Annotated in this window: 47 protein-coding genes and 1 riboswitch (1 of these 48 cut by a window edge); of the genes, 26 read left to right on the top strand and 21 right to left on the bottom strand. The window is 75.2% G+C overall.

The genetic code is table 11. From position 1 onward, the window contains the following. From O2W20_RS20245 to O2W20_RS20225, 5 genes are all read right to left on the bottom strand, one after another. Positions 1-5428 (bottom strand): DUF4011 domain-containing protein (locus O2W20_RS20245; protein ID WP_269185525.1); only part of this gene is annotated, 5428 nt, incomplete at its 3' end. A 157-nt stretch (positions 5429-5585) separates the two neighbouring features. Continuing rightward, positions 5586-5825, bottom strand: coding sequence for a hypothetical protein (locus O2W20_RS20240; protein WP_269173420.1), 240 nt, complete (start codon positions 5823-5825; stop codon positions 5586-5588). Positions 5826-6009: 184 nt separating this feature from the next. Further along, a complete protein-coding gene (locus O2W20_RS20235) occupies positions 6010-6681 on the bottom strand; it encodes a hypothetical protein (protein ID WP_269173419.1) in 672 nt (223 codons plus the stop codon). Positions 6682-6847: 166 nt separating this feature from the next. Continuing rightward, positions 6848-7675 (bottom strand): PRC and DUF2382 domain-containing protein, encoded by an 828-nt coding sequence (locus O2W20_RS20230; protein WP_269173418.1) that lies wholly within the window; start codon positions 7673-7675, stop codon positions 6848-6850. 131 nt (positions 7676-7806) lie between these two features. Continuing rightward, entirely contained in the window at positions 7807-8613 is an 807-nt protein-coding gene (locus tag O2W20_RS20225; protein ID WP_269173417.1) for a TetR/AcrR family transcriptional regulator, read from the bottom strand. A 194-nt stretch (positions 8614-8807) separates the two neighbouring features. Between O2W20_RS20225 and O2W20_RS20220 the strand changes: the two genes are divergently transcribed. Together O2W20_RS20220 and O2W20_RS20215 are read left to right on the top strand one after the other, a co-directional pair. After that, complete coding sequence (locus O2W20_RS20220; RefSeq protein WP_269173416.1) at positions 8808-9812, top strand: ferritin-like domain-containing protein; 1005 nt, start codon at positions 8808-8810, stop codon at positions 9810-9812. Between the two features lie 150 nt (positions 9813-9962). Continuing rightward, the gene (locus O2W20_RS20215; protein WP_269173415.1) at positions 9963-10421 is read left to right on the top strand and encodes a hypothetical protein; all 459 of its coding nucleotides are present in this window, start codon (positions 9963-9965) and stop codon (positions 10419-10421) included. Positions 10422-10425: 4 nt separating this feature from the next. Here O2W20_RS20215 and O2W20_RS20210 read toward each other — a convergent pair whose 3' ends face one another. Next, the gene (locus O2W20_RS20210) at positions 10426-11403 is read right to left on the bottom strand and encodes a phosphotriesterase family protein (protein ID WP_269173414.1); all 978 of its coding nucleotides are present in this window, start codon (positions 11401-11403) and stop codon (positions 10426-10428) included. A 25-nt stretch (positions 11404-11428) separates the two neighbouring features. Next, on the bottom strand, positions 11429-11800 hold the full coding sequence (locus tag O2W20_RS20205) for a PaaI family thioesterase (RefSeq protein WP_269173413.1): 372 nt from the start codon (positions 11798-11800) through the stop codon (positions 11429-11431). Positions 11801-11896: 96 nt separating this feature from the next. Between O2W20_RS20205 and larA the strand changes: the two genes are divergently transcribed. Then, the gene (larA, locus tag O2W20_RS20200) at positions 11897-13168 is read left to right on the top strand and encodes a nickel-dependent lactate racemase (RefSeq protein WP_269173412.1); all 1272 of its coding nucleotides are present in this window, start codon (positions 11897-11899) and stop codon (positions 13166-13168) included. A gap of 21 nt (positions 13169-13189) precedes the next feature. Here the strand turns inward: larA and O2W20_RS20195 are convergent, their stop codons facing one another. From O2W20_RS20195 to O2W20_RS20185, 3 genes are read right to left on the bottom strand one after another with little or no spacing between them, the layout of a single operon-like run. Beyond that, complete coding sequence (locus O2W20_RS20195) at positions 13190-13477, bottom strand: UBP-type zinc finger domain-containing protein (RefSeq protein ID WP_269173411.1); 288 nt, start codon at positions 13475-13477, stop codon at positions 13190-13192. A 6-nt stretch (positions 13478-13483) separates the two neighbouring features. Beyond that, positions 13484-14920 (bottom strand): ATP-binding protein, encoded by a 1437-nt coding sequence (locus O2W20_RS20190; RefSeq protein ID WP_269173410.1) that lies wholly within the window; start codon positions 14918-14920, stop codon positions 13484-13486. A 1-nt stretch (position 14921) separates the two neighbouring features. Continuing rightward, complete coding sequence (locus tag O2W20_RS20185) at positions 14922-16583, bottom strand: FAD-dependent oxidoreductase (RefSeq protein WP_269173409.1); 1662 nt, start codon at positions 16581-16583, stop codon at positions 14922-14924. A 188-nt stretch (positions 16584-16771) separates the two neighbouring features. Here O2W20_RS20185 and O2W20_RS20180 point away from each other — a divergent pair, with 188 nt between their 5' ends. After that, complete coding sequence (locus O2W20_RS20180) at positions 16772-17464, top strand: maleylpyruvate isomerase family mycothiol-dependent enzyme (RefSeq protein WP_269173408.1); 693 nt, start codon at positions 16772-16774, stop codon at positions 17462-17464. A gap of 37 nt (positions 17465-17501) precedes the next feature. Here the strand turns inward: O2W20_RS20180 and O2W20_RS20175 are convergent, their stop codons facing one another. From O2W20_RS20175 to O2W20_RS20165, 3 genes are all read right to left on the bottom strand, one after another. Then, positions 17502-18755 carry an MFS transporter gene (locus O2W20_RS20175; RefSeq protein WP_269173407.1) on the bottom strand — a complete coding sequence of 418 codons (1254 nt, stop codon included), beginning with the start codon at positions 18753-18755 and terminating at the stop codon, positions 17502-17504. 44 nt (positions 18756-18799) lie between these two features. Next, positions 18800-19810 carry an alcohol dehydrogenase catalytic domain-containing protein gene (locus tag O2W20_RS20170; RefSeq protein WP_269173406.1) on the bottom strand — a complete coding sequence of 337 codons (1011 nt, stop codon included), beginning with the start codon at positions 19808-19810 and terminating at the stop codon, positions 18800-18802. After that, positions 19801-19910: riboswitch (TPP riboswitch) on the bottom strand. It overlaps the preceding gene by 10 nt. 4 nt (positions 19911-19914) lie before the next feature. Next, a complete protein-coding gene (locus O2W20_RS20165; RefSeq protein WP_269160787.1) occupies positions 19915-20139 on the bottom strand; it encodes a hypothetical protein in 225 nt (74 codons plus the stop codon). 172 nt (positions 20140-20311) lie between these two features. On the opposite strand from O2W20_RS20165, the gene O2W20_RS20160 reads away from it, so the two are divergent. The 3 genes from O2W20_RS20160 to O2W20_RS20150 all read left to right on the top strand — a co-directional run bounded on the left by O2W20_RS20160 (position 20312) and on the right by O2W20_RS20150 (position 23503). Further along, positions 20312-21106, top strand: a complete 795-nt coding sequence (locus O2W20_RS20160; RefSeq protein WP_269173405.1) for an SDR family NAD(P)-dependent oxidoreductase — start codon at positions 20312-20314, stop codon at positions 21104-21106. Positions 21107-21185: 79 nt separating this feature from the next. Beyond that, positions 21186-22403, top strand: a complete 1218-nt coding sequence (locus O2W20_RS20155; protein ID WP_269173404.1) for an acetyl-CoA C-acetyltransferase — start codon at positions 21186-21188, stop codon at positions 22401-22403. Positions 22404-22483: 80 nt separating this feature from the next. Beyond that, complete coding sequence (locus O2W20_RS20150; RefSeq protein ID WP_269173403.1) at positions 22484-23503, top strand: iron-siderophore ABC transporter substrate-binding protein; 1020 nt, start codon at positions 22484-22486, stop codon at positions 23501-23503. 54 nt (positions 23504-23557) lie between these two features. On the opposite strand, the gene O2W20_RS20145 is transcribed toward O2W20_RS20150, so the two are convergent. Further along, the gene (locus O2W20_RS20145; protein ID WP_269173402.1) at positions 23558-24571 is read right to left on the bottom strand and encodes a LacI family DNA-binding transcriptional regulator; all 1014 of its coding nucleotides are present in this window, start codon (positions 24569-24571) and stop codon (positions 23558-23560) included. A 391-nt stretch (positions 24572-24962) separates the two neighbouring features. On the opposite strand from O2W20_RS20145, the gene O2W20_RS20140 reads away from it, so the two are divergent. From O2W20_RS20140 to O2W20_RS20090, 12 genes are all read left to right on the top strand, one after another. Next, positions 24963-26729, top strand: a complete 1767-nt coding sequence (locus O2W20_RS20140; RefSeq protein WP_269173401.1) for a PHA/PHB synthase family protein — start codon at positions 24963-24965, stop codon at positions 26727-26729. Beyond that, positions 26726-27547, top strand: coding sequence for a poly(3-hydroxyalkanoate) depolymerase (phaZ, locus tag O2W20_RS20135; RefSeq protein WP_269173400.1), 822 nt, complete (start codon positions 26726-26728; stop codon positions 27545-27547). Before O2W20_RS20140 ends, phaZ begins: the two co-directional genes overlap by 4 nt. A gap of 105 nt (positions 27548-27652) precedes the next feature. Continuing rightward, a complete protein-coding gene (locus O2W20_RS20130) occupies positions 27653-31114 on the top strand; it encodes a TM0106 family RecB-like putative nuclease (protein ID WP_269173399.1) in 3462 nt (1153 codons plus the stop codon). Continuing rightward, positions 31042-31419, top strand: coding sequence for a hypothetical protein (locus O2W20_RS22830; protein ID WP_442928953.1), 378 nt, complete (start codon positions 31042-31044; stop codon positions 31417-31419). The genes O2W20_RS20130 and O2W20_RS22830 overlap by 73 nt, the downstream gene beginning before the upstream one ends. After that, positions 31416-31565: a DUF559 domain-containing protein gene (locus O2W20_RS20125; RefSeq protein ID WP_269173398.1), complete on the top strand. Its 150-nt coding sequence runs from the start codon at positions 31416-31418 to the stop codon at positions 31563-31565. Before O2W20_RS22830 ends, O2W20_RS20125 begins: the two co-directional genes overlap by 4 nt. Positions 31566-31676: 111 nt before the next feature. Further along, entirely contained in the window at positions 31677-32666 is a 990-nt protein-coding gene (locus O2W20_RS20120; RefSeq protein ID WP_269173397.1) for a siderophore-interacting protein, read from the top strand. Between the two features lie 20 nt (positions 32667-32686). Then, complete coding sequence (locus O2W20_RS20115) at positions 32687-32833, top strand: hypothetical protein (RefSeq protein ID WP_036337061.1); 147 nt, start codon at positions 32687-32689, stop codon at positions 32831-32833. Next, positions 32830-33243, top strand: a complete 414-nt coding sequence (locus O2W20_RS20110; RefSeq protein WP_269173396.1) for a hypothetical protein — start codon at positions 32830-32832, stop codon at positions 33241-33243. Before O2W20_RS20115 ends, O2W20_RS20110 begins: the two co-directional genes overlap by 4 nt. Before the next feature lie 132 nt (positions 33244-33375). Beyond that, entirely contained in the window at positions 33376-34578 is a 1203-nt protein-coding gene (locus O2W20_RS20105) for a hypothetical protein (protein WP_269173395.1), read from the top strand. 77 nt (positions 34579-34655) lie between these two features. Continuing rightward, positions 34656-35906, top strand: a complete 1251-nt coding sequence (locus tag O2W20_RS20100) for a sensor histidine kinase (RefSeq protein ID WP_269173394.1) — start codon at positions 34656-34658, stop codon at positions 35904-35906. Beyond that, positions 35903-36550 (top strand): response regulator, encoded by a 648-nt coding sequence (locus O2W20_RS20095; RefSeq protein ID WP_269173393.1) that lies wholly within the window; start codon positions 35903-35905, stop codon positions 36548-36550. The genes O2W20_RS20100 and O2W20_RS20095 overlap by 4 nt, the downstream gene beginning before the upstream one ends. 32 nt (positions 36551-36582) lie before the next feature. Continuing rightward, the gene (locus O2W20_RS20090) at positions 36583-37185 is read left to right on the top strand and encodes a TIGR03086 family metal-binding protein (RefSeq protein WP_269173392.1); all 603 of its coding nucleotides are present in this window, start codon (positions 36583-36585) and stop codon (positions 37183-37185) included. A 4-nt stretch (positions 37186-37189) separates the two neighbouring features. Here the strand turns inward: O2W20_RS20090 and O2W20_RS20085 are convergent, their stop codons facing one another. Next, positions 37190-38149 carry a hypothetical protein gene (locus O2W20_RS20085; protein WP_269173391.1) on the bottom strand — a complete coding sequence of 320 codons (960 nt, stop codon included), beginning with the start codon at positions 38147-38149 and terminating at the stop codon, positions 37190-37192. A 218-nt stretch (positions 38150-38367) separates the two neighbouring features. On the opposite strand from O2W20_RS20085, the gene O2W20_RS20080 reads away from it, so the two are divergent. The 4 genes from O2W20_RS20080 (at position 38368) to eutC (ending at position 43548) form a co-directional block, all read left to right on the top strand. Then, a complete protein-coding gene (locus O2W20_RS20080) occupies positions 38368-39780 on the top strand; it encodes an MFS transporter (protein ID WP_269173390.1) in 1413 nt (470 codons plus the stop codon). Between the two features lie 125 nt (positions 39781-39905). Then, positions 39906-41369: an ethanolamine permease gene (eat, locus tag O2W20_RS20075; protein WP_269173389.1), complete on the top strand. Its 1464-nt coding sequence runs from the start codon at positions 39906-39908 to the stop codon at positions 41367-41369. After that, positions 41366-42778, top strand: coding sequence for an ethanolamine ammonia-lyase subunit EutB (locus tag O2W20_RS20070; protein WP_269173388.1), 1413 nt, complete (start codon positions 41366-41368; stop codon positions 42776-42778). Before eat ends, O2W20_RS20070 begins: the two co-directional genes overlap by 4 nt. Further along, entirely contained in the window at positions 42775-43548 is a 774-nt protein-coding gene (gene eutC, locus O2W20_RS20065) for an ethanolamine ammonia-lyase subunit EutC (protein ID WP_269173387.1), read from the top strand. The genes O2W20_RS20070 and eutC overlap by 4 nt, the downstream gene beginning before the upstream one ends. Positions 43549-43664: 116 nt before the next feature. Here eutC and O2W20_RS20060 read toward each other — a convergent pair whose 3' ends face one another. Then, positions 43665-43934 carry a hypothetical protein gene (locus tag O2W20_RS20060; protein ID WP_269173386.1) on the bottom strand — a complete coding sequence of 90 codons (270 nt, stop codon included), beginning with the start codon at positions 43932-43934 and terminating at the stop codon, positions 43665-43667. Between the two features lie 19 nt (positions 43935-43953). On the opposite strand from O2W20_RS20060, the gene O2W20_RS20055 reads away from it, so the two are divergent. Then, complete coding sequence (locus O2W20_RS20055; RefSeq protein WP_269173385.1) at positions 43954-44628, top strand: hypothetical protein; 675 nt, start codon at positions 43954-43956, stop codon at positions 44626-44628. A 7-nt stretch (positions 44629-44635) separates the two neighbouring features. Here O2W20_RS20055 and O2W20_RS20050 read toward each other — a convergent pair whose 3' ends face one another. From O2W20_RS20050 to O2W20_RS20030, 5 genes are read right to left on the bottom strand one after another with little or no spacing between them, the layout of a single operon-like run. After that, positions 44636-45013 carry a DUF1801 domain-containing protein gene (locus O2W20_RS20050; RefSeq protein ID WP_269173384.1) on the bottom strand — a complete coding sequence of 126 codons (378 nt, stop codon included), beginning with the start codon at positions 45011-45013 and terminating at the stop codon, positions 44636-44638. 30 nt (positions 45014-45043) lie between these two features. After that, the gene (locus O2W20_RS20045) at positions 45044-45784 is read right to left on the bottom strand and encodes a GAF domain-containing protein (protein ID WP_269173383.1); all 741 of its coding nucleotides are present in this window, start codon (positions 45782-45784) and stop codon (positions 45044-45046) included. Between the two features lie 38 nt (positions 45785-45822). Then, the gene (gene cydC / locus O2W20_RS20040; RefSeq protein WP_269173382.1) at positions 45823-49266 is read right to left on the bottom strand and encodes a thiol reductant ABC exporter subunit CydC; all 3444 of its coding nucleotides are present in this window, start codon (positions 49264-49266) and stop codon (positions 45823-45825) included. Continuing rightward, a complete protein-coding gene (gene cydB / locus O2W20_RS20035) occupies positions 49263-50288 on the bottom strand; it encodes a cytochrome d ubiquinol oxidase subunit II (protein WP_269173381.1) in 1026 nt (341 codons plus the stop codon). The genes cydC and cydB overlap by 4 nt, the downstream gene beginning before the upstream one ends. A 30-nt stretch (positions 50289-50318) precedes the next feature. Beyond that, the gene (locus tag O2W20_RS20030; RefSeq protein WP_269173380.1) at positions 50319-51884 is read right to left on the bottom strand and encodes a cytochrome ubiquinol oxidase subunit I; all 1566 of its coding nucleotides are present in this window, start codon (positions 51882-51884) and stop codon (positions 50319-50321) included. A gap of 138 nt (positions 51885-52022) precedes the next feature. Between O2W20_RS20030 and O2W20_RS20025 the strand changes: the two genes are divergently transcribed. Both O2W20_RS20025 and O2W20_RS20020 read left to right on the top strand, forming a co-directional pair. Further along, complete coding sequence (locus O2W20_RS20025) at positions 52023-52400, top strand: BlaI/MecI/CopY family transcriptional regulator (RefSeq protein WP_036337048.1); 378 nt, start codon at positions 52023-52025, stop codon at positions 52398-52400. Positions 52401-52402: 2 nt separating this feature from the next. After that, positions 52403-53252: the 5' portion of a M56 family metallopeptidase gene (locus tag O2W20_RS20020; protein ID WP_269173379.1), read on the top strand. The gene runs 86 nt beyond the window's last position; the window shows 850 of its 936 coding nt (coding positions 1-850); it begins with the start codon at positions 52403-52405; its stop codon lies beyond the right edge, outside the window.

Here is a 53252-nt window from a genome sequence, read left to right as displayed (position 1 = left end):
CGACCACGACGGGCTCGACCACGACGGGCTCGACCACGACGGGCTCGACCACGACGGGCTCGACCACGACGGGCTCGACCACGACGGGCTCGGGCTCGACGACGACGGGCTCGGGCTCGGGCTCGGGCTCGGGCTCGGGCTCGACCTGCTCGGCGACCGGCGCCGGACGGGGCGTGAGCGGGCGGAGCGGGATGACGTCGGCCAGCGGGCCGTCGTAGGGCTCCTCCACCTCCACCGGCGTCGCCGGCTCCGGCTGGGCCACGGCCGGCGCCGGGGAGGCGGCCTCCACCGCCGCCTCCAGTGCGGTGAGCACGGCCTCGCGGTCGGCCAGCCAGGTCGGCAGCCACACCCGCTCCACCGCCGGCCACGTCAGCAGCTCACCCAGCACCTCGACCGGGAGGCCGTCGCGGTCCCCGACCGTGCGGCGCCGGGCCCACTCCGGGCCGTCGAGCAGGACCGCCAGCACCGGGGCGTCCGGCGCCGTCCCGTGGGCGACGGTCAGGTCGATGCGGAAGTCCGACAGCCCGACGTCGGTGCGCACCACCAGGCCGCGGGCGCGCAGCTCGGCGGCCACCTCGTCGCGATGGGTGTCGGGCAGCTCCGCGGCCCGGTCGGGACGGGGGAGGGCGTCGGTGCCCCGGGCGGCCAGGTCGAGGTAGGCCCGCAGGTGCCGGACCCCCACCGACGCGGTCTGCCCGGCGGGCAGCTGCTCGGGGGCGAAGGAGCTGAAGACGACGACCTGTCGGCGGGCGCGGGTGACGGCCACGTTCAGCCGGCGTTCCCCGCCGCTGCGGCTCAGCGGCCCGAGGTCCAGCGGGAGCCGGCCGTGCACGTCCGCGCTGAACCCGAGGGAGAGCAGGACGACGTCCCGCTCGTCGCCCTGCACGTGCTCGACGTCCTTGACGACGAGGGCGTCGCCGGAGTCCAGCGCCTCGACCACCCGCTCGTCCCCGGAGTCGCGCAGCAGCTCCTCGATGAGCGTCCGCTGCGGTGCGTTCAGGGTGACCACCCCGATCGACGGGGCTGCCGGCGCGGCCGGGGAGAAGCGGCGCAGCACCTCGGCGACGACCGCGCGGGCCTCCACCGGGTTCGTGTGCACGCCGGGGCCGAAGCGCAGGAACGTGCCGGCGACCTGCACCAGGGAGATGCCGTGGCCACCCGGAGCGGCGGAGGCCGGGCCGTGCACCGGCGCCGGGAAGGAGGAGAGCCGGTTGCCGTAGTGGTGTGCGTTGCTGAAGGCGATCAGCGACTCGTCCTGGCTGCGGTAGTGCCAGGACAGCCACTGCCGCGGGGCCCCGGCCTGCACGCACGCGGAGAGGATGCTCTGCTCGGCGCGGACCGCGCCGGCGAGCTGACCCTCGTCGTCGATGCCGGCCGGTTCGCCGGGGGACGCCGGCGGCAGCTGCTCGCTGTCCCCGACCACCACCGCCGCCCGGGCCCGCCCGAGCGCACCGACGGCGTCGGCGACCCGGAGCTGGGACGCCTCGTCGAAGACGACCAGGTCGAACTGACCGGCGACCGCGGGGAAGAAGCGCGCCACCGACTCCGGGCTGGCCAGCACGCACGGCAGGACGGCGGTGATCAGGTCGCCGTAGGTCGACAGCAGCCCGCGCACCCCCAGGCCGCGGCCCTGCTCGGCGAGCTCGCGCCGCAGGGCACCGACCTGGCCCTCGGCCGAGGTCGCGTCGAACGACCGGGCCGCCAGCACGCCGGCGGGCACGGCATCGACCAGGTGGGACCGCACGGCCCGGGAGGCCGCGGCGAACCGGGCGACGGTGCGCTCGTGCAGCCCGGCGTCGAACGCGTCCAGCCCGGTGGCCTGGTGCCGCTCGACGGCCGAGGCCTCGGCGAGTCCACGGTCGAAGGCGTGGACCGCGTCGTCGGCGGGCACGGCGCCGTGCAGCAGCTGCAGCCGGGCCTCGGTCAGCCCGGCCAACCGGAGCGGCTCCAGGGTGTCCAGCAGGCTGACCCACCGGCGCAGCGACATCGGGTGCACGTACTCGACGCCCCGCTCGGGTCGGGTCATCGTCCAGCGCAGCACCAGGCCGTCCTCGCCGCTCCAGGCGGCCAGTCGGGCGGAGTCGCTGGAGCAGACGGTCAGCAGCCGACGGAGGGCGTCGCGCAGCGTGGCCACGGTGCGGGCGCCGGCCGCGTCGGCCACCGGGCCGGCGGTGAGGAACCGGCGCACCGCCGCAGGGAAGCCGGTGTCCCCGTCGACGGTGGCGGCGGCGCGGCGCAGCCAGCGCACCTCGGCGTCGAACACCGACCGGCCGGGCTCGGTGAAGGGGTTCCAGCCGGGCGGCACCTGCAGCCCCGGGATGCCGGCGGCCCGGGCGGCCAGGGCCTGGACGGCGGTCTGCAGCCGGCGCAGCGCGGCGGTCAGCTCGGGCAACTCGCCGGGCTTGATCGAGCTCCCCGGGCGCACCACCGGGGTCAGCTGGTCCCGGACGGCGGTGAGCTTGCCGCGCCGGCCCACCCAGTTCGCCGCCGCGGCCTCCTGGGCCTGCACGAACAGGTCGGCCAGCGGCAGGTCGAGGGCGGCCGGGGTGACGGCGTCCAGGCCGGGGTGCGGAGCGGCGACCAGGGCGGCGATCTCGCCGAGCAGCTCGTCGGTGGCCGCGGACCAGCGCGGCGTGCGCACCTCGTCGAGCACGGCCAGGCTGATCCGGGGGCCGCCGAGCAGGTGCACCAGGGCGTCCAGGTCCTCCGGGGTGCCGACGGCGCGCAGCACCGCGGCCAGCGCACCCTCGCCCGGCAGCTCCCGGATCGCCGAGTCGACGGCGACCGCGGCCTGCTGCACCTCGGTGATGTCCAGCTCGATGGTGTCGATGAACGCCCAGGCGTGCCCGGCCGACGGGCGGGCCAGCCCGGCGATGTCGGGCAGCAGCGCCAGCGCCCGGCGCACCTCGGTGACCACCTCGGCGGTGGCCCGGGCCGCGAAGCGGACGGTCACCGGCAGCGGGTCGACGCCGGAGGCGGCGGCCAGCACCGCGGTGCGGGCGGACCAGCAGGACAGCCCTGCCGGGTTGTCGGCGTGCAGCTGCTCCGCGTAGCGCCGCAGGCTGCGCCGCGCCGACCGCAGCTCCTCGGCGTCGGCCGCCAGACCCTCGGCGTCGACGTCGACCGCGTGCTCGAGCGCGGCTCGGATCTGTGCCCGGACGACGGCGGGCCGGCTGCCCTTGTCGTGCAGGTCGAGCGCGAACGGGCCCATCCCGACCGCGTCGAGCCGGCGGGCGATGACGTCGAGCGCGGTGCGCTTCCCGGCGACGACCAGCACGCGCTTGCCCTCGGCGACGGCCCGGGTCACCAGGTTGGTGATGGTCTGGGACTTGCCGGTGCCGGGCGGGCCCTCGAGCACGAACGTCCGTCCGGCGGTCGCCTCGGCGACGGCACGCAGCTGGGCGGCATCGGCCGGCAGCGGGCACTGCGCGGCGAGCTCGTCCAGGTCGATCGGGTCGGCGGGGGCAGGCGCCGGGTCGGCGAAGGCCTCGGTCGGGGAGTGCACCAGGTGGGCGAGGAGCGGGCTGGAGGTGAACTCGGCCCAGTGCTCGTCGAGGTCGCGCCACAGCCGGTGCGCCGCGACCGGCAGGACGGCCAGGTCCGCCGTCGCCTCGACCCGGTGGGGGAGCGCGGCGGCGGCCAGCGCCTCGCCGAGCGCCTGCAGCGTGGTGGCCAGGTCGACGTCCGCGCCGTCCACGGCCGCTGCGTCCAGCCCCGGCACGGTGAGCCCGTGCACCCGGCGGAGCTCCTCCAGCAGACGGGCGTTCGGCACGCTGCTCCCGGTCTCGTCGACCGTCAGCCGGTAGCCGCCGTCCGGGCCGCCCGGGGTGAGCAGGACCGGGACGAGCACCACCGGTGACCGCAGCGGGCGGCCGTCGGCCTCCCAGACCAGGCTGCCCAGGGCCAGGTACAGCGCGTTGGCGCCGGTCTCCTCGACCACCGTCCGCGCCCGGTGGGCGAGGGCGCGCAGCCGGGACGGGTGGTCGGCGCGGGGGACGTCGACGTGCACCGACCGGTGCTCGGTGAGCAGTTGCTGCGGCGAGGAGTCCCGGGTCGCGTGCACCCCGCGCTCGGCGTGCACCCCGGCCGCCCCGCCGCTGGGCAGCAGGGTCAGCGTCGCCCCGCTGGCGACCAGGTCCGCCAGCGCGGTCAGCGCATCGTGCGGCACCGCGAGCGGCAGCCCGGAGCCCTCGGGGAGGTCGACCAGCCGGGTGCGGGTGTTCGGGTCGAGCAGTGCGTCCGTCCACTGCTGCACCCGCGGCGGCGCCCCCGGGGAGTGGTCGGTGGCGGACGCCGCGGGCTCGTCGGGCAGCGACGGCGCCGGGACCTCGGCCGGGTTGTGCCCGGGCTCCGGCTGCGCGCCGCCGTCCTCGCCGGTGCGGCCGGGCAGCGGCCGGATCCCATCGAGGCGGGCGCGGTGGACGTCGGTGACGCCGAGGACCCGGGAGAGGTCGCCGGACAGCCAGGCGGTGTAGGCCGGGCCGTGCAGGTCGGGGGTGGTGTTGCCGCGGTCGGTCAGCAGGGTCGTCTCGACCAGGCCGATCAGGCCCCGGTCGACCTGGTCGACCAGTGCCCTGACCTCGGTCGTCGCAGCCGTCTCCGCGCTGCGCTCCTCCCGCCAGTAGCCCAGGAAGGCGTGCCCCTCCACCACCCAGAGCAGCGGGTGGAGGTGGGCGTGCTCGAGGGCGGCGGCGAGGGTGACGACGGTGTCCAGGCAGGTGCCGACCCGGCCGTCGAGGACCTCGCCGGGGTCGCGGACGTGCTGGCCGGACGCCGTCCAGCCGGCCGACGGCTGGCGGTGCCGGACCTCGTGGCGGCGCACCGCCCAGGTGATCGCCTCGACCACCTCGTCAACCCGTTCGGCCCCGTCGGCGTAGCCGGTCAGGCTGCCGCTGCCGGTGCCCTCCTCCAGGAGGGCGGCGGCCTCGGCCACCAGCGCGAGGACGGCGGGGTGCTGCGGCTGCACGTGGGCGGCGAGCACCTCCAGGGCCGACGGCAGGGGAGCAGCGACCCACTCGGCGGCGCCCAGGACCGTCACCGGCACCCGGTGCTCGGCCAGCACCTGGCCCGCGGCTGCCAGCTGCACGTGCACCCAGCCCGGCCGGCTCTCCTCACCCTGGCGCAGGTCGGCCGGGTCGAGGGTGAGAGCGACGTCGTCGAGCACGGTGCTGCGGCCGGCCTCGAGGTCGACCAGCCGCTCGACGGCGGGGGCGAGGTCGCCCTGGGCGTCCCGCACGGAGAGCCGGAGGACCGCACCGCGGACGGTGGCCGCGCTGCCGGCGAGGGTGAGCCGGGAGACGACCGGCACGGCGTGGGCGGCGAGGGCGTGGCTGACCACCGGGCTGACCGTGAGCTCGACGGAGACCGACGGTGAGGACGCCACCGCCGGGCCCTCGGTGCTCACCTGGCGGTCGGCAGCGTTGCGCATGGAGTCTGTGTACCTGGTCGGACGGACCGTTCCGCTCAGGCGGGCCGCACCCGTGGGACGGGTGTGACAGCAGTGGCCGGTCCGTGACGGAACACCTGTCAGCCGGGGTCCACCAGACCGACGGGGCCGGCTCCGAGCCGCGCGCCGCCGAGCGGGGTCAGAGCCGGGCGAGGGTGCTGCAGTCCGAGCAGAGGTCGTCGCAGAGATCGGGCTCCGGCGGCCACGGCACCTGCTCGTCCCGGGCGACGTAGGCGCCGCAGAGGGCCGTGCGACCGCGGGCACCGCTGAGCCCCAGGGTGGCGTGCGCCGGTCCGATCAGCCGCGCCGTCTGGCCGGCCGGGTCGTTCAGCGACCCGACCATCATCACGGCGCGAGCCGTGCGGTACGGGAAGGCCATGGCGCCACGATGTGAGACGGCGGCGGCCGCGACGCGCGCAACACGCACACCGTGTCCGGGGCGTCACCTCATCAGCCCCAGCGGCCCCGGACGCAGCAGTACCGCCACCGTCGGCCTCTCCCAGGCCGACGGTGGCGGTACCGGACGCACTGTGTGCACGGACCAGTCGCCTGGTCCGGGGTGGTCAGGCGGTGAAGCCCGCCCGGTCCACCTTGCGGTGGAAGCGCTCGCCCAGCTTGCCGCCGAGCACGGCGCCGAGGAGCGTGACCAGGAGGACGGCGACAAGGGCGATGATGCCGGCGGTCGTGAGGGTGCCCTCGTCGATCGGGATGCGCGGCAGGTCGAGCTCGGACAGCACGTTGTACTGGGAGCCGAGGACCGCACCGGCGATGGCCAGGGCCAGCACCACGAGCAGACCGATGACCCACACCGCGATGCCCTGCCGGGCACCGTCGAAGCGCGCCATCCGCCCGGCGACGTAGCCACCGGCCAGGTAGGCCAGGAAGAGGATGACGAGCAGCGCGATGCCGCCGCCGATCCCGATGCCGCCGGCGTTGTCGGTGGCATCCTCGACGGAGGCGACGGTCTCGGTGAGGCCGACCGCGACCCCGGCGGCGGAGACGATGGCGATGAGCAGGACGGCGAGGCCGTTGGCGGACAGCCAGCCGAAGAAGGCGGCACCCCACTTGATGCCGCCGAAGCGGTCGTGCTGACGGTCGACGGCGTCGCGGGCTGCGCCCCGGGTGGCACCGGCACCGGTGGCGGGGGTCACCTCGTTGTTGCGGAAGCTGGTCGTCCGGTCGCCGAGCGAGGTGCCGCGGTCGGCCGGGTCGGAGGGGGTGGTGCTGCCGGTCATGGGGACTCCAGGGAGGAGGTCGTCACGATCGGCGGGCGAGCAGCCGCTCGCCGATCGTGACGAGTGCAGGGCGACCGGCGGGCGGGCCGGCGCGGTCGCGGGGGTGCTGCGGGTCGTGCGGGAGCGACGGGGTGGTCCGCCGGGTGGGCCGGACCACCCCCGGGGGTCAGCGGCGGTCGGTGTCCCGGACGCCCTCGACGCCCTCGGTCTCGATCTGCTCCTTGCGGACCGTGTCGGTCACGGTCTCCTGCTCGGTGACCGTCTCGGTGTCCAGGCGGACGCGCTCGACGGGCACGGTCTCCTTGGCGACCACCGGGCGCTCGGCGTGCAGCACGACCTCGTGCTCCTCCTCCGAGATCGTCGGGCCGGCCAGCGCCTCGTCCCGGTTGGCGTCGGTGATCGGCTCGCGCTCGATCCGGACCTCCTCGTGGGAGACCGGGACGGTCTGCGTCACGTCCTCGGTGACGACGAACTTGCGCAGCCGGGCCTTGCCGGTCTCGACCCGCTGGGTGCCGACCCGGATCTGCTCCTCGGAGCGGGTCATCGCGTCGTCGGTCGTGGGGCCGGAGGTGTCGTGGCCCACGGTGTCGCGGCGGTCGGTGTCGACGCGGGCAGTGTCCACGCGCCCGGTGTCGAGGCGGTCGGTCTCGGTGACGTCGACCCGGGCGGTCTCAGTGCCGACGCCCACGCCGTAGTAGCGGTAGAGCTCGGTCTCCTCCTCGGGGCTGAGGTGACCCTGGTCGGCGTCGATCCGGGGAGCGTCCTTGACCTTGGACTTCTGGTAGGGGACGCGCAGGACGCCGTCGGCGACCGAGGCGTCGGCCAGCGGGACGAAGGTCTCCGAGGTGCCGAACATGCCGGTGCTGACCGTGGCCCACTCCGGGCTGCCGGTCTGGTCGTCGAGGTAGACCTGACCGACCTTGCCCAGCTTGTCGCCGTCGGTGTCCACGGCGTTGGTGCCGATGATGGTGGTGATGTCCTGCTGGGTGATCACACGTGCCTCCGGGTCTGAGTGGACTGGGGCGACCACGGTGAGGTTGCCGCCGGAGCGTGTGTGCCCTTCCGTTTACGGCGTAAACGACAGCGGGCCAGATTCTGTGACCCGGCCGGAGCGCTCCCGTGCGATCAGAGGTCGCCGACGTCGCCGCCGGAGTTCCTCGCCTCGTGCAGCACCCGTTCCAACCGGTCCAGGAGGTTCTCGAGGGACTCCTCGAACTCGGCCGCCGACTTGTCCTGGCCGAGCAGCGACTCGGTCCGCGCCAGGTTCGGGTACTCCCTCATGTCGGTCTCCCGCTGGGCCTGTTCGTCGCCCTCGGGCTGGTCCAGCAGGCTCACCTGGGCGCCGATCTGGGTGACCTCGAGCAGCAGGTGGCCGAGCAGGAAGCTGGAGTAGGCGCGGTACGCGGCCACGGCGGCCTGGTCGGAGAAGCCCCCCTCGCGCAGGGTGCCGAGGAAGGACTCGACCAGCCGGAGGCTGCGCAGCGGCGGACGCACCCAGGGTGCGGCCGGGGGACGGCTGGCCACCAGCGGGAACACCGCCGGGTGGGCGAGGGCGATGCGGCGCATGCCATGGGCCAGCCGGACCAGGTAGTCCTGCCAGCCGGAGTGGTCGACGACCTGGATGTCGTCGCCGTCCCGGTCGTCCCACAGCGTCTCGACGACCCGGTCGACGACCCCGTCGAGCAGGTCCTCCCGGCCGGGCACGTAGCGGTAGAGCGCCATCGCCTCGACGCCCAGGGAGGAGCCCAGCCGGCGCATGGTGAGGGCGGCCAGGCCCTGCTCGTCGATGAAGTCGATGGCGGCCTGCAGGATCTTCTCCCGGTCCAGGCCGGCCGGGCGGGTCAGTTCGCCGGCTGCCTCGGGGCCCTCCTGCACGGCCACCAGGTCCGGGTCACGCACGTCCTCGCTCGTCTGGTCGCTGATCGTGGGCACCGTCCACCTCCTCGTGTCGCCGTCCACTGTCCTCGCCGGCACCCGGCTCCCGTGCGCCTGGCCCGGGCGGGTGGGTCACTGCGCGCATGGGTGTGACGGCCGACACTGCCGGCTCCTCGCCCCGTGTCGTTCGCACCCGAGTCGCACGGGGCATGGAGCAGGGGTCAGGTCACACCCGACCCGTTGGAGTCCCCATGACCGACACCACCGCCCTCCTCGTCCAGCTGCGCGCCCTGCTGGCGCTCACCCAGACCGAGGAGCAGATCGCCCGGATCCGGGTCGGCCAGGCGCGCACCGCGGCCGTCCGCCGGGAGCTGGAGCAGAACGCCCAGCACGCGGCCGAGCGCAGCACCGCCATCGCCGATCAGCTGCGCGAGCTCGGCGGGGTGGCCGACGTCGTCACCCCGGCGCTGGGCCGGCTCGGTGCGCTGGTGAAGGGCGCGCTGGAGCAGGCCGAGCCGATCGACGAGGCGCTGCTGCAGGACCTCCAGCTGGAGCACCAGCTGCTGGACCGCGCCACCTACCTGAAGGTGCTGGCCGACACCGCCGGCAAGCCGGAGGTGAAGGCACTGGCCGAGCGGCTGGTCACGGCACACTCGGCCACCGTCGAGTGGCTGACCGTCGTCCTCGCCGAGCAGGCCCTGGGCGGCCCGGCCGCCCTGGTGGCCACGCCGTTGCAGCGAGTGGCCGGAGGCGCCACCAAGCTGGCGAACCTGCCGGTCCGGTTCGCGGCCGACACGGTCAACCGGGCCGTGGGCACCGCGCAGCACGCCGTGGGCACCGCGCAGCACGCCGGGGAGCAGGCCGGCGGCACCGTGAACGGCGTCGTCGGTGGGGCGGTGCACAAGGCCGGCGCCTTCACCGGTGCCGTCCGGGAGACCCTCGCCGTCGGCCGACTGGCGTCGCTGCGTCGAGCCGAGCGCATCGCGGAGCGAGAGGGGGACACCGCCGCGGCCGAGGCGGTCGCCGCCACCCGCCGCGAGCTCGGTGACCTGACCGCCGACGAGTTGCCGATCACGGGCTACGACTCCATGTCGACCGCGCAGATCGCCGGTGCGGTCAAGGAGCTCGACGACCCGCAGCAGGTCAACGCGATCATCCGCTACGAGGAGGCGCACAAGGCGCGTTCCAGTGTGGTGAGCGTGGTGCAGACCCGGCTGGCCGCCCTGGCGAAGGAGGCCGTCGGCGTACCGGAGTGACGGCCGCCCCGCCCGGGCCCGCCGTCCGGCGGACCCGGGCGGGCACGTCCCGCGTGTGGCCGACCACCGTGTGCGAGGCCACTCGGCTGTGCACGAGACGCTTGTCACGATCGCGTTACAGCCGCGCGGGTTCGGGAAATGCTGTGCCTCATGACCACTGTGCCTGAGGTCGCCACCACCCCTGAGGTGCTGGAGAGCGAGTTCTCGCTCACGACCGCCGTGACCCGGCTGGACTTCCTGAGCCGGCGCGACAACGTCGCCGTCGACGGCCCCAACGACCGGACGGACGACGACGACGACTGGGCCAGCTTCAAGGCCCTCGGCACCTCGCTCGACGTCGACGAGGCCCTGGAGCTGCTCGCCCTCGGCGAGGTCGTCGCCCGCAAGGCCCACGCCCACCGCCAGCTCGGCATCCGCGCTGCGCTGCGTGGCGGGGCGGACTGGGAGCAGATCGGCCGGGCACTCGGCACCTCGCCGCGGGCCGCCTGGGAGCGGCACGTCAGCTGGCTGGACGGCCAGGAGAGGGCGCGCCGAGCGGGGGACGCCGACGCCCTCGACGCCGAGGCCCTCGCTGCGGCTCGCCGGCTCGCCGGCCGCCGTCCCGCCTGACCCGCTACTCGAAGTACCGCCGGGGCACCTGGACCAGCATCTGGTCCAGGTGCCCTTCGCTCGCTCCGCGCTCCCGCAGCATCGGCAGCACGTCCTGCGGCACGTGGGTGAAGTTCCAGTTCGGCATCGCCTGGGTCATCGCGGTGCGTGCCTCCCCGGGGAACCAGTCGATGTAGCAGCTGGCGTCCTGACTGAGCACCATCCGGTCGGCGTACCCCTGCTCGGCCAGCGCCACGATGGTGTCCACCCGCGCGCTGGTCGGGTTGTAGAGGTCCAGGCCGAACCGGTCCATGCCCAGGATGCAGCCGGCGTCGGCCAGCTCCTTGAGGTGGTCGAGGTCGTTGCTGTCGCCGGCGTGGCCGATGACCACCTTGGTCAGGTCGGCGCCCTCCTCGCGGAGCACCTGGACCGCCAGCCGGCCGGTCTGTGCGGCGGCCGAGGTGTGCACGGTGATCGGCGCCCCGGTCTCCCGATGGGTGGCCGCGACGGCCCGCAGGGTGCGCTCGACGCCCGGGGTGAGCCCCTTGGCCTCGACGGCGCACTTGAGGAAGGCGGCGTGCACGCCCGTGTCGGCGATGCCGTCGCGGACGTCGCGGGTGAAGTCGTCGACCATCGGGTCGGTGGGTGTCTCGATCAGGGTGCCCGGCCCGCGGTGGGCGTACTGGAACGGGATCTCGTCGTAGGTGTACAGCCCGGTGGCCACGATGATGTTCAGCTCGGTCTGTGCCGCCACCCGCTGCACCCGCGGCAGGTAGCGGCCCAGCCCCCACACCGTCGGGTCGACGATCGTGTCGATCCCCAGCGCCTTGAGCTCGTTCAGCTTGGTGACGGCGTCGGCGACCCGCTCCTCCTCGTCCCACCAGTCGCCGGTGCCGTAGTTCTGCTGGTGCTCGGTGGAGAGCACGAACACGTGCTCGTGCATGAGGGTGCGGCCGAGGTCGGCGGTGTCGATCGGGCCGCGGACGGTGTGCACGGTGGGCATGCGAGCTCCCTTGCTCGGGGTCAGGTCACCGGTGCAGCACCGCGAACGTGGCGACGGCGTGCACCAGGCTGCGGCCATCCTGCTCGACGTCGGCCTCGCACACCGTCAGGTGCTCGCCCTGCTTGCTGACCCGGCCGGTGACCAGGAGCGTGCCGGGCCCGCCCGGGCGCAGGTAGGTGACGGTCAGCTGGCTGGTGGCCGGGACGTCGTCCTCCCCGGTGCGGCTGCGCACGGCGTGGCCCATGGCGGTGTCGACGAGGGTGGCCAGCACCCCACCGTGCAGCGTGCCCGCCTCGTTCAGGTGCTGGTCGGTGACGTCCAGCTGCAGCTGCGCCGTCCCGTCGTCCGCCGTCCGGCCGTACACGCCCAGGGTCTCCACGAAGCTCGTGTCGCTCATCCACCGCAGCTACCCGGGGCGGTCGACGGCACACGGTCGCCCGGTGGGATGCGCGGTCTGGTGGTCTGATGGGGCCCCCGGCTCCAGGAGGACGACGTGCAGCAGGTGACGCTCGCCTACGGGCGCGGAGGGCTCCCCGTCGAGCTCCCGGACGACGCGGCGGTGATCACCCCCGTGCAGCACCCGGCCGCCCCGGACGTCGCCGCCGAGCTGCGCCGGGCGTTGCGCGAGCCGGTGAGCGGGTTGCCGCTGCGCGAGCGGGTGCGGCCGGGGCAGACGGTGGCGATCTCGGCCTGTGACGGCACCCGCGCCCAGCCCCGGCACCTGATGATCCCGGCGGTGCTCGAGGAGCTCGACGGCGTCGTGCGCCTGGAGGACGTCGTCGTCCTGGTCGCCACCGGCACCCACCGGGCCAACACCGACGCCGAGCTGCGGGCGATGTTCGGCGACGAGGTCGTGGACACCGTCCGGATCGTCAACCACGACTCGCGGGCGAGCGACACGCACCGCTGGATGGGCACCTTCGGCGACGGGGTGCCGGTCTGGCTGAACGAGCAGTGGGTGGACGCCGACGTCCGGATCACCACCGGCTTCGTCGAGCCGCACTTCTTCGCCGGCTTCTCCGGTGGACCGAAGATGGTCGCCCCCGGCCTGGCCGCGCTGGACACGGTGCTGGTGCTGCACGACGCGAAGCGGATCGGCGACCCGCGGGCGACCTGGGGCGTCACCCAGGGCAACCCGGTGCACGACGACGTCCGGGCGATCACCGCCGGCACCGACGTGACGTACTCCTTCGACGTCGTGCTCAACACCCGGCAGGAGGTCATCGCCGCGTTCGGCGGGGACACCCTGGAGATGCACGCGGTGGCGATCGAGCGGGCCCGCGAGGTGGCGATGGCACCGGTGGACGCGCCGTTCGACGTCGTCGTCACCACCGGCTCGGGCTTCCCGCTGGACCAGAACCTCTACCAGTCGGTGAAGGGCATGTCGGCGGCCGCGCAGGTCACCCGGCCCGACGGGCTGATCGTCTGTGCCGCCGCCTGCGAGGACGGCTTCCCCGACCACGGCTCCTACCGCGAGGTGCTCACCTCGGCGCCGTCACCGGAGGCGCTGCTGGCGTTGATCTCCGCCCGCGAGCAGACCGTGCCCGACCAGTGGCAGGTGCAGATCCAGGCGCGCATCCAGTCCGCGCACCGGGTCGTGATGCACACCGACCACCTCACCGACGCCCAGCTGGCCGAGGCGCACCTGGCGCAGACGACCGACATCGCGGCCACCGTCGCCGAGGCGGTCGCGGCCGCGGGCCGCGGCGCGCGGGTCTGCGTGCTCCCGGAGGGCCCGCAGACGATCCCCTACGTGAAGGGCTGACGGTCCGCCCCCCGGCCGGTGTCACCGCTGGGGGAGGAGGAGGACCTGGTCGGGGTAGCACCAGGCCCAGTGCTCGCGCGGCTCGGCGGAGGCGACCACCGGGTGCCCGGTCGCGGTCGCGTGCGCGGTGGCGTGCCGCTGCGGCGAGGAGTCACAGCACGACACGTGGTCACAGCTCAGGCAGCGCCGCAGGTGCACCCACTGCCCGCCGTCCCGGAGGCAGTCCGCGCACGCCTCGGCCGGGCCGGGCGCGGCCGGCAGCCCCGCGGCATGCCGACAGACGGCGTCCCCGTCCACCCGCCAGGACATGGCCGGTCAGTGCGTCCGGCTCAGCGGCAGCCGGACGCAGAACGTCGTCCCCTCCGGACCGGTCGTGTACGTCAGCGACCCGCCGTGCCGCCGCTCGACGATCCGCCTCGCGTTGTCCAGGCCGAGCCCGCTCCCGTCGCCGGCCCGCTTGGTGGTCACGAAGGGCTCGAACAGGTCCTGGCGCACCGCCTCCGGCACCCCCGGGCCGTCGTCGGTGACCTCGACGAACACCGCGTGCTGGTCGGCCCGGGTCCGCAGGGTCAGCACCCCGGACCCGTCCATCGCGTCGGCGGCGTTGTCGATCAGGTTGGTCCAGACCTGGTTCAGCTCGGCCGGGTAGCCGGGCACCGGGGGCAGGTCGGTGGCGTGGTCCCGGCGTACCTCGATCCCGGTGAGCTTGCGGGCCAGCATCACCAGCGTGCTCTCCAGCCCGGGCTTGACGTCGACGTCGGAGTGCCGGGCCTGGTCCAGGTGCGAGTACTGCTTCACCGCGCCGACGAGGGAGGAGATCCGGGTGGTGGCCTCCTCGATCTCGTCCATCAGCGCCTCGGTCTCCAGGGTGTAGCGCAGCCAGCCGAACGCGGCGTCCCACTCCAGCCCGCAGTCGACCTCCTCCACGACGTCGTCCACCCACTGCGCGTCCATGCCGGAGCCGGCGAACACCGGCGCGAGCTCCAGCGCCTGCTCGACGCCGATCTCCTCCAGCCGGTCGGCGATCGCGTCCTCGAGGTCGCTCTCCTGGAGCGCGGTCAGATCGGCGTGCGGCTTGAGCGCCCGCTCGACGGACATCTCCTGGGTCCTGATCAGCCGGCCGACCAGCTCGGGGGAGAGCCCGGCCTCCGACAGCAGGCCGAGCTTCCGGCGCATGCCGGCGACCCGGGAGCGCAGCTGCTCGGTGGCCCGCACCGCGGCCGCTGCCGGGTTGTTCAGCTCGTGGGCGAGGTTGGCCGACAGCGTCCCCAGCTGCACCAGGTGCTCGCGCTGGCGCATCGTCGACTCGGTCATCCGGATGCCCTCGTAGAGGCCGTCGAGCAGGTGCACCGCCATCGGGCACAGCCGGTGCACCAGCGCGGCGAAGTCCTCGGCCGGCAACCGCAGGAACCGGCTGGGCCGGGTGGTCCTGAGCGTGGTCTGGAAGTTCGGGTCGCGGCTCTGGGTGAAGGCCCGGACGGCGCCGGCGTAGGCGCCCCGGTGCGTCGTGTCGTTGAGGACGACGTCCTCGCCGTCGGTGTGCTTGGACAGCAGCAGCCCGCCCTCCAGCAGCACGTACAGCGCGTCGGAGGGCTGTCCCTCGGCGAAGACGACGACGTCGGCGTCGTACACCCGCACGTCGCTGTGCTCGGCCACCCAGCGCTGGTCGGCGTCCTCCAGCTCGGCGAACAGGAACAGGCTGCGCACCTCGGCGAGGTCGACCCCCGAGGAGGGCCCGTGGCTCGCGGTCATCTCAGTTCGCCTCCAGGTAGCGGTGCACGAGGGTGACGGCCATGGCGCCCTCGCCGACGGCGGAGGCGACGCGCTTCACCGACTCGGCCCGGACGTCGCCGGCCACGAACACGCCGGGCACGGAGCACTCCAGGTGGTACGGCGCCCGGGACAGCGGCCAGTCCCGCGGCGGGCGGCCCTCGGCGTCGAGCAGCGCGGGCCCGGTGCGCAGGAAGCCGCGGTCGTCGCGCAGGAACGCCTCGCCCAGCCACTCGGTGGGCGGCGAGGCGCCGATGAACACGAACAGCCGGGACGCCGGGACCACCTCAGTGGCACCGGTGCGGGAGTCGGCGAGCACCAGTCGCTCGAGGTGGTCGGCGCCCTCCACGGCCCGCACCTGGGTGCAGGTGCGCACCTCGATCAGCGGGTCGGCCTCGATCCGGGCGACCAGGTACTCGGACATGCTCTGCCGGATGTCGGTGCCCCGGCAGAGCACCACCACCTTGCGGGCGAAGCGGGCGAAGTGCAGCGCGGCCTGGCCGGCGGAGTTGGCCGCGCCGACGACGAAGACCTCATCGCCGGCGCAGTCGGCGGCCTCGTGCGCGACGGCGCCGTAGTAGACGCCGCGGCCGGTGAGGTCGGCGGCGCCCTCGGCCGGCAGCAGCCGCCAGGAGACGCCGGTGGCCAGCACGACGGCGTGCGCGGCGACCTGGCTGCCGTCGGCGAAGAGCAGCGCCCGGCCATCGCCCTTTGGTGCGATCTGCACGACCTCGGCGGCGGTGAGCAGTTCGACGCCGAACCGCACGGCCTGGTCGCGGGCCCGCTGGGCGAGCTCGCTGCCCGACACCCCGAGCGGGAAGCCGAGGTAGTTCTCGATCCGGCTGCTCTGGCCGGCCTGCCCGCCGGTGGCGGTGCGCTCGACGAGCAGGGTGCGCAGCCCTTCGCTGGCCGCGTACACCGCCGCACCCAGCCCGGCCGGCCCGCCGCCCACCACCACGACGTCGTAGAACGGGCTGCCGGCGGTCGTGGCCAGCCCGACCTGCTGGGCGACCTGCTGGAGGGTGGGCCGGCGGAGCACGGTGCCCTCGGGGAAGAGCAGGGCCGGCAGCGTCGCGTCGTCCGCCAGGTCGGCGGCCGTGCGGATGCCGGCGGCGTCCTCGCCCTGGAGGTGCCGGTAGGGCACCTGGTTGCGGGCCAGGAACTCCTTGAGCTGCTGGGTCTCCGCCGACCACTGGTGGCCCAGCAGCGTGATGCCCTCGAACGGCGCCCGGGCGGTGCGGGCCCAGTCCTCGAGCAGCTCGTCGAGCACCGGGTAGAGCAGCTCCTCCGGCGGGTCCCAGGGCTTGAGCAGGTAGTGGTCCAGGTCGACGTCGTTGATGGCCCGGATCGCCGCGTCGGTGTCGGCGTAGGCGGTCAGCAGCACCCGCTTGGCCGTCGGCGCCAGGTCCATCGCCTGCTCCAGGAACTCCACGCCGGTCATCCCGGGCATCCGGTGGTCGGCGAGGAGCAGGGCGGTGGCCTCGCCGCGCGCGGTCAGCTCACGCAGCACGGCGAGCGCGTCGCGGCCGCTCTCGGCGCGGACGACCCGGTAGCGGTCGCCGTAGTGGCGGCGCAGGTCGCGGGCGACGGCGCGGCTGACCGCGCGGTCGTCGTCGACGGTGAGCAGGACGGGTCGCGCGGGCACGGCACCTCCGGTCGGGGCCGTCGAGGTGGACCGCCCCGGTGGGCAGGCCCCCGATGGCACCTCCATCCAACCGGGCGCAGGTGAACGGCGGTAGTCCTGCGTTCACCGCGACCAGCTCTGGCACACCGGCGTGCGGCGCGGCAGGGTGGCGTCATGGACGCGCCGAACACCACCTCCGGAACCCGCCCATGACCGCCCCGGTCGAGACGCTCGGCTGGTGGGAGGACGGCGAACGACTCCTCGGGACGGCGCTGGGCCGGCTGACCGACGAGGACCTGGACGCGCCCTCGCTGCTGGCCGGCTGGACGCGGCGGCACCTCCTGGCGCACCTGGCCGCCAACGCCGACGCGCTGGTCAACCTGCTCACCTGGGCGCGCACCGGGGTGGAGACGCCGATGTACGCCTCGACGGAGGCGCGGGACGCCCAGATCGACGAGGCGGCGCAGCTGCCGGCGCCGGAGCTGCGCGCGGCGGTGGTCGCGGCGACCGGCCGGTTGGCGGCCGCCGTCCGGGGCCTGCCCGAGGAGGCCTGGGCCGCGCAGGTGCGCACCGCCCAGGGGCGCCAGGTGCCGGCTGCGGAGGTGCCCTGGATGCGCTGCCGGGAGGTGTGGGTGCACGCCGTCGACCTGGACGAGGGGGTCGCCTTCACCGACATCCCGGACGACGTGCTGGCCGCGCTGGTCGACGACGTGTTCCGGATGTGGGACCGCCGCGACACCGTGCCCGACGTGGCACTGTTCGCCGGTGACCGCGAGTGGGGCACCGGTGCCCTGGCCGTCGCCGGTCCGCTGCCGGCGGTCGCGGCGTGGGTCACCGGACGCAGCGCGGGGGAGGAGCTGGAGGCCGACGGGCCGGTGCCGACCCTCGCCCCCTGGCTCTGACCCGCCGCGGGACCTCCCGGCGCCGGGGCCGCGCGGCTCAGGCGGTCGGGCGGTCCCGCGGCATCGCCAGCGCCGCGAGCAGCGCCGCACCCAGCACGGCCGCGCTGACCGCGAAGGCGACCTGGTAGGAGAAGGTGTCGGTCAGCCAGCCGGCGGCCAGCGGCCCGACCACCGCGCCCAGGTCGGCGACCATCTGGAAGACCGCCACCACCCGTCCGCCCCGGGCGGGGCTGACGTCACCGACCACCGCGGCCGGCACGCTGGCCAGCAGCGAGGCGCCCAGGCCGAAGGTGGCCATCGAGAGCAGGAACGCCGCGGTGCTCGGCGGCAGCGCCAGGACGGCGATCGCCGCGGTCGCCAGCCCCGACCCCAGCAGGAGCGAGGGGCGGCGGCCCCAGGTGTCCGCCAGCCGCCCGGCCCGCAGCAGCCCGACGGCCTGCGCCACCGATCCGGCCAGCAGCCCGGCGCCGGCCCAGGCCACCGTCTTGCCCAGCTCCTCGGTCACGTAGAGCGGCACCAGCGAGTTGCGGACGCCGAACAGCACCCAGCCCACGCCGAGGTTGGCCACCAGTGCCGCGACGTAGGCGCGGGACCGCAGCGCTGCGCGCAGCCCGCCGCCGTCGGCACCCGCCGGGGGCACGGCCGCGGTCGAGGGCCCACCGGCGTTCACCTGGTCGAGAGCCGGCGGCACACCGGTCGCCACCCCGGTCACCGGGGGCAGCGCGGCCGGGCGGAGCAGGACCAGCGCGACGACCCCGGCGATCAGCAGGAAGCCGCCGTAGACGAAGAACGGCAGCCGCGGGGAGATCTCGGCCAGGAACCCGCCGGCTGCCGGGCCGGCGATGCCGCCGAGGATGAAGCCGCCCTGGTAGGTGGCCGCGGCCCGGCCGCGCTGCGCCGCCGGCGCCGTGCGCAGCAGCAGCGAGAGGGCGGCCACGGTGAACATCGCGCTACCGACCCCGCCGGCGGCGCGCAGGGCGACGAAGAGCGGGAAGTTGCCGGCCAGGGCCGCCGCGGCGGTGGCGACCGCGACGATCGCCAGCCCGGCGGCGAGCACGGCGCGCTCGCCGATCCGCTCGACCAGCGAGCCCCCGGCGAAGGCGGAGATGAACCGGAAGAAGGCGAAGGCGCTGATGGCGAACCCGACGGCCGTGGTGCCGACCCCGTAGTCGCGGACGAACAGCGGGATCGCCGGGGCGACGATGCCGAAGCCGAGCGCGACGACGAAGGCGACGATCGCCAGGACGCCGACCTCCCGGGGGAGGGGGGTGTCCTTGCCGCGTGGTCGCACGAGCGCTGATCCTCACACGCCGCCCGGCGCGCGACTGCGGGGCGTCAGGGGGTGAGCACGAGCCGCCCTGCGACGTCCCCGGCGCGCAGCCGGTCCAGCGCCTCGTTGACCTCGGTCAGCGGCATCCGGCCGGCCACCGGCGGCACGAGCTGCCCCGCTGCGGCCAGGGACACCGCCTGCTCCAGCTCGGCCAGCGTGTTGCCCACGCTGGCGATGACCCGTTGCTCGGCGACCACCATCCCCAGCGGGCTCACCGTCAGTGCGTCGGCGCTGTACCCGACCAGCACCAGCCGGCCGCGGCGGCCGAGCACCGCCGTCGCCAGCTCCAGGGTCGCCGTCACACCGGCGAGCTCGACGACGACGTCGGCGCCCTGCCCGCCGGAGAGCCGGGCCACCGTCTCGGCGAGCTCGGCGGGGGAGACCGCGGCCACGGCCCCGGCAGTCCGGGCGGCCGACCGGCGGGCGTCGTCCCGGCTGACGGCCACGACCACGCCGCCGCGTCGCCGGGCCTCCTGCACCGCCGCCAGGCCCACGCCGCCGGCGCCGAGCACGACCACCACGTCACCGGGCTCGACGCCGGCCTCGGTCAGTGCGTGCACCGCGGTGGTGCCGGCGCAGCACAGCGGTGCGGCGGCCTCGAAGGAGAGCTCGTCGGGCAGCCGGACCAGGCAGTGCGCCGGGACGACCAGCTGCTCGGCGAAGGCACCGTCCGCGGCGAAGGCGAGCACGCCGCGCGGGGCCAGGCACAGGTTCTGCCGGCCGCGCAGGCACCAGCGGCAGCTGCCGCAGAACAGGTAGTAGTAGACGGCGACCCGGTCGCCCTCGGCCCAGCCGGTGACCGCCGACCCCACCGCGTCGACCGTGCCGGCGGCCTCGTGGCCCAGGGTCATCGGCGTCCGGGACGGGGCGTACAGGCCGTCGGTGAAGTGCAGCTCGGTGCCGCAGACCCCGGCCGCGCCGACCCGCACCCGCACCTCGTCGGGGGCGGGCTCGGGCACCGGGACGTCGTCCAGGGCCAGGGGTCGACCGGGTGCGTGGAATCGAGCAGCGAGCATCGAGCAGCTCCCTCCGCCGGCATGAACCGGATCAGGTGTGGACGGTCGGCGGTGGTCGTCCGCCTTCTCAGCCCGCGCCCGGGCTCCCGTGTGCGCCGCTGAAGCTACCGCAGGGGGGTGACCGGCTCGACGCGGCGCAGGAACGACCGGATCGCCAGGTGGTGCGAGAGCTGCTCGCGGTGTGCCTCGCACGCGGTCCAGGTCTTCTCCCGGTCGGGCGTGTGCACCTTCGGGTTGTTCCACACCAGGACGACGGACGCCGGCTCCCGGCAGCCCTTCGCCGAACAGATCACGCCGGCGTTCCCGGCCGGCCCGGTGTCCTCGGTCATGGGCCGAGTCTGAGCCGACGCACAGGAAACCGTCAGCAGGGGGTGCCAGGGTGCTCCCTGGCCGTGCCCCCTGACCCCGGGTGCGGCCGCCAGCACCGGGCTCGGACGCCGGCGACCGAAAAGGTGGTCGTCCGCGGGTGAGGTCCGGGCGGGAGCCGGGTACCGCGCGGCCATGACCAACACCACGCCGACCACGCCGCTCGCCCTCGTGACCGGGGCGTCCAGCGGGATCGGCTTCGAGCTCGCCAAGCAGTTCGCCCAGCACGGTTTCGACCTGGTGGTCGACGCCGAGGACGCCGGCATCGACACCGCAGCGGCGAAGCTGCGCGCCGAGGGCACCGAGGTGATCGCCGTCCAGGCCGACCTGCGCACCCCCGAGGGGATCGAGCAGCTGTGGGACCGGGTGCTGGGCCTCGGCCGGCCGCTGGACGCCGCCGCGCTCAACGCCGGCGTGGGCCGTGGGGGTGCCTTCGTCGACACCGACTGGGCCGAGGACCTGGCGGTCATGCAGCTCAACGTGGTCTCCACCGCCGCGCTGCTGAAGCTCGTGCTCGTGCAGATGACCGGCCGCAACGTCGGGCGGGTGCTGGTGACCTCCTCGGTCGCGGCGACCATGCCGGGGGCCTACCAGCCGGTCTACAACGCCTCGAAGTCCTTCGTCCAGTCGCTGACCGAGGCCGTGCAGCAGGAGCTCAAGGACTCCGCCGTCACGATCACCTCGCTGATGCCCGGCCCCACGGACACCGACTTCTTCGACCGGGCGGACCTGGAGGGCACGGCCATGGGCAAGGGGCCCAAGGACGACCCGGCCAAGGTCGCCGCGCAGGGCTTTGAGGGGCTCATGGCCGGGAAGAAGGAGGTGCTCGCCGGCTCGCTGATGACCAGGGCGCAGGAGGCGATGAGCAAGGTCCTGCCCGATTCGGTCAAGTCCTCCGCCCACGAGGTGATCGCCAAGCCGCGCGACTGACGTCTCCGCCGGGCGTCGGCTTCCGGCCAGCGGTCGGTTCCGCTGCCCGGGAGTGGCCGAGGGCTGGCAGAGTTGGGGCATGGACGACGTCGTCATCTGCTCCCCGGTCCGCACGCCCGTCGGTCGATTCGGCGGGGTCTTCGCCGGTCTGTCCGCCAACGAGCTCGCCGCCACCGCGCTGCGTGGGCTGGTCGAACGAACCGGGCTGGGGGAGGGCGAGGTCGACGACGTCATCCTCGGCAACTGCAGCCCGAGCGGTGAGAACCCGGCGATCGGCCGGATCGCCGCGCTGGACGCCGGCCTGGGCGTGCAGGTGCCCGGCCTGCAGATCGACCGGCGGTGCGGCTCGGGCCTGCAGGCGGTCATCTACGCCGCGATGCAGGTGGCGGCCGGCGCCGGCAAGGTCGTCGTGGCCGGTGGCGTGGAGTCGATGAGCAACGTCGAGCACTACGCGCTGGGGCTGCGCAGCGGGGCCAAGGGCGACGGCGTCATGCTGCACGACCGGCTGGCCCGGGCCCGCGAGACCGCCGGCGGCCTGCACCACCCGGTGCCCGGTGGCATGCTGGAGACCGCCGAGAACGTGCGGCGGGAGTACTCGGTCGACCGGCTCGAGCAGGACGCCTGGGCGCTGCGCTCCCAGCAGGCCGCCGGCGCCGCCATCCGCGAGGGCCGGTTCACCGACGAGATCATCGGCGTGGAGGTGCCCGGCACCCGCAAGACGCCGGCCCGCACGGTCACCGAGGACGAGCACCCCCGCCCCGACACGACCATGGAGGACCTGGCCGGTCTGCGCCCGGTCATGGGCCGGGTAGACCCGGAGGCGACGGTGACCGCCGGGAACGCCTCCGGCCAGAACGACGGCGCCGCCGTGTGCGTGGTGACCACCCGCGCCGAGGCCGACCGGCGCGGCTGGCAGCCCTTCGTCCGGCTGACCGGCTGGGCCGTGGCGGGCGTGCCGCCGGAGACCATGGGCATCGGCCCGGTCCCGGCCACGGCAGCGGTGCTGAAGCAGACCGGGCTGACGCTGGCCGACATGGACCTCATCGAGCTCAACGAGGCCTTCGCCAGCCAGGTGCTGGCCTGCCTGGGGGAGTGGGGCCTGGGCGCGGACGACCGCGAGCGGGTGAACGTCAACGGGTCCGGGATCTCCCTCGGGCACCCGGTGGGCGCGACCGGTGCCCGGATCCTGGCCACGCTCGCCCACGAGATGCGCCGCCGGGAGGCCCGCTACGGCCTGGAGACGATGTGCATCGGCGGTGGGCAGGGGCTCGCCGCGGTGTTCGAGCGGGTGGTCTGACCCCACCGGCAGGTCTCGATCGGGCAACGAGGGAGACGACCGGTTAGTTAGGTAAGGCTGCCCTCAGGTAGAACAACACCATGTTGCTCTCCCGGTCGCTCGCGCGACGCACGTTCACCAGCTCCGTGGCCCTCCCCGTCCTCGCGGTCGCCGTCCTGGCCGGCTGCTCGTCACAGTCCGACGAGCAGCCGGCTGCGGCCGCCACCGGTTCGGCCGGCGACTCGGCCTTCCCGGTCACCATCGAGCACGCCTACGGGACGACGGAGATCCCCGCGGAGCCCGAGCGCGTGGTCTCCCTCGGCTACACCGAGCAGGACGCGATCCTCGCCCTCGGCGTCGTCCCGGTCGCCGTCCGGTACGCCTTCGGCCCCGAGGACGACGTCTTCTTCCCGTGGGCCGACGAGGCTGCCGGGGACGCCGACCCGGAGATCCTGCCGCGCGCCGAGGTCGACCCGGAGCAGATCGCCGCGCTCGACCCGGACCTGATCATGGCCGTCACCGCCGGCCTGACCGAGGACGAGTACGAGACGCTCAGCGCGATCGCCCCGACGGTCGTGCAGCCGGAGGAGTTCATCGCCTTCGGCACCCCGTGGCAGGAGCAGACCAGGATCACCGGCGAGGCGCTCGGCCGGCCCGACCGCGCCGAGGAGCTCATCGCCGACGTCGAGGAGCAGATCGCGGCGGCGCGGGCCGAGCACCCGGAGCTGGAGGGCAAGACGGTGACCCTCTCCGGCCCGGCCTACGAGGGCGAGTACCCCTTCCACACCTCCGACGACACCCGCACCCGGTTCTTCCTGGACCTGGGGATGGTCGTCGACCCGGCCCTGGACGCCGCGGCGCAGAGCGACTTCTACGGGACGGTCAGCCGGGAGGAGGCCCGGATGCTCGACGCCGACGTGCTGGTCTTCCAGTCCGGCTCCGACACCGAGCGGGCGGGGATCGAGGGCGACCCGGTGCTGTCCGGGCTCCCCACCGTCGCCGAGGGCCGGTCGGTCTTCATCGAGGGCGAGGACTACGCGGCCCTGCAGTTCGCCAGCGCCCTGAGCCTGCCCTACCTGCTGGACGGCTTCGCCCCGGAGCTGTCCGAGGTGGTCGGCTGAACCGAGCGCAGCACCGGGCCGGCGTGGTCACCTGACGCGGCGGCCCGGTGGGGGTCAGGCCGGCGGTGCCGTCGTCCCCCGCTCGACGAGCACCGGCGGCACGACCTCGGCGCGGGGTGCCGGCTGAGCTGACCCCCCAGCGGTCAGCTCGGCCAGCAGCAGCTCGGCGGCGCTGGTGGCCAGCAGCTCGGCGCGGTTGTCCACGGTGGTGACCGGCGGTGACCACCACTGGTAGAACGGCTCGTCCTCCGTGCAGATCACCGACAGCTGCTCGGGCACCCGCAGATGACTGTCCCCGACCACCGGCAGTGCGCCGAACGACGCCTCGTGGTTGGTCACCAGCAGGGCCGTCGGCGGTTCGGCCAGGTCGAGCAGCTGACTGGCGGCCCACCGGCCGAAGTCGGGGGTGAAGGGCCCCCGGCACACCAGCTCGTCGTGGACCGGGACGCCGGCGGTGGTCATCGCCACCAGGAAGCCGGCGTGGTGCAGCCGGCCGGAGGTCACCTCCGGCGTGCCCTCGATCGCGGCGATCCGGGTGTGCCCCAGTTGGAGCAGGTGCTCGGTGGCCATCCGGGCGGCGCTCTCGTAGGCCGACATCACCGAGGGGGCCAGCGAGCCGGGCACCTCGCGGTTCATCGTCACGACCGCACGGCCCTCCTGCACCAGGACGTTCACCAGGTCGGTGTTCGCGCCGGAACCGGCGATCACCACGCCGTCGAAGTGGTGCTGGCGGGCCATCTGCAGGAACGCCGCCTCACGCGCCGGGTCGCCGCCGGTGGTGCAGATCAGCACCTGGTAGTCGTGCTCGGCGGCCCAGCCCTGCAGCGTCTCGGCGATCGTGTGAAAGGTCGCCGTCCGCAGGCTGTTGACGACCAGTCCGACCAGCCCCGTGCGCCGGGTGCGCAGGGCGCTGGCGGTGCGGTTGGGTTGGTACTGGAGGGCGGCGGCGGCCGCCTCCACCCGGGCGCGGGTGCTGGGCAGCACCGCGGGGTGGCCGGAGAGGGCCCGGCTCGCGGTGCTGGTGCTGACCCCCGCGGCCGCGGCCACGGAGTTCAGCGTCGCGGGCACAGCGCGCTTTCTACCGAAGTGGAGAAAGGGTGAAACCGCCTCCCCCGTGAGCAGGCAGCGGGTGTAGGTGTGCTGTCCGCGAAGGGCACACCCATCGATGTGTCTTTCGATGTAGCGATCGATGTGTCCCCGCTGGGTGTCCTGGTCTGGCCCCCTGGTGGGGCGCCAGGACGTCGACACCCCCGGCGTGCCGCACGAGGAGAGCAGCACGCGGCTCGTCGCCTGGCTGCCCGGTTGCCCCGCAGGCCTGCGGGCTGTGTGATGGGCATCACGTCCAGTACGCCCGGATGGACCATCGCGTGACCGCCAGCGTGTCGAGACGAGGAGCCCTCGTGTGCCAGCTCCGCACCACCCCACCACGCTCAGTCCAGCTCGGCCCGAGGAGTGCGACGTGAGCGGCCCCGCGCGCTCGTCCGGGCAGGGCATCGCACGGTCCGTACCGGTGGCGGCGTCGACCACCGGCGGCGATCCCGATGCCGAGCCGGAGCGGATCGCCGAGTCGGCCACCGGGCTGGACATGATCCTGACCGACGCTGCGCTCGGGCCGCTGCGCCGGTTGGTACCGCCGGTCAGCAGCAGTCTCCGCTTCACCGCGGCGCTGGCGCGCCGTCCGCGCACCGTGCTCGGCCACACCGGCCGGCTCGTCGGGGAGTGGGGTCGCATCGGGCTCGGCCGTTCCGAGGTGGCGCCGAACGCCAAGGACAAGCGTTACGTCGATCCGGCCTGGTCGGGCAACCCGGTGCTGAAGCGGGCCATGCAGGCGCACCTGGTGACGGCGCAGACGGCGGCCCGACTGGTCGACGACGCAGCCCTGCCGTGGGCCCACGACGAGCGGATCCGGTTCTCCGTGACCAACATCGTCGAGGCCCTGGCGCCCAGCAACAACCCGGCGCTGAACCCCTCGGCGTGGAAGACGGCGATCGACACGGGCGGGCGCAGCGCGGTGTCCGGCACCAGGCGGCTGGTCCGTGACCTGTCCTCAGCGCCCCGGGTGCCCTCGATGGTCGAGCCGGACGCCTTCGAGGTGGGCAAGGACCTGGCGCGCACCCCCGGCGTCGTCGTGTTGCGGACGCCGGTCTTCGAGCTGATCCAGTACCAGCCCACCACGCCGACGGTGCACACCGTCCCGCTGGTGATGGTGCCGCCGACGATCAACAAGTTCTACATCGCCGACCTCGCCGAGGGCCGCAGCATCGCCGAGCACATGGTCGCCGACGGGCAGCAGGTCTTCATGATGTCCTGGCGGAACCCCGATGCGCGGCACGCCGAATGGGGCCTGGACACCTACGGGCAGGCGGTGCTCGACGCGATGGCCGCGGCGGAGCGGATCACCGGCGCGCGGCGGACCAACCTGATGTCCTTCTGCTCCGGCGGGATGATCACCGCGATGGTGCTCGGGCACCTCGCCGCGATCGGCGAGCAGGAGCGGGTCGCCTCCGTGTGCTTCGCCGTGACGGTGCTCGACCAGGCCCGCGGCGGGACGGTGGGGGCGTTCCTGGACGAGAAGTCCGCCCAGTCGGCCATCCGGGCGTCGACGAAGAAGGGGTACCTGGACGGCGCGACGCTGGCGGAGGTGTTCGCCTGGCTGCGGCCCAACGACCTGATCTGGAACTACTGGGTCAACAACTACCTGCAGGGCAAACCCCCGCCGGCGTTCGACATCCTCTACTGGAACTCCGACACCACCCGGATGACCGCGGCGCTGCACCGGGGCTTTCTGGACATGGCGGTGCACAACTCCCTGACCAAGCCGGGTGCGGCGACCATGCTCGGGACGCCGGTGGACCTGTCCGCGGTCACGCTCGATGCCTATGTGGTCGCCGGCATCGCCGACCACATCTGCCCGTGGCAGTCCTGTTACGCGACCACCCAGCTGCTCGGTGGGGACACCCGCTTCGTGCTCTCCACCAGCGGGCACATCGCGTCGCTGGTGAACCCGCCGACCAACCCGAAGTCGACCTGGCGGACGGGCTCGCCCAACCTCCCGGATGCCGACGAGTGGCTCGCCTCCGCACACACCGAGAAGGGGTCGTGGTGGACCGACTACGCCCGGTGGGTGGGTGAGCGGGCCGGCGACGGGGTCGATGCGCCGGCAGAGCTCGCCGGCGGCGAGCCCACCCTGGGCGCGGCTCCCGGCACGTACGTGTTCGACAAATGAGCGAGGAGAGCGGTGTGGGCCCGGAGCTGAGCACCTTCACCGTCGGGGGCCGGACGCTGCGCGTCTCGGTCCGGCCCGGCGACGGCACGCTGACTCCGCTGCTGCTGCTGAACGGCATCGGCGCCAGCCTGGAGGTGCTGCAGCCCTTCGTCGACGCGCTCGACCCGCGGCGTGAGGTGATCCGCTTCGACGTCCCGGGCGTGGGTGGCTCCCCGAGGCCGGTCCTGCCCTACACGATGATGACGTTCGCGCCGGTCGTCGCGGGGCTGCTCACCAAGCTGGGTCACCGGGAGGCCGTCGACGTCCTCGGCTTCTCCTGGGGCGGCGGTCTGGCACAGCAGTTCGCCGTACAGCACCGGCGGCGGTGCCGGCGGCTGGTGCTCGCCGCCACCGGGACGGGAACGCTCATGGTGCCGGCGCACCCGCGGGTGCTGTCCAAGATGCTCACCCCGCGGCGGCACCGTGACCCCGGCTACGCCCGGACGATCGCGGGGGAGATCTACGGCGGCACGATGCGCCAGCACCCCGAGCGCGCGGCCGAGGTGCTGCACGCCGAGTCGCGGCTGGGCCCGCGGCGCGGGTACTACTACCAGTTGGCCGCCGGTGCCGGCTGGTCGAGCCTCCCGCTGCTCCGCATGATCAAGCAGCCCACCCTGGTGATCGCCGGCGACGACGACCCGATCATCCCCGAGGTGAACCCCCGCCTGATGGCCCGGATGATCCCCGGCGCCCAGCTGCACCTCTACCGCGGCGGACACCTCGCCCTGGTCACCGAGGCACCGGAGCTGGCGCCGGTCGTGGACCGCTTCCTCAGCTGACCCCGAGGCTGGGACGAGGTCTGGTCGGCGCCTTCGCCGACGTGTCGTACCCCCGCCGTACGGTCGCGGCAGCTCCTCCACCAGGGGGAGGGGACGGGGGCAACGGTGTACGAGTCCGACGGCGCGCTGGTGGTCAGTGCCAGTGACCTGACCGGCTTCATCGAGTGCGAGCACCTCACCCGGCTCTCCCTCGAGGTCGCCCGCGGCGCCCGCAGCCGCCCGCCGGCGGTCGATCCGATGACCGAGCTGGTCGCTGCCCACGGCATGGCGCACGAGGAGCGGCACGTGCAGCGGCTGCGCGACCGGGGCCTGTCCGTCGTGGAGGTCATCGGGCCGTCGGGCAAGGACGCCGCCGGGCTGCGTCGCGCTCAGGACGAGACGCTCGCCGCCATGCGCGCCGGCGCGGACGTCGTCTACCAGGCCACCTTCTTCGACGGCACCTGGCGCGGGCACGCCGACTTCCTGCTCAAGCGCACCGACCGGGTCAGCGACCTGGGGGCCTGGGCCTACGACGTCGCCGACACGAAGCTCGCCCGCCGGATCAAGGTGCCGGCCCTGCTGCAGATGGCGCTGTACGGCGACCTCCTGGCCGGGCTGCAGGGCGTGCCGCCCGAGCTGCTCACCGTGGTCACCGGCGACCAGCAGGAACTGGTCTTCCGGTACTCCGACGCGGAGGCCTACACCCGGGCCGCCCGCACCCGGTTCCTCTCCCGGCTCGCTGACGTGGAGCTGGCGCCGCCGTACCCGAACGCGCACTGCGGCGTCTGCCCCTGGCGGGAGACCTGCACGGCGCGCTGGCGCGAGGAGGACTCGCTGTCCCTCGTGGCCTTCATGCGCCGCGACCACGCGACCGCGCTGGTCGAGGCCGGTGTCCCGACCGTCACCGCGCTGGCCACCCGCGCCCCCGACGAGCTGCCCGACGCCATCGGCCGCAGCTCGCGGGAGCGGCTCGCCCAGCAGGCGCGACTGCAGGTGGCCGAGCGCGAGACCGGGCTGCCGAGCTACGAGTTCCTGCCGCGCGAGCCGGGGCACGGCTTCGAACTGCTGCCGCCGCCGAGCGCCGGCGACCTGTTCTTCGACATCGAGGGCGATCCGTTCGCCGGCGATGCCGGGCTGGAGTACCTGTGGGGGGTCCTGGACACCGCCGGGGAGTTCACCGCCTTCTGGGGCTGCGACCCGGCCGCTGACGACCAGTCCGCTGCCGAACGTCTCGCGTTCGAGGCGCTGGTCGACCACCTGACCGCGGCCCATGCCGCCGACCCGGCGATGCACGTCTTCCACTACGCGCCCTACGAGCCGACCCGGCTCAAGACGCTGTCGGCCCGGTTGCAGACCCGGGAGGCCGAGGTCGACCGGCTGCTGCGGGCCGACGTGCTCGTCGACCTCTACGCCGTGGTGCGCCAGGGCCTGCGGCTGAGCAAGGAGTCGTACTCGATCAAGCAGGTCGAGGACTACTACCGCGGGCACACCCGCGTGCACGGCGCCGACGTGTCCGACGCCGGGGAGAGCATCGTCGCCTTCGAGCGCTGGCTCGCCACCCGCGACCAGGCGCTGCTCGACCAGATCGAGGCCTACAACCGCGACGACTGCGTCTCCACCCGGGAGCTGCGCGACTGGCTGGAGGCCCGGCGCACCGAGCTGCTCGCCTCGGGCGCGCGGCTGGGCCGGCCGGAGGACGGCGACCCGGACGGCTCCGCCGAGAACGCCGCGGCCCAGGAGCTGCGCGAGGAGCTGGAGCTCCGGCTGACCGCCGGGCTGCCCGACACCGACCGGACCCCGGAGCAGGAGGCCACCTGGCTGCTGGCCCAGCAACTGGGGTGGCACGCCCGGGAGGCCCGCTCGGCCTGGTGGGAGTACTTCCGGCTGCGCGACCTCGCGGCCGACGACCTGGAGCGGGAGACCCCGGCCCTGGGCCCGCTGGAGGCCCCCGAGCTGGTCGGTGCGGCCCAGCGGTCGCAGCACTGGCGCTACCGCTTCCCGCCGCAGGAGACCAAGGTGTCGGCCGGCAACCGGTACGAGCACCTGTTGCCCGACCCGGACGGGAAGCGGCTGACCAGTTCGGTCGTCGACATCGACCCGACCGCCGGCTGGGTGGTGCTGGCGCGCGGCGCGGCCGCCGCACTCGAGCACCCGACCGGGCTGCTGCCCACCTCGCCACCGAGCGACAAGCTGTTCCGGGCCGCGCTCACCGACCTCGGTGAGCAGGTCGCGGTCAGCGGCATCGACGCTGCGGGCCCTGCGCGGTCGGCCCGCGACCTGTTGCTGCGCCGACCGCCGCGGCTGCTCGCCGCGGCGCCGCAGCGCGAGCCGGGAGAGGAGTCGGCGGCCGCGGTGCGCCGGCTGGCCGGACTGCTCGACGGCGGGGTGCTCGCGGTCCAGGGCCCGCCGGGAGCCGGCAAGACCTACACCGGGGCACGCGCGGTCGTCGACCTGGTCCGCGCCGGCAAGCGGGTGGGGGTGACCGCCTCCAGCCACAAGGTGATCGGCAACCTGCTCGATGCGGTGATGGCGGCCGCCCGCGAGGCCGGGGTGCCGGTCCGGGCGCTGCAGAAGGCCGACGAGCTGCAGCGGTGCGGCGACGTCGACGTGCAGTGCGTCGGCTCCAACGGGCAGGTCGTCGACGCACTCGACGGCGGTGACGTCGACCTGGTGGCCGGCACCTCGTGGCTGTTCGCCCGCCCGGAGCTGGCCGGCCGGCTGGACGTGCTCGTCGTCGACGAGGCCGGGCAGCTGTCCCTGGCCAACACCCTGGCGGTGAGCCGGGCCGCGACCAACCTGGTGCTGCTCGGTGACCCGCAGCAGCTCCGCCAGCCAGGCCGGGGGATCCATCCCGACGGGGCGGACGTCTCCGCACTGCAGCACGTGCTCGGCGAGCACGAGGTGCTCACCCCCGACCGGGGGGTATTCCTGGACCGCAGCTGGCGGATGGCGCCGGCGCTGTGCCGGGTGGTCTCCGGGCTGTCCTACGGCGGGGAGCTGCAGCCGGCGCCGGTCACGGCCGACAACGAGCTCGACGCCCCGGCCCGGTGGGCGGCGCCGGCCGGGATCTGCTGGGTGCCGGTGGTGCACGAGGGCAACGGCTCCGCCTCCCCGGAGGAGGCGGCCGTCGTCGCCGAGCTCGTCGCCGGGCTGATGGGCCGCAGCTGGCGGACCGGCGGGGTCGAGCGGGTGATGGGGCCGGCCGACGTCCTGGTCGTCACGCCGTACAACGCGCAGGTCAACCAGGTGCGCAGCGCACTCGCCGCAGTCGGGCTGGGCGAGGTGGAGGTCGGCACGGTCGACAAGTTCCAGGGCCGGGAGGCGGCGGTGGCGGTCTTCACCCTGGCCGCCTCCAGTGGTGCTCACGTGCCCCGGCGGCTGGACTTCCTGCTCGACCGGCACCGGCTGAACGTCGCGCTGTCCCGGGCGAAGACCGTCGCCTACCTGGTCGGCAGCCCGGCGCTGCTCACCTCGCCGGTGCAGACGCCGGAGCAGCTGCGGCTGGTCAACGGCCTGTGCCGGCTGGTCGAGATCGCCACCGCGGCGGCCCGGCCCGCGCCACCGGCCCCGGCCGTCGCCCAGGTGTGAGCACGGCGGCGCTCGACCTCCGGCGCGCCCCGGCCGCCTCGTCGGCTCCGGTGCGGGCCCGGTTCCGCCGGCAGGGGAGGCGGGACACCGCTCCGGAGCTCGCCGTCCGCCGGCGGCTGCACGCCCGCGGCGTCCGATACCGGGTCGACGTCCGGCCCTGCCGGGCGACCCGTGCCCGCGGTGACCTGGTGTGGAAGGGCCGGCGCCTCGTCGTCTTCATCGACGGTCGAAGGACCTCTCTGCCCCCCACCGCTCGCAAGCTCGCGGCGGGCCCCTGCAGAGAGGCCGATGGGCGGCGAAGTTGACCGCCAACGTCGCCCGTGACCGGCGCACCGACGCGGTGCTGACCGAGCTGGGGTGGCGGGTCCTGCGCTTCTGGGAGCACGAGGACCCGGAGTCGGTGGCCGACGCGATATGTGCGGCGCTGGGGCGAGCGGCGCCCGTTCGATGAGCCGCTGCGGGCAGCCGTTGCCGCCAAGCCATTCCCTCGATGGCCTGGTTAGGCTAGCCTCACCATCGTCCGGTTGCGCACGAGCCGGTCACGACGAGCGCGGGAGAAGCGATGTCCACGGCGGTGACCGGACGTGCCGGAACGGCGGTTCTCGAGAACCTCACCGAGCCGCAACCGGCGGTCGCCGCACCGAGCTACCGCTTCTTCAGCGCCACCGTGGGGCGCGTCCAGCGGCTGAGCCCCAGCTTCCTGCGCCTCACCCTCCGCGGCCCGGAGCTCACCGGCTTCGGCGCGGCCGGTGACGATCAGCGGATCAAGCTGGTGCTCTCCCGGGACGGCGCCCCGGTCACCGATCTGCTCACCGACGGCCCGACCTGGTACCAGGACTACTGCGCGCTCCCCGACGAACGCCGTCCGTACCTCCGCACCTACACCGTGCGCGCCGCCCGCCCGGAGCTCGGCGAGCTGGACGTCGACGTCGTCCTGCACGGGGTCGAGGAGGGCCACTCCGGCCCGGCCGCCAGCTGGGCCGCCGCCGCCGTCCCCGGCGACCCGATCGTCGTGCTGGGCCCCGACCGGCCCCGACCCAGCCGGGCCGAGTCCGGCCGACCCTGGGGAGTCGAGTGGGCCCCACCGGCCGACGGCCCCCTGTTCCTGGCCGGGGACGAGACCGCCGTCCCGGCGATCAGCGCGATCGTGGAGGCGCTCCCCGCCGGCCGGCGCGCCATCGCCGTGCTCGAGGTCCCCGAGGCCCGGGACGTGCTGTCGCTCGCCGTGCCGCCGGGGGTGGAGGTCCGCTGGCTCGTCCGCGGGGGCCGCGCGCCTGGCGAGGCGCTCGGCACGGCGGTGCACACCGCCCTCTGCGAGCTCGGCGTGGCCGCCCGCACCGCCGGGCAGGAGCTCGAGGACGTCGACCTGGCGGGCGGCGTCCTCTGGGAGGTCCCCGACGAGGGCGGCGCCGACGGCTGTTACGCCTGGCTGGCCGGGGAGGCGGGCATGGTCAAGAAGCTGCGCCGCCGCCTGGTCCGCGACCTCGGTGTGCCGCGCACCTCGGTGGCCTTCATGGGCTACTGGCGGCTGGGCGCAGCCGAGGGCAGCTGACCCTCGCTACCGTCAGACCCGTGCTCCGTCTCCTGCTCCTGCTGCTCCTCGTCTGGGTCGCCGTGACCGTGGTCGGCGTGATCGTGGAGGGCCTGTTCTGGCTCGCCATCGTCGGCCTGCTCTTCTTCGTCGCCACCGCGGTGCTCGGCGCGTCCCGACGACGATGACGGTCCTGCTGGTCGACGTCGCCAACACCGTCGGGTCCCGGCCCGACGGCTGGTGGCGTGACCGGGCCGGCGCCACCGCCCGGCTGCTGGAGCAGCTGGCCGTGCTGCCCGGCCGGGAGCTGGCCGGGCCCGACGGCGAGCCGGTACCGGTGACCGCACTGGTCGCGGTGGTCGAGGGACAGGCCCGGGACGTCGCGGGCCCAGCCGGCCTACGGGTGGTCCGGGCGCCCGGGAGTGGCGACGACGCGCTGGCCGAGACCGCCGCCGACCTCGCCGACGGCGACGACGACCTGCTGGTGGTCACCGCCGATCGCGGGCTGCGCGACCGGCTCCCCGCCGTCGCCCGGATCGCCGGGCCCGGCTGGCTGCTGGCCGCGGCCGACCGAGCGGCCGACCCCGGCGGGGGCTGAGCCACCCGCACGGCTGGGCCACCCGCACGGCGGAGGCACGTCCCCCGAGCGGGGGAGCCGGTGGTCGAGCGCGCTCACGACGCTGGACGGTGACCCCGGGACCCACCCGGGCCGCTGATCCGGAGGTCCACCGTGACCCTCGCCCCCGCACCCGCCGCCCCAGCCCATGCGGTCGGCTCCAGCACGCCCACGGTCCGCCGGCTGCTGGCCGCCGGCGTCGGTTGGAGCGTGCTGCACGCACTGCTGGCCCTGCGCTGGCTGCTGGACCCGGGCACCTGGCCCGGACTGGACGCCGACGAGCGGTACGGCGTGCTCTCCCTGCTCGATCGCACGTCCACGGCGTGGACCGTGCTGGCGCTCTCCGGCGCCGGCCTGCTCCTCGGCCTGCTGACCCGCCGGCGGGACGGATCGCCCCTGCTGGTGGCCGCCATGGCGGTGCAGGCTGCGGTCCTCGGCGTGCTCGCCACGGACCTCGGCTCGCTGGTGCTGCTGGGCTACCTGGCCGCGATCGTCGGCCCGGCCACCTTCCTGGTGGTCTTCACCGTCGGGGCGGCGCGGGACCGGCGCACCCGGCCGTGGCTGATCGGGGTGGCTGCGGTGGTCGCCGCCGGGATGGCCGCCGGGCTGCTGCGGCCGGCCACGGTCACCGACCTCGCCGGCGAGCTGGGCTCCGGTTTCGCCGAGCACGCGATGCCGCACCTGCACCTGGCGCTGCTGCTGGCCGGCGCCACGATCTGGGGCACCACCGCGATGCTGCTGCGGCGGTCGGCGACCGGCCGGTGCGCGGTCTGCGGGCGCCCCGGTGCCGCGTGGACCCGGCCGGACGCGGCCCGGCGCTGGGGGACCGTGGCCACCTGGATCGCCGTGGCCGGTCCGCTGCCGTACGCCCTGCTGCGGATGACCTGGCTGACCCCGTGGCCGCTGGGCATGCCCACCGATGGGGTGCTGGAGCCACAGATGCGGTTGTTCGGGCTGGGCCTGGGCTTCGCCGCCCTCGGTGGAGCGCTGCTCACCCTCGGGCTGATCCGGCCGTGGGGTGAGGTCTGGCCGCGGTGGGTGCCCGGGCTGCACGGCCGGCCGGTGCCGGTGCGGATCCCCGTGCTGGCCGGCGGACTGGTCGCCGTGGCCCTGCTGGCAGCCAGCCCGGCGTTCCTGGCGATGGCGGTGGAGCGGCTGCTGGCCGGCGACCTGGGCGACGCCGCTCTGGTCCTGGTCTTCCCGACGCTCCCCTGGGGGCTGGCGCTGGCCGCGGCGGTGACCGGGTACGCGTTCCGGCGCCGGGGCACGTGCGCCACCTGCGGGCAGGGCGAGGCGGCGCTGTCGGTGCGCGACTGACCGGGGCCCTCGACGCCCGCGCCGATCGGGTGGCGCGGGCGTCGTCCGGGTCTTGTCCGGCTGGAGAGGATGGCCACATGGCTCGAGAGGTGGCTCGAGAGGTGGTTCGGCGGACGGTGGCCCAGTCGCTGCACCGCTGGCTCTACCTGCTGCTGGGCGGGGCCATCGGGGTGGCGGTCGGGATCGTGCTGGCCTGGCCGGTGCAGGTGATCGCCACGTCCGGCCTGCCGGCGGTGCTGATCGGGGTGCTCGTGGCGTTGCTGGTGGCCGCCCCGGTCGTCGCCGTCGGCGCGCTCGCCGAGGTCCGGCCGGTGGAGGCGGTCGCGGTCGGTGGGCTGCTGGCCCGTGGGTTCACCGACCGCCCCGGGCCGTCGGGCACCGCGCCGCAGCGGGCCCGCACCGCCCTGCTGCTGGCCCTGCACGTGCTGGCCGGCACGGTCGCCGGTGCCCTGCTGGTCATCGGTGTGCCGTCCGCGGTGGTGCTGGTGGCCGTGCCGGGCGGCGCGGGGGCGGAAGACCTGCTGGGGATGGCCGTGCCCGCTGGATGGCCGGCCCGGGTCGGGCTGGCCGCCGGCCTGCTGCTGCTCGTCGTGGCCGGCGGGGAGCTCCTCGGCCGGGGCCTGGCCGCGGTCGCCCCCCGGCTGCTGACCGGCTCCACGGCCGAGCGGCTGGCTGCGGCCGAGGCCTCGGTGTCGGTGCTGACCGGCCGGGACCGGCTGGCCCGCGAGCTGCACGACAGCGTCGGACACGCGCTGAGCCTGGCCAGCGTGCAGGCCGGCGCCGCCCGCCGGTTGCTCACCCGCGACCCGGTGGCCGCAGAGGAGGCCATCCGGGCGACGGAGGACGCCACGCGGCGGGCACTGGTCGACCTGGACCACGTGCTCGGCCTGCTGCGCGAGGAGGAACAGGCCGCCGCCGACGTCGCCCCGGCCCCCGACCTGCGCGACCTGGCCGAGCTGGTCGGGACCGCCCGGGCCGCCGGTGCGGCGGTCTCGGTGGAGGTCCGGGGTGTGGTCGAGGGCCTGCCGGCGCTGGTCTCCCGGGAGGCCTACCGGATCGTGCAGGAGGGGCTGACCAACGTGCTGCGGTACGCCCCGGACACCGCCTGCGGGCTGGTGGTCGACGCCGCCGGCGACGACCTCGAGCTGGTGCTGGCCAACACCGGGCCGGGCGCCGCGGCCGCCGGGTCCGGCGGTGGGCGCGGGTTGCGCGGCGTGCGGGAACGGGTGCGCGACCTCCGGGGCGAGGTGCGGGCCGGCGTCGCCGCCGACGGCCGGTGGCAGCTCGCCGTCCGGCTGCCGGTACACGCCCGGAGCGCGGTCCGGTGACCGTCCGGGTGGCGCTGGTCGACGACGAGCCGATGATCCGCCGCGGCCTGGCCGCCGTGATCGGAGCTGAGCCGGACCTGTCGGTGGTCGGGGAGGCCGGGGACGGCGCCGACGTGCTGGATCTCGTCGGGCGCACCTCGCCGGACGTCGTCCTGATGGACGTGCGGATGCCCCGGCTGGACGGGATCGCCGCCACCCGGGCGCTGGTGCGGGCCGGCTCGCCCACCCGGGTGCTGGTGCTCACGACCTTCTCCAACGACGACCACGTCTTCGCTGCGCTGGCCGCCGGCGCCGACGGGTTCCTGCTGAAGCGGTCGACGCCCGAGGAGGTGCTGCACGGCATCCGGACGGTGGCCCGGGGGGAGTCGCTGCTCTTCCCCGACGCCATCCGGGAACTGGCCCGCCGACACGTGGGCGTCGCGGACCGGGTCGCTGCGCCGGGGCTGGCACGGCTGACCGAACGGGAGCGCCAGGTGCTCGGGCTGATGGCCCAGGGGCTGAGCAACGCCGAGATCGCCGGGCAGCTGTTCCTGGGGGTGGAGACGGTCCGCACCCACGTCGCCGGGGTGCTCGCCAAGACCGGGACCCGGGACCGGACGCAGGCCGTGGTGCTCGCCTACCGCTCGGGCTTCGTCCCCGGGTGAGCCGCTGAGCGGTCACGGTGCAGGCTGCCTGCATGACCTCCCCCCTCAGGCCGCCGGCCGCGGTGCGCGCCGCCTCGGACCTGGCCGCGACCGCGCTCGGCTCCGTCCGCCCCCAGCAGCTCACCGCACCCACGCCGTGCGGCGACTACGACGTCCGCGCCCTGGTCGACCACCTGGCCTGGGCCGCCCTGCTGTCCCAGCGGGCCGCGACCGGCATGCCGCTGGAGCACGACGGGACCAGCCTGCGGCCGGCCCCGTTCCTGGACGGCGTCCCGGTCGAGCAGTGGGCCGGCGCCGTCCCCGTCGAGCTGGACACCGCGGCCGACGCCTGGGCCGACCCGGCCGCCTGGGAGGGGGAGACGCTGCTGGGCACCACCCCGATGCCCGCCGGCGTCGTCGGCCCGCTCATGCTCGCCGAGTTCGCGCTGCACGGCTGGGACTTGGCCCGTGCGGTCGGCGCGCCCTACGACGTCCCGGCCGAGCTGGGAGAGGCCGTGCTGGCGGCGGTCGAGCCGTTGACGCCGATGGGCCGGGACGGCGGCTGGTACGGGCCCGCAGTGACCGTGCCGGCCGACGCCCCCGCCTTCGAGCGGGCGCTCGGGCTCGCCGGCCGGGACCCCGGCTGGCGAGCCTGACCGATCAGTCGAGGACCTTGACCACGCGCAGCCGGGTGGAGCGCCGGCGTCCGGGCAGGCAGGCAGCGAGGGACAGGACCACGGCGACGCCGTCCTCGATCACCGCGGCCTGCCAGTCCGGCATCAGGTCCCCTGCCCAGCGCCGCCAGGCCAGGCCGCCGAAGGAACCGGCGGCGGCACCGGCGGCCCCGGCCACCACTGGCAGCGCCGCGTTCTGCCCCTGACGCCGGGCCAGGAGCGCGGCGCCGCCGGCCCCGCTGGCCAGACGTGCGGGGAGGACCGCAGGACTGGTCCGCGGCGGGATGCCCGGCTGCTTGTCGGCGTAGACCTCGCCGCCCACGGAGAGCAGGGAGCCCAGCTTCTTGACGACGCCGGTGTCGGCGGCGGTGAGCGTCGGCGCGGCCAGCCCGAGGGAACTGCGGCACCCGGCCGCCGTACCGAGCAGCAGTGACCTGGCGACCAGCCCGGCCGACGCGCGCTGCTTGACCAGGACCCGCTCCTTCCGCGTCGGCAGCGCGGAGACGACGGCCTGCACCGCGGCGCCGTAGGCGAGGTGGGGCACCGCGTCGGCCGCCCAGGCCGAGGCCGTCCAGGTGCGCGGATCGGTCACGCCCAGCGCGGCCGTCGGGCCGTCGGTGGCCGCCATGGCGGCGGCGCCGGTGACGACCGCGCCGACCGGTCCGGGCATCCGCACCCCGCCGGCGCGGACCAGGCTGGCCAGCACGCCGACGCCCAGGCCGTTGCCGATCCCCAGCAGCGCACCGAGGCCGGTGGTCCGGGCCTCCCGCGCCGCGCCCCTGCCCGGCAGCCTCACGCCGGCAGCATCGGCGAGCGCGGCGGCGGTCCGGTCCGGCACGGTGCTGGCGGGGCGGCCGCGGCGCAGCATGTCGACGTAGGTGAGGGCGTTGAGGGCGGTCGTGCCGGCGGCGCCGGCGAGCAGCCCACGAGCGAAGGTCCCGGTCATGTCCTGACCCTCGATCCCCGGCGCCGGTCCGGCAACCGCAGAGGCGGGCGGGACGTGCGTTGCGACACCGTGCGCGCTCTCACGCCGTCTGGACACCGGATGGACACACATTGCGCACGTCCGAGTGGCACCGTGGAACCCAGCGCCCGAGGTCGTGTGCTCCCCGACCCCCGCCAGCCGTTCCGCGGTGCTGCGCGCCCACTCCCCGAAGGTCTTCCATGGACATCTCTGTGCCCACCCGTCCCCCTGCCCCGTCTCCGGGCCGGCTCCGTTCGGCGTTCGCCCGAGCCCTCCCACCGTCCGCACCACCCTCCCTGCGCCGGCTGCGGGTCGCCGTCGCCCTCCTCTTCGGCCTCGACGGCTTCGTCTTCGGCAGCTGGGCCGCCCGGGTCCCGGACGTCAGCGCCGCCACCGGCGCCGGCCACACCGCCCTGGGCGTCGCGCTGTTGTGCCTGTCGCTCGGCGCGCTCGCCTGCATGCAGGTCACCGGAGCGCTGTGTGCCCGGCTCGGCACCGGACGGCTGGCGGCGCTGGCCGGCGTGGCGGCGAGCGTGAGCGCCGTCCTGCCCGGGCTGGCCGGCACGGTCCCGGCCCTGTGCGCCGGGCTGTTCCTGTTCGGCGCCGTCACCGGTGCGGTGAACGTCGCCGCCAACAGCGTCGGCGTGGAGGTCGAGGCGCGCGCCGGGCGACCGCTGCTGTCCGGGCTGCACGCCGCCTTCAGCGGCGGCGGCCTGGTGGGTGCCCTCGTCGGCGGGCTGGCCTCCGCCGTGATGGGGGTCGCGCCGCACCTGGCCGCCGTGGCGGTCGTCGGCCTGGTCGCGATGGCCTGGGCCGGACCGGTGCTCGTCCGCGGCGACGCGCCCCGGCCCCTGCCGACGGCCGACCCGCTGGCCCCGGACACCGGCGGCGCACCCGGCCCCCGTCCCACCGGCGTCCTGGTGCTGCTGGGTGCGGTGGCCGGGGCGACCGCCTACGGCGAGGGCGCGCTGAGCGACTGGGGCGCACTGCACCTGCGCGAGCAGCTCGCCGCGGCCCCCGCCCTGGCGGCGGCCGGGTACGCCGGCTTCTCCTCGGCGATGGCCGCCGGCCGGCTGGCCGGTGGGCGGCTCGTCCTCGCCCTGGGTGAGCGGCAGCTGCTGGTCGGCGGGTCACTGCTGGCCGCGGCCGGCGCGCTGACCGCGGTGACGACGACGTCGCTGCCGGTCGCGCTGGCGGGCTTCGTGGTCGTCGGTCTCGGGCTGGCCAACGTCTTCCCGCTGGCCATCGCCCGGGCCGGTGCCCTCGGCGGGCCCTCGGGCGTCGCGCTGTCCACCACGGTCGGGTACACCGGCCTGCTCGGTGGTCCGCCGGTGATCGGCTTCCTCGCCGAGCACGCCGGGCTGCCCGCCGCGCTGGGCACGGTGGCGCTGATGGCGGTGCTGGCCGCGGTGCTGGTGCTCGGCATCGAGGGCGAGCAGGTCCGGCGCCCGGTGCTGCCCTGGCGGGGCCGGACCTACCCGGTGCTCTTCGGCCGGCGTCCGGTGGCGGTCGTGTTGCGCCCGGTCGGCGTGGTGCTGCGCCCGGCCGCGGCCCGGGTGAACGTCGGCGCCTGCAGCTACGTGCGGGACCTGCAGCTGCTCGAGGTCGGCTGACCGGGACCCAGCGGGGCCGGGTGTGAACAACGTGTTCCAGCACGTCGCACCCCGTTGACCGGCGGGGGCGAGGGGGACACGCTGGCCCGCACCTGATCACGGGGTGCCGAGCCGGAGGACCGCAGATGACCGTCGAGCCCGCAGCCGCCCGACCAGCGCACGGACCGGGCCGGGGGGTCGAGGCGGAGGCGGTCGACGCCGGCTACCTGGAGAAGCGGCAGCTCCGCGGCGGCACCGCCGGCTGGGTGCTGCTGGCCGGCCTCGGCGTCGCCGCGGTCATCTCCGGCGACTACGCCGGCTGGAACTTCGGGCTGGCCGAGGGCGGCTTCGGCGGGCTGCTGATCGCCGTCGTCCTGATGGCGGTCATGTACTCGGCGATGGTCTTCGGCCTGGCCGAGCTGGGTTCAGCGCTGCCGACCGCCGGGGGCGGCTACACCTTCGCCCGCCGGGCCCTGGGGCCGTGGGGCGGTTACGCGACCGGCGTGGCCGTGCTGATCGAGTACGCGATCGCACCCGCGGCGATCGCCACCTTCATCGGCGCCTACGTCGAGTCGCTGGGCCTGTTCGGCATCACCGACGGCTGGTGGGTGTACCTCGCCGCCTACGGCCTGTTCATCGGCATCCACCTGCTGGGTGTCGGCGAGGCCCTGAAGGTGATGCTGGTGATCGCCGCGGTGGCCGTCGCCGGCCTGGTGCTCTACCTGGTCGGGGCGGTCCCCGCCTTCGACGCGGCCAACCTGACCGACATCGCGCCCACCGACGCCGCCGGCGCCTCGGAGTTCCTGCCGTTCGGCGTGATGGGCATCTGGGCGGCCTTCCCGTTCGCCATCTGGTTCTTCCTGGCGGTGGAGTGCGTGCCGCTGGCGTCCGAGGAGGCCAAGGACCCGGCGCGGAGCATGCCCCGGGGGATCGTCGCCGCGATGGGCCTGCTGCTGGTCCTGGCGTTGCTGATGCTGGTGTTCACCGCCGGCGCCGGCGGCTCGGAGGCGATGTCGGCCAGCGGGAACCCGCCGGTGGAGGCGCTCGAGGTCGCCGGGGCCTCCAGCGGGCTCACCACGGTGATCAACTACGCCGGCCTGGTCGGCCTGGTCGCCAGCTTCTTCTCGATCATCTACGCCTACTCCCGGCAGACGTTCGCGCTCTCCCGCGCCGGCTACCTGCCCCGCGCCCTGTCGGTGACCAACTCCCGCAAGGCGCCGGTGCTGGCCCTGCTGGTCCCCGGCGCGATCGGCTTCGTGCTCTCCCTGACCGGCCAGGGCGCGATGCTGCTGAACATGGCCGTCTTCGGGGCCACGGTCTCCTACGTGCTGATGATGGTCAGCCACATCGTGCTGCGCCGTCGTGAGCCCGACCTGCCCCGGCCCTACCGCACGCCCGGCGGCACGGTCACCACTGGCGTGGCCCTGGTGCTCGCCGCCGCGGCGGTGCTGGCGACCTTCCTGGTCGACCCGGTCGCCGCGGGCTGGACGCTGGCGGCGTACGCGGTGTTCCTCGGGTACTTCGCGCTCTACAGCCGACACCACCTGGTCGCCTCCGCACCCGAGGAGGAGTTCGCGCTGCTGGCCGCCGCGGAGGAGGACGTGCGATGACCGTCCGCCGGACGACGCTGGGCGGGCACACCCACGAGTTCCGCTCGCTCACCGACGTCCTGGCCAAGGCCACCCCGGCGCGTTCCGGGGACGTCCTGGCCGGGGTCGCCGCGGAGTCGCAGGCCCAGCGGGTGGCCGCGCAGCACGTGCTCGCCGACGTCCCGCTGGCCACCTTCCTCACCGAGCCGGTGGTCGGCTACGAGGAGGACGACGTGACCCGGCTGATCCTGGACACCCACGACCCGGCCGCCTTCGCCCCCGTCGCCGCGCTCACGGTCGGTGGGTTCCGCGACTGGCTGCTGGCCCGGGCGGCCGAGCGGGACGAGGCGGCGATCTCCTCCCTGGCCCGCGGGCTCACCCCGGAGATGGTGGCGGCGGTGTCCAAGGTGATGCGCAACGCCGACCTGATCGCGGTCGCCCGCCGGACCAGGGTGGTCACCGGCCTGCGCAGCACGCTCGGGCTGCCCGGCCGGCTGGCGTCCCGGCTGCAGCCCAACCACCCCACCGACGACGCCGTCGGGGTGACCGCCTCGATCCTGGACGGACTGCTGCACGGCTGCGGGGACGCCGTCATCGGGATCAACCCGGCCACCGACTCACCGGCGCAGACGATCGCGCTGCTGGAGCTGGTCGGCGCGGTGATCAGCCGCTACGAGATCCCCACCCAGTCCTGCGTCCTCGCGCACGTGACCACCACGCTGCGGGCGCTGGAGGCCGGCGCGCCGGTCGACCTGGTCTTCCAGTCGGTCGCCGGCACCCAGGCCGGCAACCGCGGCTTCGGCGTCACCCTCGACCTGCTCGCCGAGGCCCGGGCGGGGGCGCTGGAGCTGGGCCGGGGGACGGTGGGGGCCAACGTCACCTACTTCGAGACCGGGCAGGGCTCGGCGCTGTCGGCCGACGCGCACCACGGCGTCGACGGCCCGGTCGATCAGCAGACGCTGGAGTGCCGCGCCTACGGGGTGGCCCGGCACTTCGACCCGCTGCTGGTCAACACCGTCGTCGGGTTCATCGGCCCGGAGTACCTCTACGACGGCAAGCAGGTGATCCGGGCGGGGCTGGAGGACCACTTCTGCGGCAAGCTGCTGGGCCTGCCGATGGGCGTGGACGTCTGCTACACGAACCACACCGACGTCGACGGCGACGACACCGACACCCTCACCCTGCTGCTGGGGGCGGCGGGCTGCTCGTTCGTCATCGCCGTCCCGGGCTCGGACGACGTGATGCTGCACTACCAGTCGCTGTCGTTCACCGACGTGCTCACCGCCCGGTCGGTGCTCGACCTGCGGCCCGCGCCGGAGTTCGAGGCGTGGCTGGCGATGATGGACCTGCTCGACGACGACGGCCACGTCCGCGAGCTGACCCCCGAGGCGCCCGCGGCCCGCGCCCTCCTCGCCGCCGCCCGCCCATGACCGACCTCCAGGGCCAAAGTCGCGATCTTGGCCCCTCGGACGACCCGTGGGCGGTGCTGCGGGACGCGACCCGGGCGCGGGTGGCGCTGGGCCGGGCCGGGGACGGGCTGCCGACGTCCCGGGAGCTGGAGTTCCGCGCCGCGCACGCGGCCGCCCGCGACGCGGTGCACACCGCCCTGGACGCCGACCTGGTGCGGACGGCGCTGACCGGGGCCGGGGTCGGGCTCGACGTGCTGGAGGTGCACAGCCAGGCCCCCGATCGGACCACCTACCTGCAGCGGCCGGACCTGGGGCGGCGGCTCGCCCCGGACACCCAGCTGCCCGCCGGCACGTACGACCTGGCGCTGGTGCTCGCCGACGGGCTGTCCCCGCGGGCCGTGCACGAGCACGCGGCCGGCACGGTGGCAGCGGTGCTGGACCGGCTGCCCGGGTGGTCGGTCGCCCCGCTCGTCCTCGCGCAGCAGGCGCGGGTGGCCCTCGGCGATCCGGTGGGCGAGGCGCTGGGTGCCGGGATCGTCGTCGTCCTGGTGGGGGAGCGGCCGGGGCTGAGCTCCGCCGACAGTCTCGGCCTGTACCTGACCCACGGGCCGCGGCCGGGGCGAGCGGACTCCGAGCGGAACTGCATCTCCAACGTCCGCCCACCGCACGGCCTCGGCTACGCCCAGGCCGCTGACACCCTGGTCGCGTTGCTCCAGGCGTCCCGCCAGCTCGGGGCCTCCGGCGTCGTCCTCAAGGACGAGGGGGCGGCGCTCCTCCCGGGCGCGGGGTAGCCCTGCGGCCGCTCGTGCTCTGGCTGCACCAGTGCACCAGAGCACGAGCCTCCGGCGGCCCTCTCTCAGGCCCCCGCCCCGAGCGTGCGAGGGGTGGGGGGAGAGAGGGTCCTTCGTCAGATGCGTCGCAGGGGGCCGATCTTCATCACGGTGGACAGCAGCGCCTCCATCGGGTGCCGCTGCGGCCGCTCCACCTCGGCCGGCCAGTCCGGGACGAGGTCCGGGTCGGCATCGGCGGTCGCGACCTCCGCCACCCGGCCTTGCAGCCGGGCGCGCACCTCCTCCGGTGTGTAGGACCGGCGGTGGCGTTCGTGGCGGAGCAGGACGGTGCCGGTCGCGGCAACGCCGACGATCCCGGCGACTCCGAGCAGCTTCGAGAGGCGCATGAGCCGATACGGTAGTGGTGTGGCTCACTCCCGCGCTGTGTCCCGCGCCTCGTCCGCCCGCGTCCTGCCGCTGCACGACGCCGTCGAGCTCACCCGGACCGGCGACGTCTGGGTCTTCCGGGGCAGTTCGCTGGCCGACCGGGCCATCCGGACGGTCACCAACGCCCCGGTCAACCACGTGGGCATGGCCGTCGTCCTCGACGACCTGCCGCCGTTGCTCTGGCACGCCGAGCTGGGGCACTCCCTGGCCGACGTGTGGTCCGGCCGCCACCAGCGCGGGGTCCAGCTGCACGACCTGTCCGACGCGGTCTGCGTCTGGAAGAAGCGGTACGGCCAGCAGGCCTGGCTGCGCCAGCTGGTCGGCCCGGCCGACGACGGCGGGGTGCCACGGGAGATGGAGGACGCCGTGCTGCGCACCATCGCGCGGCTCGACGGCAAGCCGTTCCCCACCACCCGGCACCTGGCCCACGGCTGGGTCAACGGCAAGCTGCGCCGGCACCAGACGAACGACACGGTGTTCTGCGCCGAGCTGGTCGCCACCACCTACACGGCGATGGGCCTGCTGCCGAAGAACCGGCCGCTCAACGCCTACGACCCGGGCAGCTTCTGGTCCGGCGACGACCTGCCGCTGGTCGACGCCGAGCTGGGCCCGGAGATCCAGGTCGACGTCCCGGAGGGGCCGCCCTGCGACTGAGGGCGGCTCAGACCCGGACCCAGCGCTCCACGAGCGCCACGATCGCGCCCTGCCTGGCGGCCACGTCGGCGGAGTCGCCCAGCGTCAGCACGGCGCGGTCGGTGTCGGCCCAGCGCAGCAGCCCGGTGTCGTCACCGAACGCGAAGCCCGCGGTCTCCTGCGGCTTCGCGCCGCGGTGGAAGACCAGCTGCAGGTGGTCCTCCGGGAAGAGCCGGAAGGTCACCCGGTCGACCCCCCGGGCGCAGAAGCTCGGCGCCCGCCACTTCACGCGCTCGGTGAGCTCGGCGTCCGAGGCCATGATCGCCGCGCGCAGCCGGCGGACGTCGTCGGCGCGTGGGTGGTCCAGGGTGGCGAGGAACTCCTCGACCGTCGGGTTCTGCGCCATGTGCCCAGCGTGCCTCATCCCCGGGCCCGGTCAGGGTCCGCCGGGCCGCCCGAGGACGTCGGCGGTCACCAGCCGGCCGCTCACCAGGTCCGCTGCCACGGAGTCGACCGAGCGCCCCGTGGCCCAGGCGTGCGCCCGCAGCACGTCCAACGCGGCGTCGGCGGCGGCGTCCAGCGACAGGCTGAGCGACCCGACCGCCCGCCAGACGACGGACCGGCGCACCGCAGCCGGGCTGCGCAGCCAGCCGGGTCCCTGGCCGTCCGACCGGGGCGACCAGACCAGGGCATCGCTGAGCGCGTCCGACACGAGCTGCCCCGCGGCGAGGGCGACGGCCACGTCCAGCCGCCGGACGTCGTCGGGGTCGGTGAGGAAGAGGTCCAGTGCCCCGGCACCGGTCAGCGCCCCCGGGACGGGCAGGGAGACGACGCCGCGGTAGGGGGTGGTGGCCACCAGTGCGTCGGCGAACGCGGGCCACCGCCGGCGGAGCTCGTCCTGGCCGGCGAGCACCGGTTCACCCGAGGCGTGGGCCAGCAGACAGGGGCCGGTGCCCACGGTGAACTGCAGCCGCTCGGCCCGGCCGGCCTCCGGAGAGCTCGCACCCAGCGGGCAGCGGCCGCGCGTGCCGGTCAGCACGCTCAGGCCGGCGCCGTCCACGGTCAGCACCCGGACGACGGCCCGGGCCAGCCGGTCGGGGAGCAGGTGCCCGTCGTCGTCCGCCACCGCGGTCGCCTCCTCGGCGACCGCGGTGGCGAAGCGCTCGGCCAGGGTCATGCCCTGGACGTGCCGCGGCGGTGGCCGCAGCAAACCGGTCAGCGGCGCGCCGTGGCGGGGGTGTGCTCGGCGGGCGCTCCGTCCAGCCGCAGCACGCTGTCGCGCTCCTCGGCCAGCGCCGGGTCGTGCGTCACGCAGACGACGAGCCGGCCGGCCAGGGCCCGGCGCAGGTCGGCCACCAGGGCGGCGGCCGTCGGCGGGTCCAGGTGGGCGGTCGGTTCGTCCAGCAGCACGACGTCGCGGTCGGCCAGCAGCGCCCGGGCCACCGCCAGCCGCCGCCGCTCGCCACCGGACAGCGAGGTGCCGCCTGCGCCCACCGGGGTGTCCAGCCCGGCCGGGAGGCCGGCCACCAGCGCGCCGAGCCCGGCGTCGGTCAGGGCCCGGCGCATCGCCGCCTCGCCGTCGTCACCGGTGAGCTCACCGCGGGGGCGGGCCAGCGCGAGGTTGGCCCGCAGCGTCGCGTCGAAGACGTGCGCCTCCTGCGGGCACCAGGCGATCGCGCTCTGCACGTCGGCCCGGGTCAGCCGGTCGGCCGGCACCGGGCGGCGCCCGTCGCCGAGGACGTAGGCGCCGGCCGCGGGGCGCAGCGAGGCCATCAGCACCGACAGCAGCGTCGACTTGCCCGAGCCCGACGGGCCGGTGACGACGAGCCAGCCGGACCCGGCGGTCGCGACGGCGTCCAGGTCACGCAGCACCGGAGGGCGTCCGGGCCACCCGGCGGTGAGGTGCTCCAGCGCCAGCTCGCGAACCGGCCGCGGCGGGCTCACCCGGTCGGCCGGGGCCGGGTCGGCGGCCACCGGCTCGGCGAGCACGGCGTCGATCCGGGCCCGCGCATCCCGCCAGGCCAGCCGGTGGCGCCGAGCGGCCCCAAGCGCGGTCAGCGGCTCGAGCAGCGCCAGGGGCGCCAGCGCGAGGATCGCCGCGGTGGGTGCGGACAGCTCACCCGCACGGACGCTGATCGCCGCGACGGCCAGCGCGCCGACGGCGGCGGCTCCGGTGGCCAGCACCGCCAGCGCGTCGCCCAGCGCGGTGGCCGTGGCACCGGACTGGGCCGCGCGACCCTGCCGGCGGCCCAGCGCGTCGAGCCGGTCGACGGCCGGGCCGGTGAGTCCGTGTGCGCGCAGGTCACCGGCGGCCTCGAGCGTCGCGCTGGTCTCCCGCAGGGTGACCGTGCGCAGCTCGGCGGCGTGCCGGGCGCCGCCCCGGTCGGCCCAGCGGTGCACGCCGAGCACGCCCAGCACCGCGACGGCCACGAGTGCGGCCACCAGCGCACCGGCCCGTGGGTCGAGCAGCGCCAGCACCGCCGTCGTGCCGGCGAGCACGAGCCCGGAGACCACCGGCGGGGTGACCACCCGGACGGAGAGGTCCTGGAGGAGGCCGACGTCCCCGACGACCCGGGCCAGGGCCCGGCCGGGGGTGCGGTCGGCGGCCGGGCCCTGCGCGACCAGCGCGCGCCACACCTGCAGCCGGGTGCGCGACGCCAGCCGGAAGGCGGCGTCGTGGCCGGCCAGCCGCTCCAGCCAGCGGAACGCAGCCCGGGCCAGCCCGAATCCCCGCACCCCGGCCGTGGCCACCAGCAGGGTGAGGATCGGGGGCTGCTCGGCGGCCCGGACGATCAGCCAGCCCGAGACCGCGGTGAGCGCGACGGCCGATGCGCTGGAGGCGGCGCCGGCAGCGACCGCCTTCAGCACCGCCCGCCGCGGCCAGCTCAGACCTGCCGAGCCACGGTCCGCCTCGGGCGCAGCGGCGGGCTCGGCGGCGGCCGCGAGCGGCGCGCCGGCGGCGTGGCCGACCCCGGTGCGCTCGGGCGCCGGGACGCTGGTGAGTGGCGGCACGGCGGCGGGGCCGGCGAGGTCGACGGTGCGGTCGGCGAGCGCGGCCAGCTCAGGGGAGTGGGTGACCAGCACGGTGCACAGCGACCCGCGCAGCCGGACCAGCAGCTCGGCGACGTGCGCGGTGCTCACCGCATCCAGCGAGGCCGTCGGCTCGTCGAGCAGCAGCACCCGGGCGCCTCGCTGCACCCGGACCAGCGCCCGGGCCAGTGCGACCCGCTGCAGCTCGCCGGGGGAGAGGGTGCGGCAGGCGCGCTCGCGCAGGTGCCCGGCGTCCAGCCAGGCCAGTGCGGTGTCGGCCAGGTCGGTGGCCCACGTCTCCGGCAGCTCGCCGGCGTGCCGGCGCAGCTCGTCGAGCACCGTGTCGGCGACGGTGTGCGGGAACTGCGGGACGACGGCGACGTCCTCCGGCCGCAGCACCACCCCCTCCACCCGTGCGGTCGCCCCGTCGAGGACCTGCCCGGCCAGGACGGCGAGCACGGTCGACTTGCCCGATCCGCTCGGCCCGCGCAGGGCCACCAGCTCGCCCGGCGCCACCTCGAACGAGGCGCCGTCGACGGCGGGCAGGTCGCGGCCGGGGAAGGCGACGGTGAGCCCGTCGACGGTGACCCCGCGCAGCTGTCCGGCCGGGGTCGCGCTCAGCACCGGCCGCGGGGCGGGGGCGGCGAGCACCGCGCGCGCGGCGGCGGCGGCCTCGGCGGCGTCCTCGGAGGCGTGGTGGGCCGAGCCCAGTGCGCGCAGCGGGGCGAACGCCTCGGGGGCGAGCAGCAGGGCGAGCAGGCCGACGTCCAGGCCGATGTCGCCGTGCACCAGCCGCACGCCGACGGTCACCGCGACCAGCGCGACCGACAGGGTGGCGAGCACCTCGAGGACCAGGGAGGAGAGGAAGGCGATCCGCAGGGTGGCCAGCGTGCGCCGGCGGTGGGTCTCGCCGAGGTCGGCCAGCGCGGACAGCTGGTCGGCGGCGCGGCCCAGCCCGACCAGCACCGGCAGGCCGCGGACCAGCTCGGCGACGTGGCCGGCGATCCGGTCGAGCGCCCGGGCGGCCTCGACGGTCCGGTCCCGGGTGTGCAGCCCGACCAGCGCCATGAACAGCGGCACCAGCGGCAGGGTGAGCGCCACCAGCAGCGCGGAGAGCCAGTCGGTCAGCCCCAGCACGACCAGCAGGACCGGCGGGACCACGATCGTCTGGGCGAGCGCCGGCAGGTAGGTGGCCAGCGCCGGGCCCAGGTCGTGCAGCCGGGTGGTGGCCAGCACCGCGGCCGGCCCGCTGCCGCCGGCGGCGGTGACCGCCTCGCCCTCACCGGCCAGCAGCCGCGCCAGCAGCCGGCGGCGCAGCGTGTCCTCGGCCCGCCGGGCGTCCCGGGTGGCCAGCACGCTGCCCAGCCCGCCGGCGGCGGCCCGGATCCCGACGCCGACGAGCGCCACGAGCAACGACGTCCCCGGGGTGACGCCGTCGGCGACGTCCGCCACCGCCCGGGCGAGCCCGGCGGCGAGCAGGACGACGCCGACGGTCTGCCCGAGCGCGGCGACCGCGGCCCGCACCAGCGCCCCGGTCAGCCCCGGCACCCCGGCGAGCGCCCCCAGCGGCCCCCGCCGATCCGAGGGGCCAAAATCGCGACTTTGGCCCCTCCTGGGACGCGAGGTCATGCGTGCACCTGCTCCTCGGTGGCGGTCTGCGGGGTCTCCGGGTCGGCGGTCAGCCGCTTGCGGAAGACCCAGTAGGTCCAGGCCTGGTAGCCGAGCACCACGGGCAGCCCGAAGCCGGCAGCCCAGGTCATCACGGTCAGCGTGTAGTCGCTGACCGAGGCCTCGGCGATGGTGACGTCGAAGGCCGGGTCGATCGAGGAGACGACGACCACCGGGTAGACGGCGCCGAAGATCGTCGCCGCCGAGGCGAGCATGACCACCGCCCAGGCGGTGAACGCCGGCCCCTCGCGGTCCAGCCGGATGCTCGCCCAGGCGACCAGCACCGCCAGCGCGGCGACCAGCCACAGCACCGCGGTGACGGCCGTGCCCTCGCGCAGCTGCACCAGCCCGGCCCAGGCCAGCAGCGGCACCGCCGCGACCAGCGACCAGCGGCGGGCGAAGGCGCGCGCGGCCAGCCGCACCGGGCCCTCGGTCTTCAGCGCCAGGAAGACGGCGCCGTGCACGATCGAGTAGGCCAGCACGGCGACGCCGCCCAGCAGCGCCGACCAGGTCACGCCGGCGAAGGCGCCGCCGACCCGGACGCCGTCCCCGTCGATCGGGAGGCCCAGCGTGGTGCCGCCCAGGGCCGCGCCCACCCCGAGCGCTGCGATCAGCGATCCGGTGACGATGACGTTGGTCCAGGTGCTGTCCCACTGCGCGGTGTGGTGCGAGTGCCGCCACTCGAAGGCGACGGCCCGGATGATCAGGCCGAAGAGCACCAGCACGAACGGCAGGTACAGCGCCGGCAGCCAGGTGGCGTACCAGCCGGGGAAGGCGGCGAAGACCGCGCCGACCGCGGTGATCAGCCACACCTCGTTGCCGTCCCAGAGCGGGCCGATGCTGCGGAGCATCAGGTGCCGGTCGGCGGGCTTGCGGCCGATCACCGGCAGCAGGGCGGCGACGCCGAAGTCGAAGCCCTCCAGCAGCAGGAAGCCGGTCCAGAGCACGGCGACGGCGACGAACCAGACGGTCTGCAGGTCCATGTCAGGGTCTCTCTCGGTCTCGGGGCCGGGTCAGTACGCGAAGGACAGGACGTCGTCGTCGTCCGGCCGCCGGGTGCTCGCGCTGCCCGGCGTGACGTCGGCGTCCGGGTCGCCGTCGGGGGTGTGCCCGGGGGTCGGGGAGCCGTCGCTGGTGGTCACCCCGCGGCGGACGAAGTTGACGATCAGCCACAGCTCCACCACGGCCAGGGCGCCGTAGACCACGGTCAGGGCGATCAGCGACGTCCAGACCTCGGCCGCGCTGATGCCGGGCGAGACCGCCTGGGCGGTGAAGAAGTAGACCTGGTCCTCGCGCGGCACGTCGGGGTTCGGGTACACCACGAAGGGCTGCCGGCCCATCTCGGTGAAGATCCAGCCCGACGCGTTGGCGACGAACGGCGCACCGACCGCGAGCAGGGAGCCGTAGACGCCGATCCGGGACGTCGGCACCCGGCCCCGGCGGGTCGCCCACAGGGCGTAGGCCCCGACGCCGGCGGAGACCATGCCCATGCCGATCATCAGCCGGAAGTTCCAGTAGGTGACCGCGAGCAGCGGGGCGTAGTCGATCGGCTCGCCGGCCTTGTCGCCGAAGGAGGGGTCGTCGGGGTACGTCGCCCCGTAGGCCGCCGCGTACTCCTCCTGGAGCTCGTTGACCCCGGGCACCTCGCTGGAGAAGTCGCCGTGGGCCAGGAAGGAGAGCAGCGCCGGCACGGTCCAGGAGTGGACGTCGTCGCACTCGTTGCTGCCCAGCTTGCCGAAGGCGAAGACCGAGAACGGCGCCGGCGCCTCGCTCTCGCAGAGCGCCTCGGCCGAGGACATCTTCAGCGGCTGCTGCTGGTACATCAGCTTGGCCTGGTAGTCGCCGGTGACCGCCACCAGCACGAAGGCGATGAGGGAGGCCCAGCCGCCGATCCGCACCGAGCGCCGCCACACCTCGTGGTCGACGTCCTCGGGGGAGAGACCGGCCAGCCGGCGCTTGCGCAGGTGCCACAGCCCGATGCCCACGAGCAGGGCGGCGGCGACCATCAACGCGCCCACGATGGCGTGGCTGAACGCGGCGAGCGCGGTGTTGTTGGTCAGCACCGCGAGGAAGTCGACCTGCTCCGGCCGGCCGGTGGCGTCGTCGGTCACGACCCCGACCGGGTGCTGCATCCAGGAGTTGGCCGCGATGATGAAGTACGCGCTGACGATCGAGCCGATCACCGCCGCCCAGAGCGCGGCGAGGTGCACCTTCTTCGGGATCCGGCCCCAGCCGAAGATCCACAGGCCGAGGAAGGTCGACTCGAGGAAGAAGGCCAGCAGCGCCTCCAGCGCCAGCAGTGACCCGAAGACGTCGCCCACGAAGCGGCTGTACTCGCTCCACGCGAGCCCGAACTGGAACTCCTGGACCAGGCCGGTGGCCACGCCGAGGACGAAGTTGATCAGGTAGATCCGGCCCCAGAAGCGGGTCATCCGCAGCCACTCGGGCTTGCCGGTGCGCACCCACATCGTGTGCATGACCACGAGCAGGATGCCCAGCCCGATGGTCAGCGGGACCATCATGAAGTGGTAGACGGTGGTGATCCCGAACTGCCAGCGCGCTACGTCCAGGACGTCCACGGCTGTTGCCTCCCTGCCTCGTACGATCGGCGCGTAGTCTTCTACCTGTTGTAGAACTCATTTCTACGCCTCGTAGAACTTCTCGTCCACGACCCGCAGTGACCATCGGGTGTGAGACGCCGGACAGGGGAGGGACCAATGGCCTCACTCGGTGAGTTGGAGCGCACACTCATGGACCGGCTCTGGGCGGCGCCCGGTCCGGTCAGCGCCACCGAGCTCCAGCAGCAGCTCGCCGACCGCGGGCTCGCGCTGACCACCGTGCACACCGTGCTCAGCCGGCTGGAGCAGAAGGGGTTCCTCGTCCACGACGAGCGGCGCCCCCGGCGCTTCACCCCCCGGGCCACGCGCGAGGCGCACGCGGCGGAGCTGATGCACGAGGTGCTCGGCCAGGCGGGGGACCGGCAGGCGGCGCTCGCCCGGTTCGTCGGCAGCGTCGACGCCGAGGACGCCGCGATGCTGCGGGCACTGCTGGCCGGTGGGGACGGGGCCGGCTCGGACGCCGCCGGCGCTCGCTGAGCGTGCTCCCGGCCACCGCTCTGGCCCTCGGCGTCCTCGCCGCACTCCTGGCCTGGCCGGTGCCGGCGGCGCTGGCCCGGGCGCGCTGGCCCCGGCGCGACCCGCTCGCGGCCCTGGTCTGCTGGCAGGCGATCGGGCTGGCCGGCGGCCTGTCGATCATCGGGGCGCTGCTGGTGCACGGGCTGGCCCCCTGGGGGCACTCGCTGCCCGAGGCGTGGTGGCACTGGGTGACCTGGCAGCCCAGCACCGAGCCGGTCCGCGGTGACCACTGGGTCGCCCAGACCCTCGCCGCGGTGCTGGCGGTGGAGCTGCTGGGGGTGCTCGCGCTCTCCGGCGTCCGCACCGCGCGCACCCGGCGGCGGCACCGTGCGCTGCTGGAGCTGCTGGTCCGGCCGGGGGAGTCCGCGGCGGAGGAGACGCTGCTGCTCGACCATCCCGCCCCGGTGGCCTTCTGCATCCCCGGGGCCCGGCCGCTGCTGGTGCTCTCCTCCGGGATGGTGGCCGAGCTGGACGGCGCGCAGCTGGACGCCGTCGTCGCGCACGAGCGGGCGCACCTGCGCGAGCACCACCACCTGCTGCTGTTGCCCTTCGTCGCCTGGCGGGCGGCGCTGCCGGTGCTGCCGGCGGCCGACCGGGCGCACGACGGGGTCCGCGACCTGGTGGAGATGCGCGCCGACGACGTCGCCCTGCGGTCGCTGTCCGGGCCGGACCCGCGGCGCACCCTCGCCGTCGCGATCGTGGCCGCCGCCGGCGGGGCGGGGGGCCAGGTGCCCGACGGGGCGCTCGCGGTCACCGGGGGACCGGTCGCGGTCCGCGTGCGGCGGCTGCTCGCCCCGGCGGACCCGCTGCCCG

The organism is Modestobacter sp. VKM Ac-2982, from assembly GCF_026967935.1.
Taxonomy (GTDB): Bacteria; Actinomycetota; Actinomycetes; order Mycobacteriales; family Geodermatophilaceae; genus Modestobacter.
The sequence above is the reverse complement of the archived record's forward strand: the minus strand, read 5'-3'. Positions and strand labels throughout refer to the sequence as shown.

Excerpts from the sequence above, each read along its gene's own strand:
- O2W20_RS20085 (WP_269173391.1), bottom strand. The coding sequence starts at position 38,149 with ATGACCGGGACCTTCGCTCGTGGGCTGCTCGCCGGCGCCGCCGGCACG.
- O2W20_RS20100 (WP_269173394.1), top strand. The coding sequence starts at position 34,656 with ATGGCTCGAGAGGTGGCTCGAGAGGTGGTTCGGCGGACGGTGGCCCAG.
- O2W20_RS20195 (WP_269173411.1), bottom strand. The coding sequence starts at position 13,477 with ATGTCCTGGCGGGTGGACGGGGACGCCGTCTGTCGGCATGCCGCGGGG.
- O2W20_RS20150 (WP_269173403.1), top strand. The coding sequence starts at position 22,484 with ATGTTGCTCTCCCGGTCGCTCGCGCGACGCACGTTCACCAGCTCCGTG.
- cydB (WP_269173381.1), bottom strand. The coding sequence starts at position 50,288 with ATGGACCTGCAGACCGTCTGGTTCGTCGCCGTCGCCGTGCTCTGGACC.
- cydC (WP_269173382.1), bottom strand. The coding sequence starts at position 49,266 with ATGACCTCGCGTCCCAGGAGGGGCCAAAGTCGCGATTTTGGCCCCTCG.
- O2W20_RS20045 (WP_269173383.1), bottom strand. The coding sequence starts at position 45,784 with ATGACCCTGGCCGAGCGCTTCGCCACCGCGGTCGCCGAGGAGGCGACC.
- O2W20_RS20160 (WP_269173405.1), top strand. The coding sequence starts at position 20,312 with ATGACCAACACCACGCCGACCACGCCGCTCGCCCTCGTGACCGGGGCG.
- O2W20_RS20090 (WP_269173392.1), top strand. The coding sequence starts at position 36,583 with ATGACCTCCCCCCTCAGGCCGCCGGCCGCGGTGCGCGCCGCCTCGGAC.
- eutC (WP_269173387.1), top strand. The coding sequence starts at position 42,775 with ATGACCGACCTCCAGGGCCAAAGTCGCGATCTTGGCCCCTCGGACGAC.
- O2W20_RS20025 (WP_036337048.1), top strand. The coding sequence starts at position 52,023 with ATGGCCTCACTCGGTGAGTTGGAGCGCACACTCATGGACCGGCTCTGG.
- O2W20_RS20165 (WP_269160787.1), bottom strand. The coding sequence starts at position 20,139 with ATGACCGAGGACACCGGGCCGGCCGGGAACGCCGGCGTGATCTGTTCG.
- O2W20_RS20190 (WP_269173410.1), bottom strand. The coding sequence starts at position 14,920 with ATGACCGCGAGCCACGGGCCCTCCTCGGGGGTCGACCTCGCCGAGGTG.
- O2W20_RS20170 (WP_269173406.1), bottom strand. The coding sequence starts at position 19,810 with ATGCTCGCTGCTCGATTCCACGCACCCGGTCGACCCCTGGCCCTGGAC.
- O2W20_RS20215 (WP_269173415.1), top strand. The coding sequence starts at position 9,963 with ATGACCACTGTGCCTGAGGTCGCCACCACCCCTGAGGTGCTGGAGAGC.
- O2W20_RS20155 (WP_269173404.1), top strand. The coding sequence starts at position 21,186 with ATGGACGACGTCGTCATCTGCTCCCCGGTCCGCACGCCCGTCGGTCGA.
- O2W20_RS20050 (WP_269173384.1), bottom strand. The coding sequence starts at position 45,013 with ATGGCGCAGAACCCGACGGTCGAGGAGTTCCTCGCCACCCTGGACCAC.
- O2W20_RS20235 (WP_269173419.1), bottom strand. The coding sequence starts at position 6,681 with ATGACCGGCAGCACCACCCCCTCCGACCCGGCCGACCGCGGCACCTCG.
- O2W20_RS20180 (WP_269173408.1), top strand. The coding sequence starts at position 16,772 with ATGACCGCCCCGGTCGAGACGCTCGGCTGGTGGGAGGACGGCGAACGA.
- O2W20_RS20080 (WP_269173390.1), top strand. The coding sequence starts at position 38,368 with ATGGACATCTCTGTGCCCACCCGTCCCCCTGCCCCGTCTCCGGGCCGG.
- eat (WP_269173389.1), top strand. The coding sequence starts at position 39,906 with ATGACCGTCGAGCCCGCAGCCGCCCGACCAGCGCACGGACCGGGCCGG.
- O2W20_RS20210 (WP_269173414.1), bottom strand. The coding sequence starts at position 11,403 with ATGCCCACCGTGCACACCGTCCGCGGCCCGATCGACACCGCCGACCTC.
- O2W20_RS20070 (WP_269173388.1), top strand. The coding sequence starts at position 41,366 with ATGACCGTCCGCCGGACGACGCTGGGCGGGCACACCCACGAGTTCCGC.
- O2W20_RS20120 (WP_269173397.1), top strand. The coding sequence starts at position 31,677 with ATGTCCACGGCGGTGACCGGACGTGCCGGAACGGCGGTTCTCGAGAAC.
- O2W20_RS20060 (WP_269173386.1), bottom strand. The coding sequence starts at position 43,934 with ATGCGCCTCTCGAAGCTGCTCGGAGTCGCCGGGATCGTCGGCGTTGCC.
- O2W20_RS20220 (WP_269173416.1), top strand. The coding sequence starts at position 8,808 with ATGACCGACACCACCGCCCTCCTCGTCCAGCTGCGCGCCCTGCTGGCG.
- O2W20_RS20240 (WP_269173420.1), bottom strand. The coding sequence starts at position 5,825 with ATGGCCTTCCCGTACCGCACGGCTCGCGCCGTGATGATGGTCGGGTCG.
- phaZ (WP_269173400.1), top strand. The coding sequence starts at position 26,726 with ATGAGCGAGGAGAGCGGTGTGGGCCCGGAGCTGAGCACCTTCACCGTC.
- O2W20_RS20110 (WP_269173396.1), top strand. The coding sequence starts at position 32,830 with ATGACGGTCCTGCTGGTCGACGTCGCCAACACCGTCGGGTCCCGGCCC.
- O2W20_RS20205 (WP_269173413.1), bottom strand. The coding sequence starts at position 11,800 with ATGAGCGACACGAGCTTCGTGGAGACCCTGGGCGTGTACGGCCGGACG.